Raw genomic sequence first — 57671 nt, 5'->3', positions numbered from 1 at the left:
AATCGCCGATTCGAGCGGCTGCGTGATGAAGCCGGCCATCGTGTCGGCGCTCGCGCCGTAGTACGCGGTCATGATCGTGACCACGCCGTTTTCCGTCTGCGGATACTCGCTGACCTTGAGCGTCGACAGCGCGCGCAAGCCGAGCACGAGAATCAGCAGACTCACGACGGAGGCGAGCACCGGCCGTTCGATAAAGATATCGGTGAATTTCATCGGCGGCCTCTTATTGTTCCTGAGGCGTCGGGTTCGGGCTGTCGGCAGGCAGCACGCGGTTGTCGATCACGAGCGGCGTGCCGTTCTTCAGCTTCAACTGGCCACTCGTCACGACCTGCGTGCCTTCGCCGATGCCCTTGAGTATCGCGACCTGATCGCCGCGCGTCGGCCCTGGCGTGATGAACACCTGTTGCGCGATGGGCATGACCTTGCCATGCGCGTCCTTGTGCTCGCCCGGCTTGACCACGAACACGGTTGCGCCGTACGGGTTATAGGTGATCGCCGTTTGCGGCAGCGTCAGATAGCGTTCTTCGTTGCCCGCGTCGATCTTCACGTTCGCGTACATGCCGGGCAGCAGCTTGCGCTCGCGGTTGTCGACGCTCGCCTCGATCTGCACGTTGCGCGTCGTGTTGTCCACGCGCGGATTGATCGAGCGGATCTTGCCGTCGAACGTGCGGCTGCTGTACGCGTTGGTATCGACGACGACGGTTTGTCCGACCTGCAATTGCCCGAGTTGTTGCTGCGGCAGATAGAAGTCGGCGTAAATCGGATCGATGGCCTGTAACGTGACGATCGCGTCGCCGGGATTGATGTACTGGCCGGGATTCACGGTCGTGATGCCGACGCGTCCCGCGAACGGTGCGCGAATGGTTTTCTTCTCGACGAGCGCGGCCTGTTGATCGACCTGCGCGCGCTTGCTTTTGAGGTCGGCTGCATCGGCGTCGAGTTGCGCCCTGGCGATCGCCTGGATGTCGTACTGCGCCTTGTCGCGCTTGTACACGGTTTGCGCGAGTTCCGCGGCGGCTTGCAGCGAGGCGAGCAGCGCGCGGTCCGAATCGTCGTTCAGGCGCAGCAGCACCTGGCCTGCTTTCACTTCCTGCCCCGAGCTGAACGGAATCTCGCGGACGAGGCCCGGCACTTCCGTCGTCACGTCGACGCCGCGCACCGCGCGCAGGCTGCCGACGGCGGACAGTTGCGGCTGCCAGCTCTGATAGCGCGCGACAGCGGACGTCACGGTCGCGGCGGGCGCCGCATTGCTCGCCATGAACTTCCGGATCATGTGCGCCTTGAACAGGTTGAAGCCGACCAGCGCGGCGAGCAGCACGCCCACGCAGATCAGCATGATGATCATCCGCTTTGTCATCGGTCTTTTCGTCGTCATCGTCATGTCCTTGCACGGCAAACGGGTGAGGCACGAAACGCATCCGGCGGCGCTGCGGGCTCATCGCATGCGACGTGCGGCTACTGCAAGAAGTCAGTGCGGCGTGGCGGGGTTTGCCTGATTGGCTTGGCTCGTGGCCGCGTCGTTCCACCAGCCTCCGCCGAGCGACTGGAACAACGCTGCCGTGTCCGCATAGCGCGCGGCCTGCGCCTGCGCCAGATTCACGACGGTCTGCTGGTATTGACGCTGCGCATCGAGCAGCGCGAGATAACTGACGCCGCCGACGCGAAACTGGCCCCGCGTCAGATCGAGCGAAGCACTCGCCGCGCGCCATGCGTCCGTTTGCGCGGCGAGACCCGTCGCATCGTGTTCGAGCGCGCGCAACGTGTCGGCGACGTTCTGGAACGCGAGCAACACCGTTTGCCGGTATTGCGCGTTGGCCTGATCGAATGCGGCCTCGGCAGCGCGCTTTTGTGCGCTCAACTGGCCGCCATGAAAGAGCGGCTGCGTGATGCCCGCGCCGATGCTCCAGATCATGTCCGCGTACTTGAGCAGTCCCGCTGGCGTCAGCGCCTGCGGGCCGTAGCTTGCGGACAGCGTGATCTGCGGATACATGTTCGCCGTCGCCACGCCGACCTGGGCGCTTGCCTGATGCAGCGTGGCGTCGGCTGCGAGGATGTCGGGCCGCTGCCTGACCAGCGACGAAGGCAGAGTCACGGGCAAACTTTGCGGCAACGTGAACATCGACAGCCTGAACTCGGGCACGGCCGTGTCGCTTGGCGGCTTGCCTGCGAGCACGGCAAGCTGATGCCGGGTCTGATCGAGCGACTGACGCAGCGGCGGCAGCGTCGCGCGTGTTTGCGCGAGCAACGTTTCCTGCGAGAGCACGGCGGTGCGGCCCACGCCGCCCAGTTCGAACTGTTTGCGCAATACGCCGAGTTGCGCTTCTTCATCTGCGGCGATGCGTTCGGTCGAGTCGATCTGCTCGCGCAAGGAGGCCTCCTTGACCGCCGCCGTGACGATGTTCGCCGACAGGGCGAGATACGCGGCCTGCAACTGATAGCCCTGGTAATCGATCTGCGAGCGCAGCGATTCGAGTTCGCGCCGCGAGCCGCCGAACACATCGAGGTTATACGACACGTTCACCGACGCGTTATACAGGTTCAGCACTTGCGTGAGCCCCGGCTGGCCGAACGTGACCCCGTTGAACTTCTCACGCGTCGCGTTGAGCTTCGCATCGACGGACGGATACAACGCGCTGCCCACTTCCGCGCGATAGTTCTCGGCCGCCTGCCTGAGCGCCGCCTGCGCAGCGGCGACGTTCGGGCTGTTGGCGAGCGCTTCGCGTATCAGCGCGTCGAGCGGTTCGCAATGAAAGAGCGTCCACCATTGGGCGGGAATGTCCTGTGCTGCGACAAATCGCTGAGGCACACCGGATGCGCCCGGCGACGACGCTGTCTGATCGGGCAGCGGCGTGGGCGTATAGGTTTGCGTGGCGGGCGGTGCGGGCGTGCGGTAATCGGGGCCGACCATGCAGCCGGACAGGGGAAGCAATGATGCGCCGAGAATGGCGAGGGCTGCGCTGATCGAAGTGTCGAACGCGAAACGTGAAGGTCCATGCAAGCGACTGCGACTGCCATTGACGTCATCGATCATCTATCCACCCTGTATTACCTGCGCGGACTACGAACGAAATTACGAATGCAGAATTCAACAGCCTGATGCCGCGCATAGCCTAGCATGGGTCGTTGCAAACGAGATCATGCTTGCAGAAGCTTTAGGGGAATAGATCTGTTTTGCGGCGCTCAAACGTTAAATCAGCGCGGATGCAAAAAGACTGAAGCGCCGTATATGTCATCTTTTGACTTATGCGGCGCTTCTCGAGAGGCGGATAGAAGACGGACGATAAAGCGACGTGAATGCGGCGAGCCATTTGACAATTGAACGAGGCGCGCACGCTTGCGATTGCGCCCTTACAACGCGGCAAGAAACTCAATGCGCCGCGCCGCGCTCGCCCGATGTGCCGACCGTGCCGGGCTTGCGCAGCATCTTGTCCACTTCGCCCGCGTGCATCTCTTCGACTGCAATCATCTGCCGCGCATATTCTTCGAGCGCCACCGAGCGGTCCTTGACCAGCGCGAGCAGATCGCGATACAGGCCGAGTGCGACATCTTCCGCTGCGAGCGATTCGCGCAGGATGGTGGTGATGTCGGTCGTATGCGAGTCGAGCAGCGCACCGATACCTAGCGACGGATACTCGCCGAGCGTCGTGATCCATTCGCCCGCCTGATGCGCGTGCAGCAGCGATTCGTCAGCCTGCTGGCGCAGCCACGACACGATCGGAATGCGGCCAAAGCCGAACACGAGGAAGGAGTAGTGCGTATAGCGCACCACGCCTGCCAGCTCGGATTCGAGAATCTGGTTCAGCACCGCGATGACCTTGTCCTTTTCGATGTCCGGCATAGGGCTCTCCGCAATACTCGTCGACGACGATTGAGGCTTTCATTGTTGGCCTCGCCTGGGCAAAGATCAAGTGAATCGCGGCGCGAATACCGTCAACGGATGACGACGACTGGCACGGGAATCGTCGCATAGGGCAGCCGTATCGCGGGAGCGGGTGGCGGTACGACGGCAACGTAGGGCACGACAGGCGCCGCGGGCACGATGGGCACCACGGCAGGCGGTTGCGGCGGCACGTAATAGAGCGTACGCACCGGTGCGTAGACGGCGGCGGGCACATAGGCCGCATGAACGAAGACGGTGCCGGCAAAGGCGCTCGTCGAGCAGGCGATGCCCATGGCGGCGATCGCGGACGTATAAGCAGATCGAATGTTCACATGAAACTCCTGAAGCGAATGTCGGCACATGCGGTGTGAAATGCTGAAGAGGCGGCCGACGTGCAAACGATACGCAACGCCTTCCACGAAGGGCAGCGATTACTTGTTTCATTCGATGTCGGAAATAGCACGCCCATGTTTGAAGCGTCTGCTGCGTAATGCACGTTGCGCCGTGCACGAAGAGGGGCCGCTCACATGACATGGATCGACATAACTTTGAAATTGCCTTGAGCGTCCCGGACAACCAGAATTCGCTTCGCCAACGACGAATCGCAACACGACGTAGCGAAGAAGTTGAACGAACCGATGATGGAGATGGGAAATGAAGATGTTGATCGCTATTCTGGCTTTGTGCATTGCATCGACGGGCGTGATGGCCCAGACGGCGCCGCAACCGATGGCGGGATCGCCGCGCATGGAGCGCATGATGCAGCAGTTGCAGGAGCGCTTTGCGACCGCCAACACGACGCATGACGGCAAGCTGACGCTGGCCCAGGCGCAGACGGGCATGCCACGCGTCGCGCAGCATTTCGCCGAGATCGACACGCAGAAGCAGGGCTACGTGACGCTGGCGCAGATCGAGCAGTTCATGGCGCAGCGCGCGGGATCGCACTGACGGAAAAGCGGGTCGGCATGACGCTAAACTGTTGCAAGACGACTGCAACCCTAAGCCACCAAGCGACGAAGGAGCCTTGCATGGACCGACCCGCCCGCATCATCGTGCTCGACGACGAAGCGGAACTCCGCAACATGCTGCAGCGCTTTCTGAGCGGACACGGCTTCGAAGTCCGCGCCGTGGAAAACAGCAAACGGCTCGAGCGCTATTTGCAGCGCGAGCCGTATGATCTGCTGGTGCTCGATCTGATGATCGGCGAAGAAGACGGCCTGCAGATCTGCGCGAAACTGCGGGCAGAAGGGCACACGCTGCCCATTCTGATGCTCACGGCCAAGGGCGATCCGCTCGACCGTGTGATCGGCCTCGAAACGGGCGCCGACGATTACCTCGCGAAGCCATTTCTGCCGCGCGAACTGGTGGCGCGCATCAATGCGCTGCTGCGTCGCCAGAAAATCGCCTCGAACGATCCGACCGTCACCACGCAGACGCTGCGCTTCGGGGACTTCCGGCTCGATGTCGGCAAGCAGTGCCTCTACAAACAGGACGATCTTCTCGAGTTGCATTCGGCGCAGATGCTGCTGCTGACGGCGCTCGCCGCCTCGCCGAACCGCGCCGTGAGCCGCGACAATCTGATCGCGCGCGCAAGGGGGCGCGACCACGATGCGCTCGACCGCAGCATCGACGTGCAGATTCTGCGTCTGCGGCAGGCGATCGAAAGCGATCCGTCGAAACCGCGTTACATCAAGACAGTGTGGGGCGTCGGCTACATGCTCGTCGCCGACGTCGACGCATGAGTGCGCGCATGTTGCGGCGCTTCATGTCGCGCTTGCTGCCGCGCAGCGTGCTCGCGCGCAACATCGCGCTGCTGATCGTGCTGGTCGCGTTCACTCAGGTGTGCTCGCTGAGCGTGCTGATTCATTACGTGCAGAAGCCGCGCGTCGAGCGCGCTGCGGCCGTGTTCGGCACCTACATCAAGACGCTGGACAATGCGCTCGCCGCCTCGCCCGTGGACGCACGCGACACGCTCGTCGCGCGGCTCGATGCGCGCAGCGAGCCGCCAACGGAAGCTGTCATCGAGCCGCGTGTCCGCTTGCTCGCGTTCTACCGGACCTATCAGCTCGCGACCTTTCTCGACACGCTGCATCGCTATCTGCCGCCGGGCACCGAAGTGCGCTGGCAAGGCGCGCCGCATCCGCGCATGTGGATTCGCATGCATGTGGCGGGCACGCCATACTGGATCGGCCTGCAGGTGCCGGAAGAAGCGCAGGGCGGCGGCATGTTGACGGCGGTGCTGCTGTCGATCGGACTCGGGATGATCGCCGCGTTGACGGGCTTCGCGCTACAGGCGCATCTGAACCGTCCGTTGCAGGAGCTTGCGCAAGCGGCGCGCCGTGTCAGCGCGGGCGAAGTGCCGCCGCCGCTACCCGTCGACGGTCCGACGGAAATCGCCCAGGTGAGCGGCGCGTTCAATCAGATGACACAGGCGCTGCAGCAGGCGGAAGCGACGCGTGCGCTGATGCTCGCGGGCATCTCGCACGACATCCGCACGCCGCTGACCAAGCTGCGTCTCGCGATGGCGATGGCGAGCGACACGAACGGCGACGAAGCTTTCGTCGGCGCAGCGGAGTCGTATCTGGATCAGATCGATACGATACTTCAGCAGTTCATGGACTATGCGGGCAGCGGCGAGCGCGAGACGCCGCAACCGGGGGATCTGAACGCGCTGATCAGCCAGCTCGCCGCCGACTTCGCGGGCCTCGGACACGAGTTCGACCTGCAACTGGGCGAGTTGCCCGAGCACGCGTTCCGGCCCATCACGATGATGCGGCTCGTGATGAACCTGATGCAGAACGCCGTCGTGTACGGACAAACAGGTCTCGCCGTCAGGACGTGGGCAGACGCGCAAGCGATCCATGTGGCCGTGGCCGATCGCGGCAAGGGCTTGAGCGCGGAAGAACTGGAACGGCTGAAGGCGCCGTTTCAGCGCGGCAAGAACGCGCATGGCAAAACGGGTGGCACGGGGCTGGGGCTGGCGATCGTCGAACGCATTGCGCGGCTGCATGGCGGCACGCTGGCGTTTCATGCGCGCGAAGGCGGCGGGCTCGAAGTGTGGGCCGTGCTGCCGATTCAGCGCGATTCGCGCTCAGCCGATGCGGGCGAGCCATCGGCCACGCAACCGGCCAGTTGAACGCGCGAGACATTTCATGTGCGAGCGGCTAATCTGTCGGCTGTCTTGATCCCGTCGCCGGCGCACGGCGGCCACTGCGATGACACGCGTCGAATCTCCTTTCGATATCGAACGTCTGGAAGACGAATGGCTCGAGGCCGACGGCTATGGCGGCTTTGCGTCGGGCACGGCGGGCACGCTGCGCACCCGGCGTTATCACGCGCTGCTGCTGACGGCGACGCGCGCGCCAGCGGGCCGCATCGTGCTCGTGAATGGGATCGAAGCGTGGGTCGAGACGAACGGCGCGCGCTATCCGCTGTCGATGCAGCGTTACGCGCCCGATATCGTCTATCCCGACATCGCTGCGAGTCTGATCCGGTTCGACACGACACCGTGGCCGACATGGCGCTTCCGCCTCGATGCGCGGACGTGTGTGATCGCGGAAACGTTCGTCGCGAAAGCAACTCGCGAAACGGTGCTGCGCTGGCGCGTGGCATTCGATGACGACGCTGGTGGCGATGACGCAATCAGGCTTCATGTTCGTCCGTTGCTGTCCGGGCGCGATTATCACGCGCTGCATCACGAGAACGGCGCCTTCGATTTTTCCGCTTCCGTCGACGGCGAACGTGTGACGTGGCAGCCGTATCACGATCTGCCTGCGATTCGCGTCGTCACGAACGGCGCGTATGAACACGCGCCCGACTGGTATCGTAACTTCTGCTATGTACGCGAACGCGAGCGCGGCCTCGATTTCACCGAAGACCTCGCGACGCCCGGCGTTTTCACGTTCGACCTTCGTTCGGATGCGGCCGTGATGATATTGAGCGCGGACGTGCCGAACCCATCGCAGCCTGTTGTGCAAGCCGCCGCGATTGAACTGGCGAACACGCTTGCCGGGACTGAAACGAACCGCCGCGCTGCTTTTGCTTCGCGCCTGCATCGTTCCGCCGATGCCTACGTTGTCGCGCGGTCGGCGGGACACACGATCGTCGCCGGGTTTCCGTGGTTTACCGATTGGGGCCGCGATACTTTCATCGCGATGCGCGGCCTGCTGATCGCCACGGGGCGACTCGCGGAAGCCGGGTCGATCCTGCTCGCATGGGCGGGGACGATTTCGCAAGGCATGTGTCCGAACCGTTTTCCCGATTACGGCGACGAGCCCGAATACAACTCGGTCGATGCGTCGCTCTGGTTTGCGATTGCCGTACACGACTATCTGGCGACAGGGCATGCGTCGGACGCGACGCGCGAGCGCCTGCATGAAGCCGTCGATACGATTCTGGCCGGCTACACACAAGGCACGCGCTACGGCATCCGTGCCGATGACGATGGCCTGCTGCGTGCAGGCGTGCCTGGCGTGCAACTCACGTGGATGGACGCGAAGGTCGGCGACTGGGTGGTGACCCCGCGCATCGGCAAGCCCGTCGAAGTGCAGGCGTTGTGGTTCAACGCATTGCGCATTGCCGCACAGTGGAATGCGCGCTGGAGCGATGCCGCCGGGCGTGTGGCGGCATCGTTTGTGCAGCGCTTTGTCGATTCGGAAACGGGCGCGCTGTTCGATAACGTCGACGTCGATCATGTGCACGGCACTGTAGACAGATCGATCCGGCCCAATCAGATTTTCGCGGCAGGCGGCTTGCCGTTCGCGCTGGTCGAAGGCGAAACGGCGCGGGCCGTCGTTGCGCAAGTGGAAGCGCATCTGCTGACGGCGCTGGGTTTGCGCACGTTGTCGCCGGAAGATCCCGGCTATCGCGGGCGCTATGCGGGCGCGCCGCTCGAACGTGACGGCGCGTATCACCAGGGGACCGTGTGGCCATGGCTGCTCGGGCCATTCGTCGAAGCCTGGCTGCGCGCGCAACGTCCCGATGACGCCGCCCGCAGCGCGGCCCGCGCGCGTTTTCTCGCGCCGCTCGACGCGCATCTGGATCGCGCGGGCCTCGATCACATTTCGGAAGTCGCGGACGGCGATGCGCCGCATGCGCCGGGCGGCACGCCGTTTCAGGCTTGGTCGCTGGGGGAGCGGTTGCGTATGGGCGTGTTGCTGGGCGAAAGCGTCCACGCCCACCTCCCCGACGCGAACACCCCAAACCGCGCTACGATGTGACTCCCACCGTCACCCGAGAGACGAGGACGCTGCCATGCCTCCGCTGCGCGCCGGAAACCTGCTTGCCACTGTCGAGGGAATACGTCTGCACTCCAGTGAATGCGCGCGATGGCAGCGCTGGGGCCCGTATCTGAGCGAGCGTCAGTGGGGCACGGTGCGCGAAGACTACAGCCCGAACGGCACCGCATGGGACTATTTCCCGCACGATCACGCCCGCAGCCGCGCCTACCGCTGGGGCGAGGACGGCATTGCGGGGTTCGGCGACGACACGTTGAACTGGTGTGTGTCGGTCGCCATGTGGAACCGCGCCGATCCCATTCTCAAGGAACGCCTGTTCGGCCTCACGAACCAGGAAGGCAATCACGGCGAGGACGTCAAGGAACTGTATTTCTATCTGGACGGCACGCCGACACATTCCTATATGCGGATGCTGTACAAGTATCCGCATGGCGCTTTTCCGTATCAGGATCTCGTCGAGGAGAACGGGCGGCGCGGTGCGGATCTGCCGGAATATGAAGTTCTCGATACGGGCATCTTCGACGACTCGCGCTATTTCGATGTGACCGTCGAATACGCAAAGAACTCGCCCGAAGACATCGTGATGCGCGTCACCGTCGAAAACCGCGCGGACGAATCCGCGTCACTCGATCTGCTGCCGCAAATCTGGGCGCGCAACAAATGGTCGTGGAAGGAGGCCGGCGAGCGCCCCAAGCTCACGAAGGAAACGGTGCACGGCGTCACGCGTCTGCTCGGTACGCATCCCGGACACGAGCCGATGGTGGTGACGGCATGGTCGCCCGATACGACTGTTTTCGAGTGGCTGTTCTGCGAGAACGATACGAACGTCCGCCGCCATTTCAACATGGAGGCGGAAGGTCCGTTCAAGGACGGCTTCAACAACTATCTCGTGCACGGCGACGCCGATGCGATACGTCGTGACGCAGGCACCAAAGCGGCCGCGCACGTGCCGCTGAATCTGCCGCCGCACGGGACGGCCGTCGTCTATCTGCGCTGGCGTCCCGAGTTCTGCGCCGATGAAACGCCGCTCGATGCCGAGCAACTGTTCGCGCAACGTATCGCCGAGGCCGATGCGTTTTATGCGGCGTTGCAGCATCATATAGAAAGCGCGGACGAGCGGCTCGTGCAGCGCCAGGCGCTAGCGGGCATGCTGTGGTCGAAGCAGTATTACCAGTTCGACGTCGAGCGCTGGATGGACGGCGACCCGTTGCAGCCGACGCCGCCCGCATCGCGCAAACAGGGACGCAATCGCGACTGGCGGCATTTGTGCAACGCGGACATCGTGTCGATGCCGGACAAATGGGAGTATCCGTGGTACGCGTCGTGGGACCTCGCGTTTCATGCCGCTGCATTCGCGCTGATCGATCCCGCGTTTGCGAAGCGTCAGTTGCTGCTGCTCGTGAAGGACCGCTACATGCACCCGAACGGGCAGATCCCCGCGTACGAATGGGCGTTCGGCGATGCGAACCCGCCCGTGCACGCATGGGCCGCGTGGCGTGTTTATGAAATCGATCGCGCGCTGACGGGCAAGGGCGACCGCGATTTTCTCGAACTGGTCTTCCACAAGCTGTTGCTGAACTTCGCGTGGTGGGTGAATCGCAAGGATGCCGACGGCCGCAATATCTTCCAGGGCGGCTTTCTCGGCCTCGACAACGTCGGCATTTTCGACCGCTCGTCGCCGTTGCCGACGGGCGGCCATATCGATCAGGCCGACGGCACCGCATGGATGGCCGCGTATGCGCTGGACCTGATGCGCATCGCGCTCGAACTCGCGTTTGCGAATCACGTGTTCGTCGATATTGGCGTGAAGTTCTTCGAGCACTTCCTGTATATCGCGCAGGCCGTGAGTTGCGAAGATAACTGCGATACGGGCCTGTGGGACAGTCAGGACGAATTCTTCTATGACAAGCTGCGCTTGCCCGACGGCTCCAATGTGCCGATGCGGGTGCGCTCGATCGTCGGGCTGATTCCGCTGATCGCCGTGCATGTGCTCGAAGAGCGTCTGCATGGCTCGCTGCCGGGCCTGCGCGACCGCCTTGTCTGGTTCCTGCGCAACAAGCCCGATCTCGCGCGGCTGGTGTCGCGCTGGAACGAGCCGGGGCGCGGCAACAGCTTGCTGCTTTCACTGTTGCGCGGGCATCGGATGAAAGCGCTGCTCAAGCGTGCGCTCGACGAAGCCGAGTTCCTGTCCGATCACGGCGTGCGCGCGCTGTCGCGTGTGCATCGCGATCAACCTTACGTCTTTCAGCACAACGGGCAGAGCTTCTGCGTGAAGTACTTGCCAGCCGAATCCGATTCGCGCGTGTTCGGTGGCAATTCGAACTGGCGCGGGCCGGTGTGGATGCCCGTCAACTATCTGCTGATTGAGTCGCTGTACGAATTTCATCGCTATTACGGCGACGATTTTCGCGTCGAGTACCCGACGGGCTCGGGCAACCAGCTTTCATTGTCCGAAATCGCCGACGCCCTTGCGCAACGTACGACGACGCTGTTCCTGAAGGACAAGAACAACGAGCGGCCTGTGATGGCTGCGTATCCGATGTTGCAGGCGGACCCGCGCTCGCAGGATCTCGTGCTGTTTCACGAATACTTTCACGGCGACAACGGACGCGGCGTGGGCGCGTCGCATCAGACGGGGTGGTCGGGTCTCGTCGCATTGCTGTTGCAGCCGCGCGAGCTTGCAAGCTCCGGTTTCTTGCCCGAAACGGGCGAGGCGCAGGACGCCGAAGTGGCCGCTTCCGTGAAATAGACCGCGCTGCCCGCCGCTCGTGCAGCAGTTCGATTGAACTGTGCGGCATGACGGCGGGTCTTTCAGATATTGCCACGCGTATGGCTCATTGATGGAAAGACTGCCATGTCCAATGACGCAAACGACGCATCATCCACTACCTCGTCAGCAAGCTGCAAGATCGGCGCAGGCCCGCATGCAGCCGCCGCGGGTCCCGCAGGCAAGCGGCCCGCGCCGCCGTGCACGCTGGTCATCTTCGGCGCGGGCGGCGATCTGACCAGGCGTTTGTTGACGCCGTCGCTGTACAACCTGACCGTCGATGGCCTGCTCGACGACGGCATGCGCATCATCGGGGTCAATCACGGCGAGCGCGAAACGAAAGCGTGGCTCGACGATCTCGGCCAGTCGCTGCAGCAGTTCGCTGCGGAAAAGGCGAGCGAAGCGCATTCCGGCAAGGTCGACGAGAAAGCCTGGAAATGGCTTTCATCGCGCATGGAGTACATGGCGGGCGAATTCGAAGCCGACGATGTGTTCGAAGCGCTCAAGCAGCGTATCGAGAAAACGCCGCACGGCAATGCGATCTTCTATCTCGCGGTGGGCGCGCGCTTTTTCAGGCCGATCGTCGAGCGTCTCGGCAAACATGGCTTGCTGAAAGAAGACGCGCAGCACAAGGGGAGCTTCCGGCGTCTCGTGATCGAAAAGCCGTTCGGCACGGACCTCGCGTCCGCACGCGATCTCAACGCTCACATTCTCGGTTACGCAGACGAATCGCAGGTTTATCGCATCGATCACTTTCTCGGCAAGGACACAGTGCAGAGCATCCTTGCCGTGCGCTTCGCGAATGCGATGTTCGAGCCTGTGTGGCGGCGCGAGTACATCGACAGCGTGCAGATCACGGCGGCGGAAACGCTCGGCGTCGAAGGGCGCGGCAAGTTCTACGAACAGACGGGCGCGTTCCGTGACATGCTGCCGAACCATCTGTTCCAGTTGCTTGCCATGGTCGCGCTGGAGCCGCCCAATTCGTTCCATGCCGAAGCCGTGCGCGACAAGAAAGCCGAACTCCTCGCCGCCATCGAGCCGCTAAAGCCCGACGACGTCGTATTCGGCCAGTACGAAAAGGGTGATGCGGGTATTGCGTATCGCGACGAACCCGACGTCGCGCGCGACAGCACGACGGAAACCTATGCGGCTGCGCGCGTGTTCATCGACAACTGGCGCTGGGCGGGCGTGCCGTTCTATCTGCGTACGGGCAAGCGCATGGCCGCACGCCGCACCGAGATTGCCGTGCAGTTGAAGCGCGTGCCGTTTCTGATGTTCCGCGACACACCCGTCGAAGCGTTGACGCCGAATGTATTCACGCTGCGCATCGATCCCGCGCATGGCACGCGCTTCGACTTCAACGTCAAGGTGCCCGGACCGGCGATGCAGATCGGCGCGGTGCGCTCCGCGTTCAACTACAACGACTTCTTCGACGAACGCGCGAACGTCGGCTACGAAACGCTGCTCTACGACTGCATGCTCGGCGACGAGACACTGTTCCAGCGCGCCGACAGCATCGAGTCGAGCTGGTGCGCCGTCGATCGCGTGCTGCATCCCGAAGGCGGCCCGCTGCCCGTGTATGGCTATCCGGCGGGCAGCAGCGGGCCGGCGCAAGCGGATGAACTGCTCGCGCGCGATGGCCGCGCGTGGCGTTCATTGCAAAGCAAAGAGTAGTCCTGTCACAACCACAAACGAAAGGGGGACGCTTTGGCCAAAGCTAAAGTACAGACGCGACCCAAGGCCACCAGCGACGGTGAGCGGATACTCGCCATCGATGTCGGCGGCACGGGCCTGAAGGCGGCCGTGATCGACGCGGACGGCGACATGAAAAGCGAACGCGTGCGCGTTGCGACACCGCATCCATGCACGCCCGCGCAACTCGTCGATACGCTGGTGACGCTCGTGCAGCCGCTCGTCGATGCGCAGCATCCAACCTTGATGTCGATCGGCTTTCCGGGCGTCGTGCGCGACAACCACGTGCTGACGGCCCCGAATATCGGCGACGCGAGCTGGCGTGGCTTCGCGCTCGCGGAACAACTGGCGGCGCGCTTGGGCGGCCTGCCTGTGCGTATGATCAACGACGCCGAGATGCAAGGCTTCGCGGCGATCGAAGGGCATGGCATCGAATTCGTGTTGACGCTCGGCACGGGCGCTGGCACCGCGCTCTTTCGCGACGGCGAGTTGATGCCGCATCTCGAACTCGCGCATCATCCCGTCAGCAAGGACCGCACGTATGACGAGTACATCGGCAATGCGGCGCGGGAGAAGGTGGGCAGCAAGCGCTGGAACCGGCGTGTGGAGAAGGTGATCGCCATCCTGACTTCGCTCGTCAACTACGACAAGCTGTGGATCGGCGGCGGCAATGCCGAGCGCCTGACGTTCGAGTTGCCGTCGAATGCGGCCGTCGTGTCGAACGCGGCGGGCATCGAAGGCGGTGCGCGGCTCTGGCATCCGAAGTCGGTGCGGGAAACGCGGCAGTTGCCGGAAGCGAACCAGAAGTCGGGCGTGTTCCGTTGAAAGAGCGGGCGGGGGAATAAACGGGCATGGCCGTTCGTTTCCTCCGATGCGGTCGTGAACGCGCGAGCGCATTCCCTTCGACGGAGCCGTTCAATGAAAACTATCTCCAACACCCGGCTCGCAGCCATGGCGCTAACGTTGGCGCTCTCTTCAGGCTTCACGCACGCCGTGGCGGCCGAGGCCTTCGAAGTGACGTCGCCGGGCACGCCCGACGGCGGTACGATCGATTCGAGCCACGCAGCCGGTGTGAACAATTGCGGCGGCCGCAACCAGTCGCCCGCTGTGCAATGGCGCAACGCGCCATCGGGCACGCGCAGCTTCGCGGTGACGCTCTTCGATCCCGACGGCGCCAAAGGCATTGGCATCATTCATTGGGTACTGTACGGGATACCCGCTTCGATGAACGCGATGCCGCATGGCGCGCCAGCGCCCGCAGGCAGCGTGAGCGGCATCAATCGCACGGGGCAGCCCGGTTACTACGGACCTTGTCCGCCCATCGGCGACGTGCCGCATCACTATGTGTTGCAGGTCTACGCGCTCGATCTCGCTCCCGATGCGCTGCCACCCAATCTCAATCACGACGCCTTTCTCGCAGCCGTCACGAATCACGTGCTGGCCGCGAGCAGCACCGTGCTGCGCTACGGACGCTAGCGCAGCATCGCACGCTCAGCGCGGTGCGTCGCCCCAGCGGTATTCGACGGTTGCCTCGTCGAGCTGCTTCTTGATCTCGGGGTCGAGCACGAGATCCACGGCGGCGAGCGAGTCGTTCAACTGTTCGACGCGGCTCGCGCCGATGATGGCCGACGTGATGGTAGGGTTCGCGAGGACCCATGCAATCGCCGTCTTCGTCATCGGTTCGCCGGTTTTCGCGTTGATCTCGCGCAGGGCTTCGATGGTCTTGAATTCACGCTCGTGCCAGTAGCGCTCCGAGTACATCTCGCCTGCTTTGCCGACCGTCGCCGTGAAGCGCCCTTCCGTGGGCTTCGCGTCGTGTCGATGCTTGCCCGTCAGCAGGCCGCCCGCGAGCGGGTTGTACGGAATCACGGCGAGGCCTTCTTCGTCGGCGAGCGGCAGCAGTTCGCGTTCGATCTGCCGGAACAGCAGGTTGTAGCGCGGCTGTACCGACACGAAGCGCGCAGTGCGCAATACGTCGGAGCGTCCGAGCATGCGCGCGAGCCGGTACGCCAGATAGTTCGACACGCCGATATAGCGCGCCTTGCCCGAGCGCACGATCACATCGAGCGCTTCGAGTGTTTCGTCGAGCGGGGTGTCGCGGTCGTCGGAATGCAACTGGTACAGATCGACGTAATCGGTGTTCAGGCGGCGCAGCGAATCGTCGATGGCGTCGAGCAGATGCTTGCGCGATGCACCCTGATTCCATGCATGCGGACCGACCTTGCCGACCGCTTTGGTCGCCAGAATGAAGCGGTCGCGCTTGCCCTTGAGCCAGCGCCCGATGATTTCCTCGGTGCGTCCCGCAAGATTTTCGCCGCCGCCTAGCGGGTAGACATCGGCCGTATCGATGAAATTCACACCGGCGTCCGTCGCCTTGTCGAGAATGCCACGCGATACGTCTTCTTCGGTTTGCAAGCCGAAAGTCATCGTACCGAGACACAAACGCGAGACAGTAAGACCGGTATGGCCGAATTTGCGGTATTGCATGATCGACTCCGCGAGAAGGAAACTATAAGAGGTTGAGTGCAGCAGAATGGAAATGCAGAAGAGAGAGCATAGCGGCTATTGCGAATCTGCGTTGTTGCGTTGCCTTCAGGCATTCAATGCGCTGACACCCTGCTGCGCTTTGCTGGAAAACTTTTCAGACGCGTAAGGTCTAAACGGCTTTGTCGCCGGGTCGGAGCTTCATATCCGGGAGGTTGATACCGATGAGTGTCGAACAGAACATCAGCCAGGAGATCGGGCACAACGGTTCTCATGCGCGCGCCGTCATCGCTGGCGCTGTGGTCGTCGCGGTGGGTGTGCTGGTGGCGTGCGCGCTCGTCATCAGAAGGAAAAAAGGCGTCGCGCGCGTGCCCGAGCCGGCAAAGAGCGTCGACGTGGACCGCTATACGGGGCGCTGGTACGAGTTCGCGCGCTATGACAATCGTTTCGAGCGAGGCCGCGATTTCGTCACGGCGGACTACGCGAAGCGCGACGACGGCTTGATCAGCGTGATCAACACGGGCCGCGAGGGCGGTGCCGATGGACCGCGGCGCGTCGCGCGGGGCAAGGCGCGCGTGGTGCCTGATTCGGACAACGCCAAGCTGAAAGTGTCGTTCTTCGGGCCGTTCTATGTCGGCGACTACTGGGTGCTCGATCACGCCGACGACTATAGCTGGTCGATCGTCGGCGAACCGGGCGGCACCTATCTGTGGATACTCACGCGTGAAGCGAAGCCCGCTGTCGAACTGCAACGCGCGCTGCTGGAACGCGTTCGCGCCATGGGCTATGACCTGTCGATGCTGCGCCGGACGCAGCAGTAAAGATTGTTTGAAAATTTTTCTAGTGGCCTTTCCTTTTGCGAAATCCCGCATTGCTGATTCGACATTTCGATTGATGTATAACGCGTTTGCGCGGTAACTCTTCCCTTCTGTGCGTGAACTTTCATGAAATTACTGCCGGATTCTGGTGTCGGCATGAATTTCGCATTAATGGACGCAATGTAATTCCGCATTGCGTTGCTGTGCGCAGAGCAATGCGGTTTCTCAAACCGGAGTGTGACTGCCCACGTAAAGAGTCGAGCGAAACAACCGTGGCTGTCGCGCCTAATTGCGTCAAATGCCATGGATACCAACCGTACACTCACCACCATTCGAAGCGGCGCGCACCAGATCAGCGACCATCGGGACGACATCTTCTTCGCCGCCGTATCGACGACACGCATGCCGATGGTCGTCACCGATCCGAACCTGCCCGACAATCCCGTGATCTTCGCGAACCATGCGTTCCTGCGCATGACAGGCTATGAGCTGACGGAAATCATCGGCACCAACTGCCGCTTTCTGCAGGGACCGGAGACGGATCGCGCCACCATCGACGAGGTGCGGGATGCCGTCACGGATCGCCGCGAGTTTGCGACGGAGGTGCTCAACTATCGCAAGGACGGCTCGACGTTCTGGAACGCACTGTTCATTTCGCCCGTTTTTAACGAGCAGGGCGAGCTGGTGTATTTCTTCGGCTCGCAGCTGGACGTGAGCCGACGCCGCGACGCAGAGGACGCCCTGCACCAGGCGCAGAAGATGGAGGCGCTCGGGCAACTGACGGGCGGCATTGCGCACGATTTCAACAATCTGCTGCAGGTGATGGCGGGTTATGTGGATGTGCTGCAAATGGGCATTGAAGGCAATGCGCACGGCCCGGCGATGGAGCAAAGCCTCGATCGCATACGCGGCGCCGTCGCCAAGGCCACGACGCTGACCCAGCAGCTGCTCGCGTTCGCGCGCAAGCAGAAGCTCGTGGGGCGCCCAGTCAATCTGAATACGCTGGCGGACAGCATGGTCGAGCTCGCGCGTCGCACGCTTGGCGAGAACGTTTCGCTGAAGACCGAATATGAGGACGGACTCGGTAATTGCCGTGTCGATCCGACCCAGCTCGAAGTCGCCTTGCTCAACGTATTGCTCAATGCGCGGGACGCATTGGCCAGCCGGCGCGACGGCGTCGTGACGGTGCGCACGGAGACAGTCGAGCTGGAGCATCAGGCGATGGTCGGATTCGCCGACCTGCGCACCGGCCGCTATGTGAGCATTGCGATCTCCGACAACGGTTGCGGCATCCCGCCTGAAATTCTCGACAGGGTGATGGACCCGTTTTTCACGACCAAGGACGAAGGCAAGGGCACGGGTCTCGGGTTGTCGATGGTATATGGCTTCGCAAAGCAGTCGGGCGGCGCAGTGAACCTGTATTCGGAACCGGGCGTCGGCACCACGTTGCGGCTTTATTTCCCGGCTGTGGAAGGCAATGTGCAGCGTCGGCCGTCCGCGCCGAAGGCGATCGAGAAAGCGGGCAACGAAATGATCCTGATCGTTGACGACCGCGTCGAAGTGGCGGAAGTCGCACAGGCGATGCTCGAACAGATCGGCTATCGCACGCGCGTCGTGCTGAACACCAAAGAGGCGATGGAGATTTTGCAGGACGGCACGACGGTCGACCTGCTGTTCACCGACCTCATCATGCCGGGCAACATGAACGGCGTGATGCTTGCGCGCGAGGCGCGGCGCCTGCAACCGAAGATCAAGGTGCTGCTGACGACCGGCTATGCCGATGCCTCGCTCGAGCGAACCGATGCGAACGGTAGCGAGTTCGACATGATCCATAAGCCCTATCGGCGGGCGGAACTGGCGCGTAAGGTACGTATTGTGTTGAACGGGCCGACAGGTGTCGGTTAGCATTCAGCCAGGGCAATTACGCATGCATTTGAGTCAGCAGGACAGGGCGGTAATTCTTTTCATTTACCACAGGCTGCGGATAGAATTTGTACCCGCTTCCGTTCAACCTGCGGCGGATCGCGCGGCGCTAAACGAGTAGCGCGCGTTCCCGTTTAATCCGGATCTCGAATGCTGCGACCATCAATGCCACATAACGAAAGCGAACGCCTGGAAACATTGCGTTCACTTCACATACTCGATACTCCGCCGGAAGAACGGTTCGACCGTCTCACGCGACTCGCGAGACGCCTGTTCGGCGTGCCCATCGCGGCCGTCACCCTGGTCGATAGCCATCGTCAGTGGTTCAAGTCGCATCCCGGCATCGATGCTTCGGAGACGCCGCGCGACGTATCGTTCTGCAGCCATGCAATTCTCGACGACGAACTGTTCCTCGTGAACGATGCGTTGCTCGATGTGCGCTTCGCCGACAATCCGCTCGTCACGGGCGATCCGAATATCCGCTTCTACGCGGGCTATCCGCTCACCGTCGACAACGGCAGCCGGCTCGGCACGCTATGTCTGATCGACGTGAAGCCGCGCGCACTGGACGACGAAGAGCGCGTGCTGTTGCGCGATCTGGCGCGCATGGCCGAGCAGGAAATCTCCGCTGTGCAGCTGGCGACCACGGACGAACTGACCGGCCTGTCGAACCGTCGCGGCTTCGAGGCGCTCGCGCAGCATGCAATCAGATTATGCAAACGTGCGCAAAAGCCCGCGTCGCTGCTGTTCTTCGACCTGAACGGCTTCAAGAATATCAACGACGTATACGGCCACGCCGAAGGCGACCGCGCGTTGATTGCATTTGCAACGGTATTGCAAACTGCATTGCGCGACAGCGACGTGATCGGCCGGTTGGGCGGCGACGAGTTCGTTGTGCTGCTGAGCGACTCGGACGAAGAAGGGACGGCGCAGACCATCGCGCGTCTCAGGCATCAGCTGGATGTCCACAACCAGTCCGCGCAAGCGCCTTATCAATTGCACTGCAGCGTGGGCACGGCGACGTATGCGCCCGACAGCTCGCAGAGTATCGACGACCTGCTCGCGCAAGCCGACGGCGCGATGTATGCGAACAAGCGCTCGCAACGCTGAAGTCTGGACGGCTGCGCAAACGTTTAGCGTAGCCGCTTTCGCTGCATGCGGGCTATCAACGATTTTCCAGCACCCAACGTTCCTCGCGTTCGAGGCGCAGCAGCGCATGCTCGAACATTGCGCGCGCGCGGCCCGAAATGTTCGCGAGATACACATGTAGCAGCGCATCGGCGGGCGTGCGCGAAGCGCAGCTGACGCTGTACTGCTCGAACGCGCTCAACTGCATGATGATGCTCGCGAGATGCTTCGGGCACTCGCACGCGATGGTGGTCGACGCGTGCGCCATCGCCATCAGGGTTTCATCGGAGTAGTGCCGCTGCGGCGCGGGCTCGCGCATGTCGGGCTGAGTGGCCGCCAGTCCCGTCTTGCGCCGGATGTCGCTTATCATCTGCGCGATCGACGCCTGATCGAGCGGCTCGCGGATCGTGCGTACGCCGACCCGCTCCAGCAGATTGATCGTGTTGGCGGCAGCGAACGAGTACACCACGACGATATTTTCCGCGTGAGTCGACGCGCTCAACGCCAGCACGCGCTCGACGTCGTCCGCGTGCAGCGACGGCAGATGGATGATCAGCACGTCGGCCGGCTGGTTCATGCGCTCGGTGAACGCGGCCGTCATGTTCTCGAAGACTTTCGGCTCGTTCGCGAGCTCGGCCTGCAATGCGTGCAGGTGCTGGCGGATGGTCTGCGCGAGCGCCGTGCCGACAATGCGCAGCCGCAAGCCCGGCCGTCCTTCCGCGAGCGGCGTCACCGGCGTCTTGTCGACATGCATGAAGGCGAGCCGTTCGAGTTCGCCTGTCTGCAAGGTCGCGATCGAGCCGATCGAATAGCCGCGATCGACGAGCCCCTTGATCATCGCGACGCGCCGCACATCGGTTTCGCTGTACAGGCGATGCCCGGATTGCGTGGTGGGCGGCGCCACGACGCCGTATCGGCGCTCCCAGATACGCAGCGTGCCGACAGGGAGATTCGCCATGCGAGCGACGGCCCCGATGCGATAACGCGGCACGACTTCTGGATCATCCACTGTGTTGTTCATGAATCGAAAACCCTTGGGGAAGTCGATTCGAGTCTAACAAGCGCGACGATGATTTGAGGCGGATTTTTTTATTCAACGATGGCGCAAGGCCGCATAAACAAACGCTCTCCGCAGATGCAAGCCTTTGACACGCAAGCCTTCGCGGGTTCTTGTCTTCGTTCTGTCCCGCTCCTGCGGCACGCGGCACGATCCGTCGCTTGTATTGATTTTGACCAGGATCGAACGGGACGAGACCTGTCATGCCTGATCGTGTGAAATATGAGGAAAGCCTCGGCCTCGGCCTTGGCCCCAGCTTCGGCTTCGGTGACGCTATGGATCAGCGTTCGCGCGTGGAACCGCGCACGATCAGTTGCGGCGCGGACGTCACGCACATGCGCGGCGCTTTCTGGTGCACGCCATGCTTGCCGGCGGGCCGCTCGATCAGCTCGCGCAGCAGCGACACAGCGAGCTCGGCGGCTTCGACGGTCGGCACGGCAACGGTGGTGAGCGGTGGACGCGATTGCTGTGCAAGCTGGATGTCGGTGATGCCGACCACGGACAGATCGCGCGGCACGTCGCGGCCGAGATCGGCCGCCGCGTGGATCGTGCCGAGCGCGGGCAGGTCGTTGGTCGCGAAGATGGCCGTCAGTTTCTCGTCGCGCTCCAGCAGATCGCGCGCTGCGGCATAGCCGCCTTGCGTCGTGTCGGGTGCGTAACGCACGTTTTTCGCGGGCACTTTGAGCCCTGCCTCGCGCATCGCGTCCACGAAACCTTCATAGCGCGATGCGTGAATACCCGAAGGCTTGCTGCCGACAACCGCACCGATGCGCGTGTGCCCCAGCTCGATCAGATGCTTTGCGGCAAGCTGGCCCGCAAGACGGAAATCGACGGCGACGCACGGCAAGCCGGGTGGATCGTCGGGACGTTCCCACATGCACAGCACCACGGGTGCGCCGCGCGCTTCCGTTTTGCGCAGATCGTCGAAGTCGAGGTTGGCGTTCATCACCAGCACGCCTTCGGATAGCGTGCCCGCAATCTGCTCCAGATACGCGCGGCCCGCGTGCGGATCTTCATTGGTGTTGCAGATGATGACGAAGTGGCCGCTGGTGCGCGCCGCGCGCTCGACGGCCAGCGCGAACTCCGGGTAGAACGGGTTCGCGATGCTCGACACCATCAACGCGATGGTTGGCGCGCGGCCTTCGGCGAGCGCGCGCGCCGCAAGATGCGGACGGTAGTTGAGCGCTTCGACGGCTTCGAGCACGCGCTGACGCGTCTGCTCGCCGACGCGCCCGCGATTGCGCAGCACGTTCGAAACGGTGGCCGACGTGACGCCGGCACGTCGCGCGACTTCACTCAAAGTGGACATGTTTCGCAACACTTATTCAATATGTGGGACTCGCGTTCATCATTTGCATTGGCCGCGAAGGCGGGGCACCATGCGCAAAACGACAGAACGAATTATCGGAGACAGCCTTACACGGCCAACAAACGGCCTTCAGAAGGGCCAGCGATCGCGATGCGGTCGTTTTTTCGGCCATTCAGATTAAGCGCTTAATCTCCGCTTCGGGCTGATTAAATCACGGAGTCGAAGCGATGGCGAGCATTTCGTTGAAGGGCGTGCAGAAAGCGTATGGAGACAACGCGCCCGTGATCCGCAACGTCGATCTGGAGATCGGCGAAAACGAGTTTTGTGTGTTCCTCGGTCCGTCGGGCTGCGGCAAGTCCACGCTGCTGCGCATGATCGCGGGTCTCGAAGACGTGACGGACGGCGACCTGTCGATCGGCGGGCGCATCGTCAACGACGTGCCTGCTGCCGAGCGCGGCGTCGCGATGGTGTTCCAGAGCTATGCGCTGTTTCCGCATATGAGCGTGTACGAGAACATGGCCTTTGGGCTGAAGCTCGCGAAGAAGCCGAAAGCGGAAATCGACAGCAAGGTGAAGGAGGCGGCGCGCATCCTGCAACTCGAAGCGCTGCTCGAGCGCAAGCCGCGCGCATTGTCGGGCGGGCAGCGCCAGCGCGTTGCCATTGGCCGCGCGATCGTGCGCGAGCCGGGCGTGTTTCTGTTCGACGAGCCCTTGTCCAATCTCGACGCGACGTTGCGCGGTCAGACGCGAATCGAAATCGCGCGTCTGCACAAGCAGTTCGCCACCGCGAGCGTCGTCTACGTGACGCACGATCAGACCGAAGCGATGACGCTCGCTGACAAGATCGTGCTGCTGCACGCGGGCAAGGACACCGAGCGCTACGGCAGCATCGCGCAGATCGGCGCGCCGCTGACGTTGTATCACCGGCCCAATAGCCGCTTCGTCGCAGGCTTCATCGGCTCGCCGCGCATGAACTTCCTGCCCGGCAGAGTCACGGCGATCGACGCGCAAGGCGTCGACGTCACGCTCGATGACACGAATGAAACCATGCGGGTCGAGGTCGACGGCAGCACCTTGCAAGGCGGACAGCCGGTGACCTTCGGCGTGCGTCCGGAACATCTCGAACTCGTCACGGACGATGCATCACGACGTGATGCAACGCTCGCACGCACCATTTCGCTGATCGAGCATCTCGGCGAGCACAGCTACGTGCATCTGGAGCAGCGAGGCGGCGGAGTGCTGATCGCAAAGGTGCCGGGCAATGCCCGCGTCGAGCAGGGCGAACGCGTGACATTCGCCGCGCCCGCCCGTGCCTGCCATCTTTTCACCGAGGACGGATTCGCCGTGAAGGCGCTCAACTCCGTCGAACACTACGCATAAATAAGGGACATGCGCATGCGCCTTGGAGTCTGTTACTACCCGGAGCACTGGCCGGAATCGATGTGGAAAGACGACGCGCGCCGTATGAAGGCGCTCGGCATCGAGCAGGTGCGAATCGCGGAATTTGCATGGAGCCGTATCGAGCCGTCGCCGGGCGAATACGATTGGGGCTGGCTCGATCGCGCGGTCGACGTGCTGGGTGACGCGGGTTTGCAAGTCGTCATGTGCACGCCGACGGCGACGCCGCCGAAGTGGCTGATCGACCGTCATCCCGACATTCTGCCCGTGGGCGCGGATGGACGTCCGCGTGCATTCGGCTCGCGCCGTCATTACGATTTCTCGTCACCGTCGTATTTCGACGCGTCGCGCAAGATTTGCGAGGCAGTCGCGCAGCGTTACGGCAAGCATCCCGCCGTCGCTTACTGGCAGACGGACAATGAATTCGGCTGCCACAACACGGTGGTCAGCTATTCGCCCGCAGCCGTCGCGCGCTTTCGTGCGTGGCTCAAGGAGCGTTACCAGAACATCGACGCTTTGAACCGCGCGTGGGGCACCGTGTTCTGGAGCATGGAGTACCGCAGCTTCGACGAAATCGACGCGCCCGTTGCGACCGTCACGGAAGCGCATCCGTCGCACAGGCTCGATTACCGGCGTTTCGCCTCCGATGAAGTCGCGCGTTATAACCGCATGCAGGTCGAGATCATTCGCGCGCATTCGCCGGGGCGTCCCGTTGCGCACAACTTCATGCAGCTGTTCACCGAGTTCGATCACTACAAGGTCGCGCGCGATCTCGATGTGGCCACGTGGGACAGCTATCCGCTCGGCGCGCTCGAAGAGCAGTGGTACGCGCCGGAGATCAAGGCGAAGTTCCTGCGCACCGGGCATCCCGACTTTGCTTCGTTCAACCACGACGTGTATCGCGGCATGTCGAAGCTGCCGTTCTGGGTGATGGAGCAGCAGCCGGGACCCGTGAACTGGGCGCACTGGAATCCTGCGCCGCTGCCGGGCATGGTGCGTCTGTGGAGTTGGGAAGCGTTCGCGCACGGCGCGGGCTGTGTGTCGTACTTCAGATGGCGTCAGGCGCCGTTTGCACAGGAACAGATGCATGCAGGGCTGAACACGCCCGACAATCGCCTCGACATTGGCGGCAGCGAAGCGGAGCAGGTCGCGCACGAAATCGCCAGGGTTTCGGCCGCCGATGCCGATGCGAACGCGAATGTGCGCAGCAAGATTGCGCTGATCTACGACTACGAAGCCAAATGGCTCTTTGAAATTCATCCGCAAGGCGCGGATTTCCATTACCCGCGCTTCGCGTTCGAGTACTACTCGGCGCTGCGCTCGCTCGGCTTCGACGTCGACGTGATTGCCGCGGATGCGCCGCTCGACGGCTACGCGATGATCGTGGTGCCGCCGTTGCCCGTCGTGCCGGGCGACTTCGCGGTGCGGCTCGCGGCCTCGGGCGCGCAGATCGTGCTCGGTCCGCGCACGGGCTCGAAGACGCCTGATCTGCAGATTCCGGCGAACCTGCCGCCGGGCGCGCTCGCATCGCTGCTCCCCATTCGCGTGTGGCGCGTCGAATCGATGCGGCCGAACGTGACGGAGGCGGTGCACATCAACGGCGCGGGCGATGGTCTGCGCGAAGGCCAGGCGCGCCACTGGCGCGATCTGATCGATGCCGCAGACGAACGCAGCTTCGGCGTGCGCGCGCGATTTGCCGACGGACATCCTGCGTACGTGCAGCACGGCTCGGTTCATTACTTCGCGAGCCTGTTCGACGACCGTCTGACGGAATCGCTGTTCGCGCGCATCGCGACTGAGGCGGGTCTCACGCCGACGCCGTTGGGCGACAGTGTGCGTATCAGCCGGCGCGGCAAGCTCACGTATGTCTTCAACTATACGAATGGGCGGCACGTGATCGAAGGCGTCGATGCGTCGCGCTTCGTGATCGGCGCGCATGAAGTCGAGCCGCAAGGCGTCGCGGCTTATCGCACGGAAGACACGGAAGAATTGGCAACGTAGCAGTGATCCCAGCAGGTAAGAACCAGGACACAAGGAGACAGGAAGATGACAGCAGGAAAATTCAACGCGCGCACCGCAATTGCAGCGGCAGCGCTCGCAGTCGCCGCAGCCGTTGCCCCGTTCGCGGCGACGACGGCAGAAGCGGGCACGATGACGATCAACATCGCGTTCAAAGGCGCAAGCCAGCGCGCGGTATGGCAATCGGTGATCGACGACTTCAAGAAGGCGCATCCCGACATCGACGTGAAAGCGTCGTTCGTCGATGAGGAAGCGTACAAGGTGCAGTTGCCGGGCTGGCTGTCGACGGTCGCGCCCGATGTCGTCAACTGGCACAACGGCGAGCGCATGGCGTACTACGCGCGGCGCGGCCTGTTCGAAGACCTGAGCGGCGACTGGAAGAAGAACGGCTGGGACAACATGTATGCATCGACGAAGGAATCGTCGACATACAACGGCAAGCAGTATGCGGCGCCGACCGTGTACTACTCGTGGGGCCTGTTCTATCGCAAGGATCTGTTCCAGAAGGCTGGCATCGCGTCCGAGCCGAAGACGTGGGACCAGTTGATGGACGCGTGCAAGAAGCTGAAGGCGGCGGGCATCACGCCGTTCGCCGTGGGCGGGCGCGACGCCTGGACGCTGGCGGGCTGGTTCGATTATCTCGACCTGCGCATCAACGGCAACGCGTTCCACCAGAAGCTGATGGCGGGCGAAGTGCCGTACACCGATCCGCGCGTGAAGAAGGTGTACACGACGTGGAAGCAGTTGCTCGACGACAAGGATTTCATCGACAACTCGCTGTCGTACGATCTGGACGCGGCGCAACCGTTCCTGTTCCAGGGCAAGGCGGCGATGATGCTGATGGGCACGTTCATCACGGGAGGTTTCCCGCCGAACGTGAAGCCGAACATGAGCTACTTCCAGTTCCCGATCATCGACTCGAACGTGCCGACGGCGGAAGATGGTCCTGTCGAATCGCTGCATATTCCGGCCAAGGCGAAGAACAAGGCCGACGCGCACACGTTCCTTGCGTTCGTCGAGACGCCGGAGCAGGGCGCGAAACTCGCGACGGGTCTTGGTTCGCTGTCGGCGAACAGCAAGTCGCCTGAACCGGAAGATCCCATCTCGAAGATCGGCTTCCAGATTCTGTCGAACACGAAGGGCGGCATTGCGCAGTTCTACGATCGCGACATGACGAAGGAAATGGCCGACGAAGGGATGAAGGGCATGCAGCAATTCATCGCCGATCCGACGAAGATCGATGCGATCCTTGCGCAGCTCGAGCAGACGCGCAAGCGCATCTACAAGAAGTAAAGATGTGAAGCAGTGGCGCCGGGCGTGCATTCAATGCGAGCCCGGCGCGAAGCAGCAATTTCGTTGCATGGAGAATCGTCGTGTCGCACTCCGTTACACGTCAGGACATCAACGGCACGCCGCCGTCGCAGCCGCAGGCGTCGCCATCGCCCAGAGCCGCGGGCAAGAAGCGTGGCCCGTCGCCCACCGCGCGGCGCCAGCGCAAGGCCGCGCTGCTGTTTCTCGCGCCCGCGTGCTTCATGGTCGCGGTGTATGTAGTCTGGCCGATCCTGTCGTCGATCTGGCTCAGCTTCTACAACTGGGATGGCATGACCGACAAGGTCTTCGTCGGGTTCGCGAACTACATCGAGCTGTTTCAGGCGCCGACTTTCTACACTGCGCTGAAGAACAACCTCATCTGGCTCGTGCTGTTCCTGCTCGCGCCGCCGATGGGGCTTGCCGTCGCGCTCTATCTGAACCAGGCGGTGGCGGGCATACGGGTCGTGAAGTCGTTGTTCTTTGCGCCGTTCGTGTTGTCGGGCGTCGTGGTCGGGTTGATCTTCTCGTGGTTCTACGATCCGACCTTTGGCCTCTTTGCCGTGATACTCGGCCACGGCGTGCCCGTGCTCGGCGACGCGCACTATGCGACGTTCGGCATCATCTTCGCCGCGCTATGGCCGCAGACCGCATATTGCATGATTCTTTATCTGACGGGTCTGACATCGCTGAACAGCGAGCAGATCGAAGCCGCGCGCATGGAAGGTGCGAAGGGCTGGTCGATGCTGTGGCACGTGGTGCTGCCGCAATTGCGGCCTGTCACGTTCATGGCGATCGTCGTTACGGTGATTGGCGCGCTGCGCAGTTTCGACCTGATTTCGGTGATGACGGGCGGCGGGCCATTCGAGAGTTCGACCGTGCTTGCCTATTACATGTACGACCAGGCGATCAAGTACTACCGCATTGGCTATTCGGCATCGATTGCCGTGGTGTTGTTCGCGATCATGCTCGTGTACATCGTTTATCACCTGCGCCGCATGCTGCGCAACGAACAGTAAGGAGCGGACGATATGTACCCGATGCCCGTTGCCAAGTGGAAGCCGTTAAACCGGCAGTTGTACAAGCTGACGTTGCCGATTGCGCTTTTGATCTGGCTACTGCCGATGATCGCCGTGCTCGTCACGTCGGTGCGCTCGACGGAAGAACTGAGCGAAGGGAATTACTGGGGTTGGCCGAAGCACATCGCGCTCATCGATAACTATCGCGAAGCGCTCACTACATCGCCGATGCTGCATTACTTCTGGAACAGCGTGCTGATCACGGTGCCTGCCGTAGTCGGATCGATCGCGCTCGCGGCGATGGCGGGTTTTGCGTTGGCTATCTACAAGTTTCGTGGCAACACGACGCTCTTTGCGACTTTCGTTGCGGGCAACTTCGTGCCGATCCAGATTCTGATGATTCCCGTGCGCGATCTGTCGTTGAGCCTCGGGATCTTCAATACGCTTGGCGCGCTGATTCTTTTTCATGTGTCGTTTCAGACGGGTTTTTGCGCGCTCTTTTTGCGCAACTTCATCAAGCAGTTGCCGTATGAACTGGTTGAAGCGGCGCGTATCGAAGGGGCGGGCGAGTGGACGGTGTTCTTTCGCATCGTGCTGCCGTTGATTCGTCCTGCGCTGGCCGCGCTGGCTATTCTTGTTTTCACTTTTGTGTGGAACGATTATTTCTGGGCGTTGTGTCTCACGCAGGGCGATGACGCAGCGCCGATTACGGTTGGGGTCGCGGCGCTTAAAGGGCAGTGGACGACGGCGTGGAATCTCGTTTCGGCCGGCTCTATTCTCGCGGCACTGCCTTCCGTCGCAATGTTCTTTGCGATGCAGAAGCATTTTGTTGCGGGGCTGACTTTTGGTGCTACCAAAGGGTGATGCTTTTTTGCTGTTGTCTCCTCGTAGAAGGTTGCCCGCGAAAGCGGGCTTTTTTTCTTGTGGTTTTTTTTCTGGTTTACGTGGTGCGCCTTCGTACTTCGAGTTTCTTCGTTCGGTGTTTGGGTTTTTCGCTGGCATCCGCGACTCGTTAGCTCGCTTCACGCGTCGCCCCTGTGCGGGGCGGCACCTACTTTTCTTTGCCGCCGCAAAGAAAAGTAGGCAAAAGAAAGCGGCTCACACCGCCAATTCTTGACGTTTGCCCACGGGCCCTCAACGTCCCCATCCTTCACACACCAGCGCCTTGGTTGGTGCCCGTTGCCAACGCTTCGAACAAACGCCTCACCCGCTTCAATTACCCGTACAAAGGCCAACGGCAGCGAATGGTATGGGCCGCCCAGGTGGCAAACTGTGTGTAGGTTGTCGCGTCGTATAGGGTGGCGCTCTTACCGGGTGGGAGGCGTGCGCTATCGGTCCGGAGTGGTGCGCGTATGGCGCGAAAGCCTACACACAGTTTGCCACCTGGGCGGTAGTGGACTGTCTGGCATGGCGTGCCGTGACGCGGGTATATGAAGCGGGTGAGGCGTAAAGAGAGGGCGTTGGCAACGCACGTGAAGAAGTGCGTTATTGTGTGAAGTGTGGGGCCGTTGGGGGCCCGTGGGCAAACGTCAAGAATTGGCGGTGTGAGCCGCTTTCTTTTGCCTACTTTTCTTTGCGGCGGCAAAGAAAAGTAGGTGCCGCCCCGCACAGGGGCGACGCGTGAAGCGAGCTAACGAGTCGCGGATGCCAGCGAAAGCAAAGTCAAATCACGGATGCCCGCGAAAACGCAAATCGCGGATCCCAGCGCAAAGCCCACCCCACCAACAACATCAAACCACTATTGCCCCACCGTAACAGCGTTACGAACCCCTGCAAGCGGCGACCCATAGCCGCCCGACTGGGCGTTATTAGGCGCGCCCGTAACGAGTTGCGCACGCGGATCGGTGGGGTTCAGATTCATTTCGCCCGCCTGCTGGTTGCCGTGCGTCGGATATTCGCTGCCGCGCGGCGCGTTGGGCATCAGGCGCGTGCTGTTGACGGGCGCGTTCACGTCGTCGTAAGTGGAAAGCCCCTGCGCATTCGATAACGCGGCGCCGACAGACAGCGCGAGAGCGGTAGTCAACCGAAGCGAAACAGTGATCTTGCGCACGATGCACTCCTTACTCGAAGAATGGCGCGTCCGTCATGACTTGACGAACTACCACGCGGTCCTCTTTATTCCCTTTTAACTATTGGACATCGCACTCGCGAGTTCAAGGCGTGACGCGCATGGATAACCGCTTGCGTCGCGCTTTTGTAGCAGTTCTTCGCCCGCGGCTCAGGCTTTCTCCCCCGCCATATCACCAACCGCGCGCCGCGCCGCGCGCAGAATGTCGTTCGCGAGCCCCGGCTGCGCCTTCAACACCGCGCGCGACGCCGCGATCGCGCCAATCAGCGTCGATGAAATCGCAATCGCCTTCTCGCGCAGGTCGCCCTTCACCTTGCGCGCGCGCAGGTGCTTTTCGAACACGGCCGCCATCAGTTCAAAGCCCTCGCTGTAGCGCGCGCTGATGGTCTCGTCCTGTCGGCCGATCTCGCTCGCCGCCGCCGCCATCGCGCAGCCGTTCGCAATGTCGTCACGCTTTTCTTCCGACAAATAACTATCGAGCAGTTCGCTCAGGCTCGGCGCGCGGCCATCGGACGTTCGGGTCATGCGCTCGTGGCCGAGTTGCAGACCGTGCGCAAGCGCTTCCGCCGCGAGCGCCTCCTTCGACGGGAAGTGCGCGTAGAGCGCGCCGTGCGTAAGCCCCGCCGCCTTGCCAATCTCGGCGACACCGACGCCGTCGATGCCGTGCTCCCGGAACAGCCGCGCCGCCGTTTCGACAAGGGCCGCGCGGTTTTGCGCCGCCTTTTCCTTGCTGACTTTCATCGCTGATCCACCTTCCGCAACAAACCGGTGAGAAAAACCGCTTGACACTTATTGATTGCGGTCACTATCATTAATTTAAGATTGCAGTTGCAATTATAAAGCAGCTGCGGGCGGATGTCCGCCCCCAACCTCACTCCATGGAGAAACGCAGATGTCATTCGCAAACAAAACGGCACTCATCACGGGCGGCAACGGCGGCATCGGATTCGCGGCGGCGCGCATCCTGATCGCGCAAGGCGCACGCGTGGCGATCACGGGCCGCGACCAGAAGAAGCTCGACGAAGCGGCGGCCGAGCTGGGCCCGAACGCGCTCCCGATCCGCGCCGACCTCGACGATCCCGCGGTCATCGACGACGTGATGAAAGTGATCGCCGACAAGTTCGGCAAGCTCGATATCGTGTTCGCGAACGCGGGCGTGAGCGGTGCGACGCCTGTCGGCAGCACCACGGCTCAGAAGTTCGAAGCGATCATGCGCACCAACGTGACGGCCGTGTTCCTTACCGTGCAGGCAGCCGTGCCGCTGATGGGCGAGGGCGGTTCGATCGTGCTGAACGGCTCGGTGATGCGTCAGCTGGGCGCGCCGGGATCGTCGGCGTATTCGGCATCGAAGGCGGCGATCTCTGGCATGGCGCGCGTGCTCGCTTCCGAACTCGTCACGCGCGGTATCCGCGTGAATACGGTCATTCCCGGCGGCACGCGCACGTCGATCTGGACGCGCGGCGACCGTGAAGGCGCAACGCTCGACGCGACGGAAACGGCGCTCTCCCCGATGATCCCGATGGGCCGTTTCGCGCTGGCCGAAGAAGTGGCGCAGGCGGCTGTGTTCCTCGCATCGGATGCGGCGTCGGGGATGACAGCGGCCGAGATCGTCGTCGACGGCGGCAATACGGGTGCGCCGATGGGCGCGCCGGCTTTCCGCCGCTAATTCCGCCGCTAAAGATGTTGCGGCTTTAAAGGCCGCAAAGAAAAAGGGCGATGCACAGCGGTGCTTCGCCCTTTGTCGTATTCGACGAACGCGGCGCGTCAGAACATCCCGGCTACGATAGCCGCGACGATCGACCCGAGCACAAGCACCGCACCGATCGTGCGACGTTTGTTCAACTGCGTCCACAGCAGCACGCCCGTGAGCGACAGCAATATCACGCCGCCCGCGAACGTGTCGATCACCAGCACCCAGCCGACGCTCAGGCCAACGCCTTTGTGCAGGTTCGTCAGCGCTGCGAGGAACGTGTTGGCGCTGCGCTTGACGCTCACATAGTCATTGCCGACCCAGTACTCTGCCTGCGTATTTTCGCCAGGCGACGCAAAGCTCACCTGCCAGTGTTCCGGCTGAACAGCCTTGCGATCGCCCCACGCGACGGGATGCGACGGCTCTTTCTGCATGCGGCCCAGCTTGCCTTGCACTTTCAGCTCCTGCTTGAGCCACCTGGCGAGATCGCGCGGCGATTCGGGTGCGGGCTGCGGCAGCTTCACCTGCAGCGACTCGACCTGCGGTTCGCCCGTCGATACGCGCAGCGGACCGCCGCGATGGTTCAGCAAAAAGCCGCTCGTGCCCATCAGCAGACCGAGCGCCGCGCCCCACAGGCCGACCCAGCTGTGCACCTTGCGCAGCCAGCGGATGAACGTGATGCGGCGCGATCCGGCGGGCGGCGCGCCATTGCCGGCGCTTTTGCCTGGTCCATTGAAGCGCGCGGCGGAATCGATTGCAACGGTTTCGGGTGTGTTCACAGGTCGCTCCAGGGGCAAGACAGCGTAGGGTTGCAGCTGACCGCAACCGTCGTCGAAATGGCTCACGCACGCGTCGAGCCGTCGATGCCGGCGACGCGCGTGATGCTTCGTGACGGAATGACCATCGGCTGGGGGATGCGATGGCGTGGGCTGGCTGGCCGCTTTGCCCCTGGACGGAGCGCCGCAGTGGGCTGGCTTTGAGATCAGAAAAGGCTGCCTATGATTTCACGGCGTAATGAATGCCGCAATCATCGGGGGCGAATTACAACAGCGGCAATGTTTCGACAGATTACGTAAGGAATATGGAAGCTATACCGCTGGGCGTGCTCAACGCACGCCGAGCCGGTAGACGGTGGTATGGCGATAACGTTCGCCAGGTCGCAGCACGACCTGTTCGGCGTCCGGCATGTTGATCTGATTCGGAAACGCGCCTGTTTCGAGGCACAGTGCCGCGTGCTTGCCGTATGTCTTGCCGTTGCGTCCCGCGACCTCCGCGAGAAAGTTGCCCGTATAGAACTGCATGCCCTTCGCGTCGGTCGACACGGTCAGCTGGCGGCCGCTGCCGGGATCGTAGAGCGTCGCTGCCGTGCGTAGCGCAGCGCTGCCGTCGCGCAGCACGTAGCAATGATCGAAGCCGCCTGCGCGCGCGAGTTGCGCATCCGGCCAGTCGAGGCGCGCGCCAATCGGTGCGCCCGCGCGAAAGTCGAACACGCTGCCTGCCACATCTTTTCGTTCGATGGGGATCATCGCGTCGTCGACGGCGAAAAATGCGTCGGCATCGATCGCGATCACATGGCCGCGAATATCGGGCGCATCGGCGAGCGCGTCGCCCGACAGATTGAAGTACGCGTGATTGGTGAGGCTGATGGGCGTGGGCGCATCGGCGGTGGCGTCGTAGTCGATCGTTAGCGCGCCGTCGTCGTCGAGCGCATAGCGTACGGTTGCCGTGACCGCGCCGGGAAAACCTGCATCGCCTTCGGGCGATTCGTGCGACAGCAGCAGTGCGCCGTCCACTTCGCGCGCCTGCCACAGCGCCTTGTGAAATCCGTTGATACCGCCGTGCAGCAGGTTGTTGCCGTCGTTGCGGTCGAGCTGATAGACGACGCCGTCCAGCGTGAAGCGCGCTTGCGCAATACGGTTCGCCCAGCGGCCGATGGTCGAGCCGAAGAACCAGCGGCTCGCCAGATACTCCGCGGGCGTGCTGTGGCCAAGCAGGACATCGGCGACGCGGCCCGCGCGGTCGGGCGCATGCCACGAGACGAGTGTCGCGCCGAGATCGCTGACGGTGGCGCGCATGCCGTGCGCGTTGCGCAGCGTGAACAGACGAATGTCGCCGAGACCGGGCAACGTGCCCCAGCGATCGACCTGGACGCTGGATGAGAGAGAGGTGTCGGTGCTGTGCATGTCGGCGAAATTCATATCGGTCGCGGATCGAACCAGATTAAGGCATTTATGCGGATGGCGCATTGTGAGTCGATTGCGCGGCGGCTTGCATGCGTTCCTGATACTCGCGCGGTGTGCAGTCGAGTTCGCGCCGGAACACGGCATACATGTACTGCAACGACGTGAAGCCGCAGCGTATCGCGACTTCCGCGCTCGACATGTCCTGCTGCGCGAGCAGTTGCTTGGCGACATCGAGCTTGTGCTTGAGGATTTCCTGGTGCACGGTGCAGCCGAGTTCGCGCCGGAAATAGTCTTCTAGCGACGAACGCGACACGCCCACGTAATCGGCGACCTGTTCTGTCTTGATGCCCTGGCAGGCGTATTGCCGGATGTAGTGACGCGCCCGCATTACGTAGGGACTTGCGAGCGGCTCGTGCCTGGTCGATTCGCATACGTTGATGCCGACGGGGGGCACGAGTATGCGACGGCCTGCGAAGCGTGCGCCGCCTAGCATCTGATGCAGAAGGTGTGCGGCTGTGCGCCCCATTTCCTCGGTGCCCTGAATGACGGATGAAAGCGGAATGCGGGTGAGCGAGCGCGTGAGCGGATCGTTGTCGATGCCGATGATCGCGACCTGTTCGGGCACGGCGATGCCGCTGATCAGGCAAGCCTGTAGTACCTGGCGCGCGCGGGCGTCTGTTACTGCGATGATGCCGACGGGCTTGGGCAGGCTTTGCAGCCATTGGGTGAGTTGCTCGCTGGCCTGGTGCCAGACGGGGGCGCTGGTCGGCAGGCCGCGATGCACGTCGCCTTCCATGCCATCTGCTTTCAGCAGCGTGTTGAAGGCGAGTTCGCGTTCTTGCGCCCAGCGGTTGGTTGGGGATTCGGGCAGGCTGTAGAGGGCGAAGCGCTGCAGTCCGGCGCCGATCAGATGTTTGAACGCCAGCGACATGAGTTGCATGTTGTCGGTCGCTATGTAGGGGAGATTCGGCGGGTACTTCGATGCGTCTTCGTATGAGCCGCCTACGGCGACCACAGGCAAGGGGGAATCGGCGAGCGCTTCGCAGACAGCTGGGTCATCGAAATCGGCGATGAAGCCGTCGCCTTCGAAGCGTTCTATGCCGTTCAGGCGTGCGCGGAAGTCTTCCTCGAGGAAGAGGTCCCAGGCGACGCGCGTTGAAAGCAGGTAGTTGCCGATGCCTGTGATGATCTCGCGGTCGTAGACTTTGTTTGCATTGAAGAGTAATGCGATTCGATGTGTTGTGGGGGGCATTTGCTCTCCGTGCGGTGAAGGTTTGCGGGCGTCCGCGATTTGGTTTTGCTTTCGCTGGCATCCGCGTTACGTTAGCGTGCTTCATGCGTCGCCCCTGTGCGGGGCGGCACCTACTTTTCTTTGCCGCCGCAAAGAAAAGTAGGCAAAAGAAAGCGGCTCATACCGCCAGCCCATGTTCTTGTCCACGGGCCCCCAACGTCCCCATCCTTCACGCGGCAATGCACCTGTTCACGTGCGTTGCCAACGCTCTCTCCGTACGCCTCACCCACTCCATATTCCCCCGTCACAGCACGCCGTACCAGACAGTCTCCCGCCGCCCAGGTGGCAAACTGTGTGTAGGCTTTCTCACCATACACGCACCACTCCGGACTGAAAAGCAGGGGCGGTGTCTCTTGCAAGAACAGCGAGTTTTGCGGTGCGACAACCTACACACAGTTTGCCACCTGGGCGGCCCATACCGTTCGCTGTCGCTTGCCCGGGTACGGGTATTCGAAGCGGGTGATGCGTTCATTCGAAGCGTTTGCAACGGGCATGAATAAGCAAGTTGCCGTGTGAAGCATAAGAACCTGTGGGGGCCCTCAGGCAAGAACAATTGCTGGCGGTGTGAGCCGCTTTCTTTTGCCTACTTTTCTTTGCGGCGGCAAAGAAAAGTAGGTGCCGCCCCGCACAGGGGCGACGCCTGAAGCACGCTAACAATTCGCGGATGCCAGTGAAAACCCTGGCAAACCAAACCAAAACCAAAAACCAAACCAGACCCAAACCCATCGCGCCAATTCTAGGCCCCCCCACCCCGTGGCGCCAGCCACTACCAAGAATCACCACTCCCGCTGGCGAATTTCGCAATTGCCGCGAAAACGAGCACGCGTCAGCATGACGTCACATCAAGCCAGCAGCACTGGCATTCAATGGAAAACACAAAAGGAGACGCGCATGCCTTACTTCGAACATTTGCCCGCCGTCCGCTACGAGGGTCCGCACACGGACAACCCGTTCGCCTATCGCCATTACGACAAGGACAAACTGGTGCTCGGCAAGCGCATGGAAGACCATCTGCGTCTGGCCGTCTGCTACTGGCATACGTTCGTGTGGCCCGGCGCAGACATGTTCGGACCAGGCACATTCGAGCGTCCATGGCATCGCTCGGGCGATCCGCTAGAAATGGCACATGCCAAGGCCGATAACGCGTTCGAACTGTTCCAGAAACTCGGCACCCCGTTCTACACGTTCCATGACGCCGACGTAGCCCCCGAAGGCGACAGCATCAAAAGCTACGTGAACAACTTCAAGACAATGACGGACGTGCTCGCGCGTAAGCAGGAGCAAACGGGCGTCAAGCTGCTGTGGGGCACCGCAAACCTTTTCTCGCATCCACGCTACGCAGCGGGCGCAGCCACCAATCCGAACCCGGATGTGTTCGCCTTCGCCGCAACCCAGGTACTCAACGCGCTCGAAGCAACCCAGCGCCTGAACGGCGAGAACTACGTGCTGTGGGGCGGCCGCGAAGGCTACGAAACCCTGCTCAACACCGACCTGAAACGCGAGCGCGAGCAACTCGGCCGCTTCATGAGCATGGTCGTCGAGCACAAACACAAACTGGGCTTCAAGGGCGCGCTGCTGATCGAGCCGAAACCGCAAGAACCGACCAAGCATCAATACGACTACGACGTCGCGACAGTCCACGGCTTTCTCACGCAATTCGGCTTGCAGGACGAAATCCGCGTGAACATCGAAGCCAATCACGCGACGCTCGCCGGTCATTCGTTTCACCACGAAATCGCCAATGCATTCGCGCTCGGCGTCTTCGGCAGCATCGACGCGAATCGCGGCGACGCGCAAAACGGCTGGGATACAGACCAGTTCCCAAATAGTGTGGAAGAACTCACGCTCGCGTTCTACGAGATCCTCCGCAACGGCGGCTTTGAGACGGGCGGCATGAATTTCGATGCCAAGGTCCGCCGCCAGAGTATCGATCCCGAAGACCTGGTGCACGGCCATATCGGTGCTATCGACGTGATCGCCGTCGCGCTGGAGCGTGCCGCTCATCTCGTCGAGAACGACCGCCTGGGCGCGTTCAAGCAGCAACGCTATGCGGGCTGGGACAGCGATTTCGGCCGTAAGGTGCTGGCGGGCGGCTATTCGCTCGAATCGCTGGCAAGCGATGCGGTGCAGCGAAACATCGCGCCGCGTCATGTCAGCGGACAGCAAGAGCGTCTGGAGAACATCGTCAATCAGGCAATCTACTCATCCGCCAAATAGGCAAAGCAAAGGCACGAAAAAACGTTAGCAGCGCCGGTAGATTTCGCAATTGCTCCGCCGGCGCGCACGGCACACGCTGTCGTGCGAACAAAAATGGGGCAGCTTCCAAAATTGACGCTGCGAACAGGTATTCGCAGCGCACCCTGAGGTTAAGACGGCGGTTCGACTCTCTCGCATTCGAAACTGCACGCAACCCTAAATGGAGTGAGACATGAAATCTGCAATGCGTCGTTCCGTATTGAGTTCCCTCGTTTGCGCCGCAATGGCCGCCGGCCTGACGATGGTTGCCCCGCTCGCACATGCGAGCAAGGACAAGCCCGAAATCGGCTTCTGTATCGACGACCTGCGCGTCGAGCGCTGGTCGCGCGATCGCGACTATTTCGTCGCCGCAGCGACCAAGCTCGGCGCGAAAGTCTCCGTGCAATCCGCAGACGCGAGCGAAGCTCGGCAAATCTCGCAGATCGAGAACCTGATCTCGCGCGGCGTCGACGTAATCGTGATCGTGCCGTTCAATTCGAAGACCCTGGGCAATGTCGTCGCCGAAGCGCACAAGGCCGGCATCAAGGTCGTGTCGTATGACCGGCTGATTCTCGATGCCGACGTCGATGCCTATATCTCGTTCGACAACGAGAAGGTTGGTGAACTTCAGGCGCAAGGCGTATTTAACGCGCAGCCCAAAGGCAACTACTTCCTGCTCGGCGGCGCGCCGACCGACAACAACGCGAAGATGCTGCGCGAAGGGCAGTTGAAGGTGCTCAAGCCCGCCATCGATCGCGGCGACGTGAAGATCGTCGGCCAGCAGTGGGTCCCCGAATGGAGCGCGGCGACCGCGCTGCGCATCACGGAAGACGCACTGACCGCGAACAACAACAAGATCGATGCGATCGTCGCGTCGAACGACGGCACGGCAGGCGGCGCGATCCAGGCACTCGCCGCACAGAAGATGGCAGGCAAGGTGCCCGTGTCCGGCCAGGATGCGGACCTTGCGGCTGTGAAGCGCGTGATCGCAGGCACGCAGACCATGACCGTCTACAAGCCGCTGAAGCTGATCGCAGGCGAAGCGGCCAAGCTCGCCGTCGATCTCGCGAAGGGCGACAAGCCCGCATACAACGCGAAGTACGACAACGGCAAGAAGCAGGTCGATACCGTGCTGCTGCAACCCACGCTGCTCACCAAGAGCAACGTCGATGTCGTGATCAAGGACGGCTTCTATACGCAGGCGCAACTGGCTGGCAACTGATAGCGGGCACGGGCGCTTCTGATCGTTACAAACAGAAGCGCTCGCGCATCTTTCATCCATCCAGGACATCACGCATGGCACAAGCGCTTCTGGAATTGCGCGGCATCGCCAAATCGTTTGCCGGGGTGAAGGCGCTCGACGGCATCGATCTCGTCGTCGCGCCCGGCGAATGCGTCGGACTGTGCGGCGAGAACGGCGCAGGCAAATCGACGCTGATGAAGATCGTCTCCGGCGTCTATCCGCATGGCGAGTGGACCGGCGAAATCCTCTGGGACGGCAAGCCGCTCGTCGCGCAAAACATTCGCGATACCGAACGCGCAGGCATCGTCATCATTCACCAGGAACTGATGCTGGTGCCGCAATTGTCGGTGGCCGAGAACATTTTCCTCGGCAACGAAATCACGCTGCCCGGCGGCCGCATGAATTACGCGGCGATGTATCAGCGCGCCGACGAACTGCTGCGCGAACTGAATATCACCGGCATCAACGTCGCACAGCCGGTGATGAACTACGGCGGCGGGCATCAGCAACTGATCGAAATCGCCAAAGCGCTCAACAAGCAGGCGCGATTGCTGATACTCGACGAGCCCTCTTCGTCGCTGACGGCTGCGGAAACGAAGATTCTGCTCGACATCGTGCGCGATCTGAAAAAGCGCGGCGTGGCTTGCGTGTACATCTCGCACAAGCTCGATGAAGTGGAAGCGGTGTGCGACACAATTACGGTGATACGCGACGGCAAGCACGTCGGCACGCAACCGATGAAGCAACTCACTACCGATCGCATCATCGCGATGATGGTCGGACGCGAGATCACGAATCTGTTTCCGCGCGAACCGCATGAGATCGGCGACGTGATCTTCGAGGCGCGCAATGTCAGCTGCTATGACGTGACCAATACGAACCGCAAGCGTGTCGACGATGTGTCGTTCGCGTTGCGCAAGGGTGAAATACTCGGCGTCGCAGGACTGGTCGGTGCGGGACGCACGGAGTTGATGCAGGCGATTTTCTGCGCCTATCCGGGCGTGAGCGAAGCCGAAGTATGGATGGGCGGCAAGCGTCTGAAAATTCGCGCACCCGCCGATGCCATCGCGGCGGGCATCGCGATGGTGCCGGAAGACCGCAAGCGTCACGGCATCGTGCCGCAGCTGGGCGTCGGCCACAACATCACGCTCGCCGTGCTGCAACGCTTCGCGAAAGGCGGGCGCATCGATACTGCTTCCGAACTCGACACGATCAACTCGGAAATGAAGCGGCTGTCGGTGCGCGCGGCGTCGCCGATGCTGTCGATTGCGAGCCTTTCGGGCGGCAACCAGCAGAAGGCGGTGCTCACGCGCATGCTGCTCACCGATCCCTCCGTGCTGATTCTCGACGAGCCGACACGCGGCGTCGATGTCGGCGCGAAGTTCGAAATCTACAAGCTGATGTTCGCGCTCGCGAAGCGCGGCGTGTCCATCATCATGGTGTCGTCGGAATTGACGGAAGTGCTCGGCGTGAGCGATCGCGTGCTCGTGATCGGCGAAGGCGAGTTGCGCGGCGATTTTGTGAATGACGGTCTCACGCAGGAGCACATCCTCACGGCCGCCATCGCGACGAATCCGAAGCACGCGGACACGAAAGGCAAGGGCCCCACTCAACTGGCGAGCGTCGCATGACTCCTGATCTCACTTCTTCCGATAGCCACGCAAAACACGGCGCATCACTCGCATCGGGACAGCGTGTCAAACAGCTGTTCGCGCGCTACAAGCTGCTTGCGTTGCTGCTTGCCGTCGCCGTCATCTGGGTGTTCTTTTCGTTTCTCACGGAAGGCGCGTTCGTCACGCCGCGCAATCTGTCCAATCTGTTGCGGCAGATGTCGATCACGGGAATGCTCGCGTGCGGGATGGTATTCGTCATCATCTCGGGCGAGATCGATCTGTCCGTCGGATCGCTGCTCGGCCTGCTCGGCGGCGTCGCGGCGATACTCAACGTCACGCATCACTGGCCGCTCGCGGCAACGTTGCCCGTCGTGATGCTGCTTGGCGTCGCGATCGGTCTTTTCAACGGCTGGTGGTCGACGTATCTGCGTGTACCGTCGTTCATCGTCGGGTTGGGCGGCATGCTCGCGTATCGCGGCGTGCTGCTCGGCGTGACGGGCGGATCGACGATCGCGCCCGTGTCCGACGACTTCGTCTTCATCGGCCAGGGCTACTTGCCGCGCATTGCGGGCGACACGCTCGCTGTCGTGCTGTTCGTGCTGCTCGCCGCATTGACCGTGCGGCAACGGCAGAAGCGCCAGCACTACAACCTGAGCGTCGTGCCGCTGTGGCAGGACGGCGTGAAAATCGTCGCGACAGGCCTGATCCTGCTGGCGTTCGTCGCGACGCTCAACCGTTACGGCGGCATTCCCGTGCCCGTGTTGCTACTGCTCGCGCTGCTCGGCATCTTCACGTATATCGCGACGCAAACCGTGTTTGGCAGGCGCATCTATGCAGTCGGATCGAATCTCGAAGCGACGCGGCTGTCGGGCGTCAACACGAACCGCGTGAAGCTCGCGATCTTCGCGCTGATGGGGCTGATGTGCGCGTTCGGCGGCCTCATCAATACGGCGCGGTTGGCGGCGGGCTCGCCATCGGCGGGATCGATGGGGGAGCTCGATGCGATTGCGGCGTGCTTTATCGGCGGCACTTCGATGCGCGGCGGCTCGGGCACCGTGTATGGCGCGCTGATCGGCGCGCTGGTGATGGCGAGCCTCGATAACGGCATGTCGATGCTCGACGTCGACTCGTACTGGCAGATGATCGTGAAGGGCGGCATTCTCGTGCTCGCGGTGTGGATCGACGTCGTCTCCGGGTCCGACCGGCGCTAGCGCAGAGCGCACGGCTGTGGTGCGCTGCACCACGCCACAGCATCGGCGCGCTTCGTTGAGGCGCGCACAGGCGCCCTGAACAGGGCGCTTTTTCATTGGCGGGACGTAACGGCAGCAGGCACTGCGCGAACCATCCAGGAACACGCGCACCCTCGTCCAGCAAGCGATTGCGCGCTTCGCCAGCGCACCGTCAAGTCCCTTTCGACACGCATGCATCGGCCGAAAACACGCCGATGGCATACCTATTGCGTTATCCGCCACGTGGCCAATGGCGGCTGCAACGAATTCCGGTTTTTTCAGGGACGCTCGCAATGCGAGCGGACCGATGGGGCAACGGCGTCCCGAAACGCAACGTGCGAGGAGCGTTCGATCCATGCGATCGGGCGGCGCGCGTGCGCTTCGGGACGCTTTTTTTTGCGCAACCGAAAAGCGCGCATCGGCGCGATCCAGCATGACGAACGAGCAGATCACCACGCAGCGCAGTGAAGTGTCCGGACAGACGATCGGCGAACTGATCAATCTGTCGGGCCGTCAGCGCATGCTTTCGCAACGCATCGTGCTGCATGTGTTGCTTGCGTCGCATGGCGACATGAATGCGCTCGCCATCACGCGCGAATGCCTCGCGACGTTTGCGGCGACGCATCGCGTGCTCGTGAATGGCAATGATCATTTGCCCGGCGTGTTCTCGGAAGCGCTACAGCAGCTTTATTACGGCACGCGCAAGGCGGATGAGCGCGTGCAGCGCTTCATCGCGCTGACGGACGAAACGGTCGCGCGCGTCGAGGCGAATGACGAGATGGCGCGCGAGCATGTCGATGCCCTCGTCGCGCAGGCGACGCCGCTGCTCGAACTGCTGCAGGACATCACGCTTGCGTACCAGAACGAGATGCGCGGCATCGAGGCGGCAACGCAGCGCCGTCAGGCCGCGATCGCGGAACAGCTGTCGAGCATCTCGATGCAGGCAAATATCGTCGCGTTGAATGCGCGCATTTCGGCGGCGCGCGCGGGCTCGTATGGCCGCGAGTTCGCCGTCATCACGACGGTGCTCGCCGACATCATCAAGGAGATGGACACGCTGATCTACAGCGTCGTCGATCGCGACGGCGACAACCCATCGTCGCGGCGCGGCGCGCCCCGAACACCGGCGCATCACGTCGCGCAGTCTGCGCGGCCCCGCGCCACCGAACGTGCTGTCCCCTAGTTCTTAGCTCGACCTCACGCATCAGCCCTGTTTTCGTTCAATGAGAGAGACCCATGAAAAACCTGCTGAATTCGCTTGCGAGCGGTAACTGGCGCGCGCTGCTTGCGTGCTTCCTCTACTTCGATACCGGCTTCACCGTCTGGGTGATGTTCGGGCCGCTCGCGCCGTTCATTCACAAGGACATCGCGATGTCGCCCGCGGAACTGGGCTTCCTCGTCGCGGTGCCCGTGCTCGGCGCGGCAATCCTGCGCGTGACGCTCGGCAATCTCTATCAGGCTTGCGACGGACGACGCGTTGCGCTGATGGGCATCGCGCTGTCGGCGATTCCTTCCGTCGTGCTGCTGCTGATGCCGGGCACGCCGTCGTACACGCTGCTGCTGATTCTGGGCGTGTTTCTCGGTGTCGGCGGCGCGAGCTTCGCCGTTGCGCTGCCGATGGCGGGCAGCAACTATCCGCCGAAAGTGCAGGGTCTGGTGCTGGGGCTGGCGGCAGCGGGCAACATCGGTGCGGTGCTGGACGGTTTCATGTTCCCCGCGCTCGCCGATCAGTTCGGCTGGGCAAAGGCTGCGGGCGCAGCGCTGCCGCTCCTGGGTCTTGCCGCTATCGCGCTGTTCTTCTGGGCGAAGGATCTGGGACAGAAGTCGGGTAGCGGCGTGCGGGCGATGCGCAGTTTCATCGTGACGCTGGTGGGTCTCGTCGCGCTGGTGGTTGCCGTGCATGCGGGCGTGTTCGGCGCGGGCAAGACGGGCGTGCTGCTGCTGCCCGTGCTCGGCGCGCTGCTCGCGATCGCGGTGCTGCCGAAGCACTATCGCAGCGTGCTCGTCGAGGGCGATACGTGGGTGGTGATGCTGGTCTATAGCATTACGTTTGGTGGTTTCGTCGGCATGTCGTCGTATGTGACGACGCTGCTGATTTCGCTGTATCAGATGCCGCGTCTCGAAGCCGGGCTCTTCATGTCGCTGCTGGCTTGTATTGGCGCGCTCGTGCGTCCTGTCGGCGGTCTGGTCGCGGATCGTATTTCGGGTGTGCGTGCGCTGGTGATTCTGCTCGCGGCGATTTCGCTGTGCGACTTCCTGTTCGCGGCATGGATGCCGCCGATGGCGGCTGGCATTGCGTTGCTGATCGCGATGTATGTGTGCTTCGGCTTGGGCAACGGCGCGACGTTTCAACTGGTGCCGCAGCGCTGGAAGGGCAAGACGGGCTTGATGTCGGGGATCGTCGGTGCGGCGGGGGGTATCGGCGGGTTTTATCTGCCTGTGATCATGGGCATCGCGAAGGAGGGTACGGGCAGCTATCAGATGGGCTTCGCGACGTTCGGCGTGCTGGCGGCGCTGGCGTTCGGGCTCGTGGTGCTGCATCGCGCGCGGTGGCTGGAATGGGCGCTGCCGAAAGAGAGCCATGTGGTCGTCGAGCCGATTCGCGCCGGCGTGCGGGTGGATAGTGGGGTTTGATGCGTTGACCTAGTTTCTGTTCTCACCCGGTGACGCGGACGCCGATACGTCGTTCTGTTGTCGATTGATCCGGCGTCTGCGCAGCATGGCGACCTTCTGTGACGGGAAGGCCGCCATGTTTTTTTTGGGGCAGCCGTTTTTCATTTGCCGGGTGCGATGGTTCTTCTGCAAAGCGTCTTGCGCCACATAGGGCGATGAAAAGTCCCGAGCAAGATTCGTCCTCTTCTATAAGTTCGTAACGTATGTGCGATAGCTAACACCGTCGCCCGATACGACATGCGATAAAGCACTCTGTTGCGCAGTTACCGGCCCTGCGGCCGGGCTGTCCGCTTTCCCGCGAAAGCGGATGGCGAGTTCCGCTCACTCTGTGGTCTGTCTTCAGTTCGACGCCGAGTCTGCCGAAATGGCATCGCGCACAATTGGTTGGGGTTCAAGCATGTCTGCCGAAACGACGCCCGCCTTGAGATTTCCGACGCCGTGCACCACGTGTGGCGGCGTGCTGTACCAGTATGTCAACTTCTGCCCCTACTGCGGCGTGAGTCGCCCGCTCGAGGCCGACCGGCCAAAGCGTGCACAGGCGCAATTGAGGGCTGTCCCCGCGCACACTCGCCGGGCACCCGCAGTCGTCGACGACCCGACGGAATGTGCTGCGCCGAACGTCGTGTGGCAAGGGGCAGGGGAGACGGAATTTTCGCCGGACGTGGTGCCCGCGTCGCTGCCACAAGCTGTGTATCGCTGGGTCGTTACGCGGGGCGCGATACCGCTGGCAGGCCTGGTTCTGCTCGGCGTGGTCGGCTATCTGTGGCTTGGGCACGGCCATACGCGCAACACCGAGGGCGGCGAACTGTCGGCAGGCGCGGACGCTCCGAGCAGCCCGATACCTCAGTACCTGCCGCCGTCGAAAGAGAGTGTGTCTTCGACGGACGTCAACGGCCAAGCCACCGTCGACAGGATCGCGCAGCCAGTCACATCTCGCGCGCCGGGCGGCGCGCAGTCGCATCGGACGATCTCCGATGCGTTGAGCGACGCAAGGGCAGGTTTCGCGCGAAACGATCTGACGCAGGCGAAAGCAGCCGTGGCGGACGCGCTGTTGCTGGCACCCGGCAACCCTGACGCATTGCGGATGCAACGCGACGTCAAGGATCGGGAAAACCAGCGGGACGTTGCGATAGGCGTGGCGAACAGCTGCGCAAACGACAAGATATGGAGTTGTGTATTCAAACTCTCCAACCAGGCGCTGGCGATCGATGCCGGCAGCGTGGAGGCTCAGGCTCTGCTTCAGCGGGCGGTTCTTTCGACAGGATGGAAGCCGCTAGGCGATAAAGCCGCACCCGCGCCGCGCAAACCGCCGCCCGTCGTTGTCAACAGTGCGCCGACGAGACTGCCGACGGGATTGCCGACGCTTCCACCCTTGCCGCCGGGCACGCCAACGGACAGCGCCGCCCGTCCGTCAGCGAACAATGCGGCGCCCGCCGCCTGGGTGGCGCCAGCCCGCGATGGCGGCGATGCGCAGACGAGCGCCATGCACGCCCCGGACGGGGGAAGCGGTTCGCCCGTTGCGTCGGTGACCACGAAGTGAGGGCGCGGGTGAACTGCGCGGCGCGGTAGGTCTGCTCGTCGCCGCCCGGCAAGTGCGAAACGGCCGCGACGCATAGACGCGGCGCAATCAATCCTATATTTCCCAATCGAACGGCTGCGCGGTCTGACTCTCGGCCGCCAGCCGCTGTCGGCCTTCCCGCGAGATCACGACGTGACTGGACGGCTCGATCGTCATCAGATCGGCCTTTTCGACGTGCGTGCTCGCTGCGCGGCTTTGCTTTCCTTCCCGCAGATACTCCAGGAAGGGCTGAAACTGACGGACGGCATGGATGGCGTTGGTCATCATTCAACCTTTAATGGCTGTATCCGGCTGTATCCGGCTGCATCCGGTTCCATCGGGAAACGGGGTTCCGAGCCGTATCGTGACGATGTCTGGCGTTCATATGACAGCCGAAAACGGACGCCCGCCTTTCGCGCCGTTTAATTCGGATATCTACGATTTCGGGTCGATCTTATCGATTGCGGTCCGATATACCTGTGCGTCATCGCACAGTATTCGGAAGCGGGATGCGGGGCTTTTCAGACACCGGCTTGTTGGCCGATTTGCACGGTCACGTTGCTTGCATCGGCGCGCCACCGGCGAACGGGACTCGCGGCGCAAAACGCAGGTCTTGGCTTCGACGTGTGGGGACGGGATCGGGCGGTGAGAATGCGTCAGGCCCCGAACGACGGGCGCTTACGGGATTTCACCTAGACGCCGCTATCTGGAGAGGAGTGCGGCATCCCGGAGCCTTTCCCGCCGTGCTCACAAGCTACTGCATATCAGTAAGTCATTGTTTGTAATGAGTTATTTTTGTCTTGCCGACCTTTTCGAAGTCGGCGGCGAACCGCGCCGACCGACGCATGGGCGATATCATTCTGTCTTCCTCCGTCTCTTCTTGAATTTGTAATCCCTCGTCCATATAATTAGCACTCACCGCACGAGAGTGCTAACAACTCCGCTGGTTGGCGGCGCCAGCCGGCATACCTCAGCGTTCTTCAGTCCCAATCAAGAGAGGATCTATCCATGAACCTTCGTCCTTTGCATGATCGCGTGATCGTCAAGCGTCTGGATCAGGAAACCAAGACCGCGTCGGGCATCGTGATCCCCGAAGCCGCAGCAGAAAAGCCGGATCAAGGCGAAATCCTGGCAGTCGGCCCGGGCAAGCGTGACGACAAGGGCGGCCTGATCGCGCTCGACGTCAAGGTCGGCGATCGCGTTCTGTTCGGCAAGTACGCAGGCCAGACCGTCAAGGTCGACGGCAACGAACTGCTGGTGATGCGCGAAGAAGACATCATGGCCGTTGTCAACAAGTAATCACTTGTCCCGGTTCATTCTCAAGAATTCAAGGAGTTAGAAGATGGCAGCTAAAGACGTCGTGTTCGGCGATTCCGCCCGTGCCAAGATGGTTGAAGGCGTGAATATTCTCGCCAACGCAGTGAAGGTCACGCTGGGTCCGAAGGGCCGTAACGTTGTTCTCGAACGCAGCTTCGGCGGCCCGACGGTCACCAAGGACGGTGTCTCGGTCGCGAAGGAAATCGAGCTGAAGGACAAGCTCCAGAACATGGGCGCGCAAATGGTCAAGGAAGTCGCTTCCAAGACCAGCGACAACGCCGGTGACGGTACGACGACGGCAACGGTTCTGGCCCAGTCGATCGTTCGCGAAGGCATGAAGTACGTCGCATCGGGCATGAACCCGATGGACCTGAAGCGCGGTATCGACCGTGCAGTCGCAGCAGCAATCGAAGAGCTGCGCAAGATCAGCAAGCCCTGCACGACCAACAAGGAAATCGCACAGGTTGGCGCGATTTCGGCGAACAGCGACACGTCGATCGGCGATCGCATCGCTGAAGCCATGGACAAGGTCGGCAAGGAAGGCGTCATCACCGTCGAAGACGGCAAGTCGCTGCAAGACGAGCTGGACGTTGTCGAAGGCATGCAATTCGACCGCGGCTACCTGTCGCCGTACTTCATCAACAATCCGGACAAGCAAGTCGCTGTCCTCGACAACCCGTTCGTGCTGCTGCACGACAAGAAGGTGTCGAACATCCGTGATCTGCTGCCGGTTCTGGAGCAAGTCGCGAAGGCTGGCCGTCCGCTGCTGATCATCGCTGAAGACGTCGAAGGCGAAGCACTGGCTACGCTGGTCGTCAACAACATCCGCGGCATCCTGAAGACGGTGGCTGTCAAGGCTCCGGGCTTCGGCGACCGTCGCAAGGCAATGCTGGAAGACATCGCGATCCTGACGGGTGGTCAGGTCATCGCTGAAGAAACCGGCCTGACGCTCGAAAAGGCAACGCTGAACGAACTGGGTCAAGCGAAGCGTATCGAAGTGGGCAAGGAAAACACGACGATCATCGACGGCGCTGGCGAAGCAGCAAGCATCGAAGCGCGCGTGAAGCAGGTTCGCACGCAAATCGAAGAAGCGACGTCGGACTACGACCGTGAAAAGCTGCAAGAGCGCGTGGCCAAGCTGGCTGGCGGCGTTGCAGTGATCAAGGTTGGCGCAGCGACCGAAGTCGAAATGAAGGAAAAGAAGGCACGTGTCGAAGACGCACTGCACGCAACGCGCGCAGCTGTGGAAGAAGGCATCGTGGCTGGCGGCGGTGTTGCACTGATCCGTGCACGCAGCGCAATCGCTGGCGTGAAGGGCGACAACGCTGACCAGGACGCAGGTATCAAGATCGTTCTGCGCGCAATGGAAGAGCCGCTGCGCCAGATCGTCACGAACGGCGGCGAAGAAGCCAGCGTCGTGGTGGCAGCAGTTGCAGCAGGCAAGGGCAACTACGGCTACAACGCGGCAACGGGCGAGTACGGTGACCTGGTGGAAGCTGGTGTCGTCGACCCGACCAAGGTGACGCGTACGGCACTGCAGAACGCAGCTTCGGTTGCTGGCCTGCTGCTGACGACGGACGCAGCTGTCTGCGAACTGCCGAAGGAAGATGCACCGATGCCTGGCGGCATGCCCGGCGGCATGGGCGGCATGGGCATGGACATGTAATTTCCAGGTAACTGGAATGCATGTGAGAGGCGCGCCGCGAGGTGCGCTTCTCATGCCAAAAGAAAAACCCGCAGCAATGCGGGTTTTTCTTTTGGTGCTTCAGGTTTGGCTAACGGGCATGCAGGCGAAGCGTTCAGCGTTGCAGCAGAAAGTGCTGGCGCAAATGATCGAGCACGCGCGACACGCTATCCGTTTCGGTCAGCGTGGTGGTATCGATAAGCAAATCGGGGTGCGGCGGTGGTTCATACGGTGCCGACACGCCGGTGAACGAATTGATGGTTCCCGCCTGGGCCTTCGCGTACAGCCCTTTGGGATCACGCTTCGCGCAATCGTTTGCTGAAGCGGACACATAAGTCTCGACAAACCTGTCGGTTCCAATGATGCCGCGGGCCATTGCCCTGTCTTCGAACATCGGCGAGATCAACGCGGCGATCACGATCAGCCCCGCGTCGTTCATCAATTGCGCGACGTGCGCGACCCGGCGGATGTTTTCTCGCCGGTCTTCTTTCGAAAAGCTGAGATCGCTTGTCAGGCCGTGGCGGACGTTGTCGCCATCGAGCACGTAGCACGCGTGTCCCATCGACATCAGTTCGCGCTCGAGCCGGAACGCGATCGTCGATTTGCCCGCGCCCGACAAGCCCGTGAGCCACACGGTAACGGGCCTGTGCCCAAGCATCGAGGCGCGGTCGCGGCCGGTGATGGTGCCGTTGAAACGTTGTACAAAAGGCTGAATACGTTCGACGCACGCGCGGCCGTCCTGCTCGTCGCGAGCGACGCGGCCACTTGGCGCGCTGCTTTGGGTGCAGCAGGCACGCGGCTCGGAAACGGCGGCCGCAGCACTGGGAGGAAGGTCTTCCAATTCGGATTGTCCGGAGGTTCCGTCAGGGGATCGACGGTCTGCCGTTGAGGCTGCCTCGTCGACTGGCGGCGAAGAGGTCTCATCAGACAGTGGTAATAATTACAATCCGTAATTGTAGTATCTAAAAAATAAGATTGCTGTAACAGATAATTACGACTGAAATACTTGATTTGCGAATTGGCGCTTGACTGGAGTCATTCTCACGCCCCTTCGCGGCCTTGCGTGCGCCGCGGGATCAATGCCGCGCCTCACCCGGCGTCGTATCCGTCCCGCCGCCCAGCGGCACCTCGTCTTCGCTGCTTCTTGCCCAGAAGAAACGATCCGGGAGATATGCTCCCATCCCCGGCCGAAAGGCGGCCTGCATTGCCTGGAACAGATACTCCTGCGCTTCGCGGACCGCCTCGGCCGGTTCCTGGCCGTTGGCCAGCAGCGCGGCAATCGCGGCGCCGAGCGTATCGGTGATGCCCATGATCCGCTGTTGTCCACGGTCCCACATGTCCTGCCGCAACTGGCCGTCTTCGCTGAACAGCGTGTTGACGAGCCGATGTGTGCCCGTTTCCGTCGACAGGATGTATTCGCAACCTTGCGACAGCAGATGTGAGATCGCGGCGTCGAGACTCGGCGCTTCGGCATCGCCGTCCGGCTGCGCGAGCGCGAGCAGGGCGGTCGTGTCCGCGACCAGCAGCGTGGTTTGCGGCGCGAGCAGATCGGCGATGGCTTCACGCAGTTCGTCGGCGGCGAGGACATGTTCGTCGTCGAGCGTGAAGTCGGGCGCGAGGATGAGCGGGATGTCGTCGTAATCGGCGACCACCTCGGCGATCGCGCTGACCACTTCCGCCCGCGTGGCGGCGCCGACCTTGAAGGCGGCGATGGGCATGTCCTCTAGCAGCATCCTCGCCTGGGTCGCGACGGCTTCGGGGTCGAGTCCGGTGACCTCGTCGCAGCTCGCCGAGTCGCGCACCGTGTAGCCGGTCAGCACGGACACGCCGTGGCAACCCATGCTGGCAAGCGTCATCAGGTCGGCTTGCAATCCGGCGCCGCCTGTCGGGTCCGACAGGCCGAAGGTGAGAACGATCGGAGGGGTGTTGCTGGCCATGAAATTTTTGTGGTCGATGAGCGAAATGTTCGTGGGTCACAACCGGCGCACGACGCGCCCGCGCGGCCCACACAGACGGCTCAATTATGCGGCCTTATACGCGTGTAAGGCATTTTTTCGCATCCGCCGGCGGGTCCCGTCACACATAACGCCGCAAAGCGTCGCGGACCACCGCTCGGACCCCGCATCCGCTAGGCATCGAGGCGGCAACACGGTACCATCATGGCTCCCGTTTCCCCGGACTTTTCGACGCGACTCAAGAATGGAATATAAGAGCTGGATGTGCCTGATCTGCGGCTGGATTTACGACGAAGAAGCCGGTCTGCCAGAGGAAGGAATCGCGCCGGGCACGCGCTGGGAAGATGTTCCCATCAATTGGACCTGTCCCGAGTGCGGCGCGCGCAAGGAAGACTTCGAGATGGTGCAGATCTGATCGACCCGCCTTGCCGTCGGCGGGCATTCGTTGCCCGCCACGCAAGGTCGATCGATCGAAATGAATCGAATACGCGCGCGATGGAACATCGGCGCGCATGGGCTGTCGCAAGATGAATTGTCGCAGCGCTTGGCTTGCACGCTTATGCGTGCGATTCATCACGGTGGTCTGGCAGGTGCTGCTGCGTGAGCATGGTGCTTTCAGCATCGCGAGGTTGCGAACTTGAGCGGTGCCGTTTGCGTCATGTCGTGATCTGAGAAAGCGGCACCGTTTCGGGGCTATGCGGTCGGTGGCCCGGCAATTGCACTATTTTCGCCATAACGGCAGTTCCGGAGGCGCAGTATCGATGCCGCCGGACCATGCCGGCGTTCCTGCAACCTGCTCATGACCCTTCGATCCGCATCGCCCGATACGCTCGACGCTTTACCGAATCCCCGCGGCGGCGCCGTCCGCCCCGCGGAGCAGGCCATTGCCGATGCGCTCGATGCCTTCGAGCAGCGGCGCGACATGACCGCGCAACTGCTGATCGCCGGGCGTGCGTTGCGCGAGGCAGGCTGGCTCGCCGCCCACCGTTTCACCGATGCATTGCTGCTCGTCTCGCCGATGGCGGCAAGCGGTCTCGCCGAAGAGGCGGCCGCCCGCGCGGCGTTCGGCGCGGCGTTGCGCGCGTTTCGTGCGGCGCTCGAACGGCGAAATCTGCGCGAGCTTGGCTGCTCGGGCTCGCTTTTCGAGCATTACCGCGCGCTCAGCACGCATATCGCGCAGCACACGCCCGGCTACAGCATCACGTTCGAAGACGTCGCGCTTGCCGGCCGGCCCGTTCCGCCCGTTTCGCTGCGTTCGCAATCGGTGGCGCGCCTGGCGCATCTGCGGGCGCGTTACGAGCAGGCGCTGCTGCCCGTGCTGCGCTCGAAAGGCCATGTCAGCACGAGCGCGGTGGCGGGCGCGGTCAATGCGGCGCTCGACGATCTCGACGCCTGCCTCGTCGATCTTTCCGGTCCCGATCCATACGATTTCTGGCGTCTCGCCCTGGCGTGCTCGCGCGCGTTGCGCGCGACCGGCCGCTCCGTCGAAGATGCCGACATGCGGCGCTTCTACGCGCGTTGCAACATTGCACTTGCCGATGAAGAGCGCGGCATTCCGCTCGCGCCGCGCTCGCTCGTGCGTGCGACGCTCGCGCTGTTGTGGCGCGACTATGCGCTATTCGGCGCAGCCGCCGAAGACACCGAGCACGTCGAACTGCTGCGCGACTACGGCTTGACGGTCGACTGGCATATCGCGGGCACGCAGGCATCGGAAGCGCTGTGGGAGGCGGGCGCGCACCAGGCGGAGACGCTGGCGGCGCACGTCGCGATGACGCGCGAACTCGGCGTGCTGACGGTCAATGCCAACGCGTATGAAGACTTTTTGCAAACCGCCGACGCCGCGATCGCCGCACTCTCGGATTACGCACGCGCCGCCGACAATCCGCAAAAAGCCGACCCCAGCGCCGCGCTGCAAGCGGGCGATGCGGCCTACCGACTCGGCGCGGCTGCGTCGGCGCTCGGACTCGGGCAGGTCGCGCTGCTCGCCGACGCGTTGGGTCTTGCGTGGCGCCGCCGCGCGCATGCCGGCGTATCGACGCCCGCCGTGCGCGCGCACATCGTGGTCGAAGCGCCCGACGCGCGCTCGCTCGAAGCGGCCGCCGAGGCGTTGCGCGCGATGCTGCACAAGGTCGCGGCAGGCGTCGCGCCGCAGTCGGCGACGAACGCGCTGGCCGCGCTGACGCGCGCCATCGAACAAGGCGGCGGCGCGTAGCGAACCGTCTGGATGCAGGAGAACGGGCGGGATCCTGGCGCTATGCCGTCAGCTGCGCGATAGCGCACGCTCGTCGTTCCCGGCAAGGCGGGAGCGCGTGATAGAGTGCAGTTTCATGGACTGCGATCTCGTCGGCCGCGCGCTTGCAGACAGCCTGCCCGCAAAGACCGGCGAACAGCCCGCTGCACGATTTTTGCGCAACGCACGGGCCCCGCAGTCGCGCACCGTCTTTGCTAAAATTCGACCTATGTCCAAGAGTAACGATCGCATCAATCTGACCAACCAGTTCCTGATCGCCATGCCCAACATGGCGGACCCCACGTTTTCAGGAACGGTGGTCTACCTTTGCGATCACAGCGAGCGCGGCGCGCTCGGCCTCGTCATCAACCGGCCGACCGATATCGACCTCCAGGCGCTGTTCAATCGCATCGATCTCAAGCTCGAGATCGAGCCTCTGCTGCATGTCCCCGTGTATTTCGGCGGCCCGGTGCAAACCGAGCGCGGCTTCGTGCTGCATGACGCTTCGGAAAGCACCTATACGTCGTCGATGCAGGTGCCGGGCGGGCTGGAGATGACCACGTCGAAAGACGTGCTCGAAGCCGTCGCAAGCGGAAAGGGCCCGCAGCGTTTTCTGCTGACGCTCGGCCACGCAGGCTGGGGCGCGGGCCAGCTCGAGGACGAAATCTCGAAGAACGGCTGGCTCACGGTTCAGGCCGACCCGAAAATCGTGTTCGACGTGCCTGCTGAAGAGCGCTTCGAAGCCGCCCTTGCACTGCTCGGCATTTCTTCTTCGATGCTCTCCGGCGAAGCAGGTCACGCATGAGCAGTGTGGCCGGACGTGAAGCGACGCTGCTTGCGTTCGACTACGGCGAAAAACGTATCGGTGTTGCCGTCGGCAATTCGCTCACCCGTAGCGCACGGCCGCTCGTCGTGCTGCAAAACCGCAATCGCGAATATCGCTTCGAAGCGGTCGGCAAGCTGATCGACGAATGGAAGCCCGACGCGCTCGTCGTCGGCTTGCCGATGCATCCCGATGGCACTCCGCACGAAAGAACCCAGCTCGCCAAGCGCTTCGGCAACCAGCTGAACGGGCGCTTCAATCTGCCTGTCACGTGGGTCGACGAACGCTATTCGTCGGTCGAAGCGGAGGCGGGTATCCGCGACGGGTCGAGGCAAGCCGGCATGCTCGACGCCGAAGCCGCGTGCATCATTCTTCAGCAATATCTGGACGGACTTTCCGATGAGCTCCATTGACGCCGAGGCGCTCTACCGCGCCTTGCTCGAACAGATCCGCGCCGCCTATGGCGACGCGCTGGGTGGTCCGGACGGCGCGGTGCTCGCCGGCATCTACAGTGGCGGCGCGTGGCTGGCCGAGCGTCTCGCCAAAGACCTCGACGTGCCGACCTTCGGCGTCGTCAACGTCGCGCTGCATCGCGACGACTACGCGAAGAAAGGCTTGCACACGCAGGCCAGCCCAACCTCGTTGCCTTTCGAAGTCGACAACCGCCGCATCGTGCTCGTCGACGACGTGCTGTACACCGGCCGCACCGTGCGCGCCGCGCTGAACGAACTGTATGACTACGGGCGTCCCGCGTCCGTTGAACTCGCGGTGCTCGCCGATCGCGGCGGGCGCGAGTTGCCGGTAGCGGCGCGCTTTGTCGGCGGCACGATCGAGGTGCCGGCGAATGCGACGCTGGTGCTGTCACGCGACGGCGACAGCCTCGCGTTTCACACCGAGCCGCGCGCGGATTGAGCGCGTGCAACGCCCGCTCAGCCGCGCAACGCTGTAACGATTAGCAGCACATGCAGTCCCCAGTCTGATTCAGGAACACCATGAACACGCCCAACCCGGTTTCCCAAGGTTCCACCGTTTCGGCCGATCACGCCGCGTCAGCGGACCGTTTTCGCTACGGCTTCCTGAAGGGCAATCCGCAGCTCACGAAGAACGGCGAGCTGAAGCATCTGCTGACGATCGAAGGCCTGCCGCGCGCGATCGTCAATCACATTCTCGACACGGCCGAGCAGTTCGTCAGCGTGACCGACCGCGAGGTGAAGAAGGTGCCGCTGTTGCGCGGCAAGTCGGTATTCAACCTGTTCTTCGAAAACTCGACGCGCACGCGCACCACCTTCGAGATCGCTGCGAAGCGTCTGTCGGCGGATGTGATCAATCTCAACATCAATGCTTCGTCGACGAGCAAGGGCGAGTCGCTGCTCGACACGATCAACAACCTGTCGGCGATGCATGCCGACATGTTCGTCGTGCGGCATGCTTCGAGCGGCGCGCCGTATCTGATCGCCGAGCATTGCGCGCCGCACGTGCACGTGATCAACGCGGGCGACGGCCGTCATGCACACCCGACGCAGGGTCTGCTCGACATGTACACGATCCGCCACTACAAGAAGGATTTCACGAATCTGCGCGTGGCGATCGTCGGCGACATTCTGCATTCGCGCGTTGCGCGCTCCGACATTCACGCGCTCACCACGCTCGGCGTGCCCGAAGTGCGCGCGATCGGCCCGCGCACGTTGCTGCCGGGCGGCCTCGAGCAGATGGGCGTGCGCGTGTTCCACAACCTCGACGAAGGGCTGAAGGACGTCGACGTCATCATCATGCTGCGTCTGCAGAACGAGCGGATGAGCGGCGCGTTGCTGCCGTCGGCGCAGGAGTACTTCAAGAGCTGGGGGCTGACGCCCGAGCGTCTCGCGCTCGCGAAGCCCGATGCGATCGTGATGCATCCGGGCCCGATGAATCGCGGCGTCGAAATCGACTCGCAGGTGGCGGACGGGCCGCAGTCGGTGATTCTGAATCAGGTGACGTTCGGCATCGCGGTGCGCATGGCGGTGATGGGCATCGTCGCGGGCAACAACGATTGATCCGCGCCCGAATCGGCATTCGAATCAGGCAATGAAAGCACAGGCAGGCATAAAAGGCAGCGCATGAAGATTCATATTCAAGGCGGCACGCTGATCGATCCCGTAGCGGGCACCGAGCGGCAACAGGACGTATTCATCGCGGCGGGCAAGATCGTCGCGCTCGGCAGCGCTCCTGCCGATTTCAACGCGGCGAGGACGATCGACGCGAAGGGCCTTTACGTGGCGCCCGGTTTCGTCGATCTGTCGGCGCGCCTGCGCGAGCCAGGCTTCGAGCACAAGGCCACGCTCGAATCGGAGATGGCCGCGGCGCTCGCGGGCGGCGTGACGAGCCTCGTCTGTCCGCCCGACACCGATCCCGTGCTCGACGAGCCGGGCCTCGTCGAAATGCTGAAATTCCGCGCGCGCAATCTGAATCGCGCGCACGTGTATCCGCTGGGCGCGCTGACGGTTGGGCTCAAGGGACAGGTGATCACCGAGATGGTCGAGTTGACGGAGTCCGGTTGTATCGGCTTCTCGCAGGCCGATACGCCCGTCGTCGATACACAGGTCTTGCTGCGCGCGCTGCAGTACGCGAACACCTACGGTTACACCGTATGGCTGCGTCCGCAGGACGCGTATCTCGCGAAGGGCGGCGTCGCGGCGAGCGGTCCGCTCGCGTCGCGTCTCGGTCTGTCGGGCGTGCCGGTGTCGGCGGAAACGATCGCGCTCCATACGATCTTTGAACTCGTGCGTGTGACGGGCGCGCGCGTGCATCTGTCGCATCTGTCGTCGGCGGCGGGTGTCGAGCTGATGCGCGCGGCGAAAGCGGAAGGTCTGCCCGTGACCTGCGATGTCACGATCAATCATGTGCATCTGATCGATATCGATATCGGCTACTTCGATGCGCAGTTCCGGCTCGATCCTCCGCTGCGTTCCCAGCGCGACCGCGAGGCGATTCGCGCGGGTCTGCTGGACGGCACGATCGACGCGATCTGCTCGGACCACACGCCCGTCGACGACGACGAGAAGCTGTTGCCGTTTGCCGAGGCGACGCCGGGCGCGACGGGGCTCGAACTGCTGCTGTCGCTTACCGTCAAGTGGGCGGACGAAGCGGGCATCTCGCTCGCGAAGGCTCTGAACCGCATCACGGCTGCGCCCGCTGGCGTGTTGAAGCTGCCTGCTGGTCGCGTCGAAGCCGGCGGGACGGCCGACCTGTGCGTGTTCGACCGCGACGCTCATTGGCGCGTCGAGCCACGCGCGCTGAAAAGCCAGGGACATAACTCGCCGTTCCTCGGCTACGAGCTGCCGGCCCGCGTGCGCGCGACGGTCGTGTCGGGTCGGGTGGCGTTCGAGCAGCGCTGAGCGCGTTGCGCATCGGCAGAGAATGGAAAGATAAGCGGAAGACTCGCAAGATGAAGCTCGCGTTACGCAAGGCTCGGCTGGTCGTGCATCTGCTGCACGGCATGTGGACCGTCTGGACACGATTTCCGCGCGCGACGCCACAGCAGCGTCTGGAACTGAACCGCGCGTGGTCGCTGCGCATGCTGCAGTTGTGCGGCATGCGTCTCGTCGTGCACAACGACGGCGCGCGGCTCGACGAAGGCGTGCTGGTCGTGGCGAACCACATTTCGTGGCTCGATATTTACGTGATCAACGCGTGGCGTCCGACGCCGTTCGTGTCGAAAGCCGAAATCCGTAAATGGCCGGTGGTCGGCTGGCTCGCGCAGCAGCTAGGCACCGTGTTCATTCAGCGCGAAAAACGTAGCGATGCGAAACGCATCATGCACGAACTCGCCAATCGGCTGAACGCGGGCGAACTGATGTGTGTC

The 57671-nt window shown here is 62.5% G+C and carries 50 protein-coding genes (2 of these 50 cut by a window edge); 34 read left to right on the top strand and 16 right to left on the bottom strand.

Annotation, left to right across the window (positions count from 1 at the left end):
• The 5 genes from C2L66_RS12720 to C2L66_RS12700 form a co-directional block, all read right to left on the bottom strand.
• A protein-coding gene (locus tag C2L66_RS12720; protein WP_060599759.1) for an efflux RND transporter permease subunit crosses the window boundary here: on the bottom strand, nt 1–213 show its beginning. The gene continues 2835 nt to the left of window position 1, outside the view; only the first 213 of its 3048 coding nucleotides appear in the window; its start codon is at nt 211–213; its stop codon lies beyond the left edge, outside the window.
• A 10-nt stretch (nt 214–223) separates the two neighbouring features.
• On the bottom strand, nt 224–1375 hold the full coding sequence (locus tag C2L66_RS12715) for an efflux RND transporter periplasmic adaptor subunit (protein WP_054928824.1): 1152 nt from the start codon (nt 1373–1375) through the stop codon (nt 224–226).
• A gap of 93 nt (nt 1376–1468) precedes the next feature.
• Nucleotides 1469–3031 (bottom strand): efflux transporter outer membrane subunit, encoded by a 1563-nt coding sequence (locus C2L66_RS12710; protein WP_060599761.1) that lies wholly within the window; start codon nt 3029–3031, stop codon nt 1469–1471.
• 336 nt (nt 3032–3367) lie between these two features.
• The gene (locus C2L66_RS12705) at nt 3368–3838 is read right to left on the bottom strand and encodes a ferritin-like domain-containing protein (RefSeq protein ID WP_054928820.1); all 471 of its coding nucleotides are present in this window, start codon (nt 3836–3838) and stop codon (nt 3368–3370) included.
• Nucleotides 3839–3930: 92 nt separating this feature from the next.
• A complete protein-coding gene (locus C2L66_RS12700) occupies nt 3931–4212 on the bottom strand; it encodes a hypothetical protein (protein WP_060602486.1) in 282 nt (93 codons plus the stop codon).
• A 322-nt stretch (nt 4213–4534) separates the two neighbouring features.
• On the opposite strand from C2L66_RS12700, the gene C2L66_RS12695 reads away from it, so the two are divergent.
• The 8 genes from C2L66_RS12695 to C2L66_RS12660 all read left to right on the top strand — a co-directional run bounded on the left by C2L66_RS12695 (nt 4535) and on the right by C2L66_RS12660 (nt 15052).
• Nucleotides 4535–4828, top strand: coding sequence for an EF-hand domain-containing protein (locus C2L66_RS12695; protein ID WP_060599763.1), 294 nt, complete (start codon nt 4535–4537; stop codon nt 4826–4828).
• Nucleotides 4829–4908: 80 nt separating this feature from the next.
• Nucleotides 4909–5622: a response regulator gene (locus tag C2L66_RS12690; RefSeq protein WP_060599765.1), complete on the top strand. Its 714-nt coding sequence runs from the start codon at nt 4909–4911 to the stop codon at nt 5620–5622.
• The gene (locus tag C2L66_RS12685) at nt 5619–7016 is read left to right on the top strand and encodes an ATP-binding protein (RefSeq protein ID WP_098021515.1); all 1398 of its coding nucleotides are present in this window, start codon (nt 5619–5621) and stop codon (nt 7014–7016) included. The genes C2L66_RS12690 and C2L66_RS12685 overlap by 4 nt, the downstream gene beginning before the upstream one ends.
• Before the next feature lie 79 nt (nt 7017–7095).
• Nucleotides 7096–9099, top strand: a complete 2004-nt coding sequence (locus C2L66_RS12680; protein ID WP_060599767.1) for an amylo-alpha-1,6-glucosidase — start codon at nt 7096–7098, stop codon at nt 9097–9099.
• Between the two features lie 34 nt (nt 9100–9133).
• Nucleotides 9134–11866 (top strand): MGH1-like glycoside hydrolase domain-containing protein, encoded by a 2733-nt coding sequence (locus C2L66_RS12675; protein WP_060599769.1) that lies wholly within the window; start codon nt 9134–9136, stop codon nt 11864–11866.
• A 105-nt stretch (nt 11867–11971) separates the two neighbouring features.
• Nucleotides 11972–13558: a glucose-6-phosphate dehydrogenase gene (gene zwf, locus C2L66_RS12670; RefSeq protein WP_060599771.1), complete on the top strand. Its 1587-nt coding sequence runs from the start codon at nt 11972–11974 to the stop codon at nt 13556–13558.
• Nucleotides 13559–13591: 33 nt separating this feature from the next.
• The gene (locus C2L66_RS12665) at nt 13592–14401 is read left to right on the top strand and encodes an ROK family protein (RefSeq protein ID WP_060599772.1); all 810 of its coding nucleotides are present in this window, start codon (nt 13592–13594) and stop codon (nt 14399–14401) included.
• Between the two features lie 126 nt (nt 14402–14527).
• Complete coding sequence (locus tag C2L66_RS12660) at nt 14528–15052, top strand: YbhB/YbcL family Raf kinase inhibitor-like protein (RefSeq protein WP_233444949.1); 525 nt, start codon at nt 14528–14530, stop codon at nt 15050–15052.
• A gap of 15 nt (nt 15053–15067) precedes the next feature.
• On the opposite strand, the gene C2L66_RS12655 is transcribed toward C2L66_RS12660, so the two are convergent.
• A complete protein-coding gene (locus C2L66_RS12655) occupies nt 15068–16063 on the bottom strand; it encodes an aldo/keto reductase (RefSeq protein ID WP_054928812.1) in 996 nt (331 codons plus the stop codon).
• A 221-nt stretch (nt 16064–16284) separates the two neighbouring features.
• Here C2L66_RS12655 and C2L66_RS12650 point away from each other — a divergent pair, with 221 nt between their 5' ends.
• The 3 genes from C2L66_RS12650 to C2L66_RS12640 all read left to right on the top strand — a co-directional run bounded on the left by C2L66_RS12650 (nt 16285) and on the right by C2L66_RS12640 (nt 19911).
• A complete protein-coding gene (locus C2L66_RS12650; protein ID WP_060599776.1) occupies nt 16285–16881 on the top strand; it encodes a lipocalin family protein in 597 nt (198 codons plus the stop codon).
• Between the two features lie 300 nt (nt 16882–17181).
• Complete coding sequence (locus C2L66_RS12645) at nt 17182–18783, top strand: hybrid sensor histidine kinase/response regulator (RefSeq protein WP_054928810.1); 1602 nt, start codon at nt 17182–17184, stop codon at nt 18781–18783.
• Between the two features lie 168 nt (nt 18784–18951).
• Nucleotides 18952–19911, top strand: coding sequence for a sensor domain-containing diguanylate cyclase (locus C2L66_RS12640; protein ID WP_060599778.1), 960 nt, complete (start codon nt 18952–18954; stop codon nt 19909–19911).
• 55 nt (nt 19912–19966) lie between these two features.
• Here C2L66_RS12640 and C2L66_RS12635 read toward each other — a convergent pair whose 3' ends face one another.
• Nucleotides 19967–20950, bottom strand: coding sequence for a MerR family transcriptional regulator (locus C2L66_RS12635; RefSeq protein WP_060599780.1), 984 nt, complete (start codon nt 20948–20950; stop codon nt 19967–19969).
• 316 nt (nt 20951–21266) lie between these two features.
• Complete coding sequence (locus C2L66_RS12630; RefSeq protein WP_060599783.1) at nt 21267–22295, bottom strand: LacI family DNA-binding transcriptional regulator; 1029 nt, start codon at nt 22293–22295, stop codon at nt 21267–21269.
• A 227-nt stretch (nt 22296–22522) separates the two neighbouring features.
• Here C2L66_RS12630 and C2L66_RS12625 point away from each other — a divergent pair, with 227 nt between their 5' ends.
• The 5 genes from C2L66_RS12625 to C2L66_RS12605 all read left to right on the top strand — a co-directional run bounded on the left by C2L66_RS12625 (nt 22523) and on the right by C2L66_RS12605 (nt 28902).
• Nucleotides 22523–23674 (top strand): ABC transporter ATP-binding protein, encoded by a 1152-nt coding sequence (locus tag C2L66_RS12625; RefSeq protein WP_060599785.1) that lies wholly within the window; start codon nt 22523–22525, stop codon nt 23672–23674.
• Between the two features lie 15 nt (nt 23675–23689).
• Nucleotides 23690–25693: a beta-galactosidase gene (locus C2L66_RS12620; RefSeq protein ID WP_060602489.1), complete on the top strand. Its 2004-nt coding sequence runs from the start codon at nt 23690–23692 to the stop codon at nt 25691–25693.
• 45 nt (nt 25694–25738) lie between these two features.
• Entirely contained in the window at nt 25739–27004 is a 1266-nt protein-coding gene (locus C2L66_RS12615) for an ABC transporter substrate-binding protein (RefSeq protein WP_054928805.1), read from the top strand.
• Nucleotides 27005–27084: 80 nt separating this feature from the next.
• On the top strand, nt 27085–28038 hold the full coding sequence (locus C2L66_RS12610) for a carbohydrate ABC transporter permease (protein WP_054928804.1): 954 nt from the start codon (nt 27085–27087) through the stop codon (nt 28036–28038).
• A 12-nt stretch (nt 28039–28050) separates the two neighbouring features.
• Nucleotides 28051–28902, top strand: coding sequence for a carbohydrate ABC transporter permease (locus C2L66_RS12605; protein WP_036003115.1), 852 nt, complete (start codon nt 28051–28053; stop codon nt 28900–28902).
• Between the two features lie 874 nt (nt 28903–29776).
• On the opposite strand, the gene C2L66_RS12600 is transcribed toward C2L66_RS12605, so the two are convergent.
• Nucleotides 29777–30088, bottom strand: coding sequence for a hypothetical protein (locus tag C2L66_RS12600; RefSeq protein WP_060599793.1), 312 nt, complete (start codon nt 30086–30088; stop codon nt 29777–29779).
• Between the two features lie 168 nt (nt 30089–30256).
• Nucleotides 30257–30847, bottom strand: a complete 591-nt coding sequence (locus tag C2L66_RS12595; protein WP_054928800.1) for a TetR/AcrR family transcriptional regulator — start codon at nt 30845–30847, stop codon at nt 30257–30259.
• A gap of 151 nt (nt 30848–30998) precedes the next feature.
• Here C2L66_RS12595 and C2L66_RS12590 point away from each other — a divergent pair, with 151 nt between their 5' ends.
• Nucleotides 30999–31772 carry an SDR family oxidoreductase gene (locus C2L66_RS12590; RefSeq protein ID WP_054928799.1) on the top strand — a complete coding sequence of 258 codons (774 nt, stop codon included), beginning with the start codon at nt 30999–31001 and terminating at the stop codon, nt 31770–31772.
• Nucleotides 31773–31870: 98 nt separating this feature from the next.
• Here the strand turns inward: C2L66_RS12590 and C2L66_RS12585 are convergent, their stop codons facing one another.
• The 3 genes from C2L66_RS12585 to C2L66_RS12575 form a co-directional block, all read right to left on the bottom strand.
• Nucleotides 31871–32575 carry a PepSY-associated TM helix domain-containing protein gene (locus C2L66_RS12585; RefSeq protein WP_060602490.1) on the bottom strand — a complete coding sequence of 235 codons (705 nt, stop codon included), beginning with the start codon at nt 32573–32575 and terminating at the stop codon, nt 31871–31873.
• Between the two features lie 327 nt (nt 32576–32902).
• Nucleotides 32903–33994, bottom strand: a complete 1092-nt coding sequence (locus C2L66_RS12580; protein WP_060599795.1) for an aldose epimerase family protein — start codon at nt 33992–33994, stop codon at nt 32903–32905.
• A gap of 31 nt (nt 33995–34025) precedes the next feature.
• The gene (locus C2L66_RS12575; RefSeq protein ID WP_082670311.1) at nt 34026–35231 is read right to left on the bottom strand and encodes a XylR family transcriptional regulator; all 1206 of its coding nucleotides are present in this window, start codon (nt 35229–35231) and stop codon (nt 34026–34028) included.
• Nucleotides 35232–36161: 930 nt separating this feature from the next.
• Here C2L66_RS12575 and xylA point away from each other — a divergent pair.
• From xylA to C2L66_RS12540, 7 genes are all read left to right on the top strand, one after another.
• Entirely contained in the window at nt 36162–37487 is a 1326-nt protein-coding gene (gene xylA, locus C2L66_RS12570) for a xylose isomerase (protein ID WP_060602491.1), read from the top strand.
• Nucleotides 37488–37698: 211 nt separating this feature from the next.
• Nucleotides 37699–38727, top strand: coding sequence for a D-xylose ABC transporter substrate-binding protein (gene xylF / locus C2L66_RS12565; protein WP_060599798.1), 1029 nt, complete (start codon nt 37699–37701; stop codon nt 38725–38727).
• Nucleotides 38728–38801: 74 nt separating this feature from the next.
• Nucleotides 38802–40379, top strand: coding sequence for a D-xylose ABC transporter ATP-binding protein (gene xylG, locus C2L66_RS12560; protein WP_060599800.1), 1578 nt, complete (start codon nt 38802–38804; stop codon nt 40377–40379).
• Nucleotides 40376–41572, top strand: a complete 1197-nt coding sequence (locus C2L66_RS12555; RefSeq protein WP_054928787.1) for a sugar ABC transporter permease — start codon at nt 40376–40378, stop codon at nt 41570–41572. Before xylG ends, C2L66_RS12555 begins: the two co-directional genes overlap by 4 nt.
• A gap of 451 nt (nt 41573–42023) precedes the next feature.
• Nucleotides 42024–42773, top strand: a complete 750-nt coding sequence (locus C2L66_RS12550) for a methyl-accepting chemotaxis protein (RefSeq protein WP_060602500.1) — start codon at nt 42024–42026, stop codon at nt 42771–42773.
• Nucleotides 42774–42826: 53 nt separating this feature from the next.
• On the top strand, nt 42827–44224 hold the full coding sequence (locus C2L66_RS12545) for an MFS transporter (RefSeq protein WP_060599802.1): 1398 nt from the start codon (nt 42827–42829) through the stop codon (nt 44222–44224).
• Nucleotides 44225–44660: 436 nt separating this feature from the next.
• Nucleotides 44661–45803 (top strand): hypothetical protein, encoded by a 1143-nt coding sequence (locus C2L66_RS12540; RefSeq protein WP_233444916.1) that lies wholly within the window; start codon nt 44661–44663, stop codon nt 45801–45803.
• Between the two features lie 93 nt (nt 45804–45896).
• On the opposite strand, the gene C2L66_RS12535 is transcribed toward C2L66_RS12540, so the two are convergent.
• Nucleotides 45897–46106, bottom strand: a complete 210-nt coding sequence (locus tag C2L66_RS12535) for a hypothetical protein (protein ID WP_233444915.1) — start codon at nt 46104–46106, stop codon at nt 45897–45899.
• A 723-nt stretch (nt 46107–46829) separates the two neighbouring features.
• Here C2L66_RS12535 and C2L66_RS12530 point away from each other — a divergent pair.
• Together C2L66_RS12530 and groL are read left to right on the top strand one after the other, a co-directional pair.
• Nucleotides 46830–47120 carry a co-chaperone GroES gene (locus C2L66_RS12530; RefSeq protein ID WP_036003158.1) on the top strand — a complete coding sequence of 97 codons (291 nt, stop codon included), beginning with the start codon at nt 46830–46832 and terminating at the stop codon, nt 47118–47120.
• 43 nt (nt 47121–47163) lie between these two features.
• Complete coding sequence (gene groL / locus C2L66_RS12525) at nt 47164–48804, top strand: chaperonin GroEL (protein WP_036003161.1); 1641 nt, start codon at nt 47164–47166, stop codon at nt 48802–48804.
• Between the two features lie 133 nt (nt 48805–48937).
• Here the strand turns inward: groL and cysC are convergent, their stop codons facing one another.
• The gene (gene cysC, locus C2L66_RS12520; protein WP_060602503.1) at nt 48938–49537 is read right to left on the bottom strand and encodes an adenylyl-sulfate kinase; all 600 of its coding nucleotides are present in this window, start codon (nt 49535–49537) and stop codon (nt 48938–48940) included.
• A 361-nt stretch (nt 49538–49898) separates the two neighbouring features.
• Nucleotides 49899–50759 (bottom strand): hydroxymethylpyrimidine/phosphomethylpyrimidine kinase, encoded by an 861-nt coding sequence (locus C2L66_RS12515; RefSeq protein WP_036003164.1) that lies wholly within the window; start codon nt 50757–50759, stop codon nt 49899–49901.
• A gap of 262 nt (nt 50760–51021) precedes the next feature.
• On the opposite strand from C2L66_RS12515, the gene C2L66_RS12510 reads away from it, so the two are divergent.
• From C2L66_RS12510 to C2L66_RS12475, 8 genes are all read left to right on the top strand, one after another.
• Nucleotides 51022–51192: a rubredoxin gene (locus C2L66_RS12510; RefSeq protein WP_004186709.1), complete on the top strand. Its 171-nt coding sequence runs from the start codon at nt 51022–51024 to the stop codon at nt 51190–51192.
• A gap of 384 nt (nt 51193–51576) precedes the next feature.
• Entirely contained in the window at nt 51577–52989 is a 1413-nt protein-coding gene (locus C2L66_RS12505) for a hypothetical protein (protein WP_060599805.1), read from the top strand.
• A 247-nt stretch (nt 52990–53236) separates the two neighbouring features.
• A complete protein-coding gene (locus tag C2L66_RS12500) occupies nt 53237–53812 on the top strand; it encodes a YqgE/AlgH family protein (RefSeq protein ID WP_054928782.1) in 576 nt (191 codons plus the stop codon).
• On the top strand, nt 53809–54243 hold the full coding sequence (gene ruvX, locus C2L66_RS12495) for a Holliday junction resolvase RuvX (protein ID WP_054928781.1): 435 nt from the start codon (nt 53809–53811) through the stop codon (nt 54241–54243). The genes C2L66_RS12500 and ruvX overlap by 4 nt, the downstream gene beginning before the upstream one ends.
• Complete coding sequence (pyrR, locus tag C2L66_RS12490; RefSeq protein WP_060599807.1) at nt 54230–54742, top strand: bifunctional pyr operon transcriptional regulator/uracil phosphoribosyltransferase PyrR; 513 nt, start codon at nt 54230–54232, stop codon at nt 54740–54742. The genes ruvX and pyrR overlap by 14 nt, the downstream gene beginning before the upstream one ends.
• Before the next feature lie 80 nt (nt 54743–54822).
• Entirely contained in the window at nt 54823–55863 is a 1041-nt protein-coding gene (locus C2L66_RS12485) for an aspartate carbamoyltransferase catalytic subunit (protein WP_054928779.1), read from the top strand.
• A gap of 63 nt (nt 55864–55926) precedes the next feature.
• Nucleotides 55927–57204 (top strand): dihydroorotase, encoded by a 1278-nt coding sequence (locus C2L66_RS12480; protein ID WP_060599809.1) that lies wholly within the window; start codon nt 55927–55929, stop codon nt 57202–57204.
• Between the two features lie 50 nt (nt 57205–57254).
• On the top strand, nt 57255–57671 hold the 5' end (the start) of the coding sequence (locus tag C2L66_RS12475) for a lysophospholipid acyltransferase family protein (RefSeq protein WP_060599811.1). It continues 441 nt past the right edge of the window; only the first 417 of its 858 coding nucleotides appear in the window; it begins with the start codon at nt 57255–57257; the stop codon falls past the right edge of the window.

The organism is Paraburkholderia caribensis (assembly GCF_002902945.1).
GTDB classification, from domain to species: Bacteria; Pseudomonadota; Gammaproteobacteria; order Burkholderiales; family Burkholderiaceae; genus Paraburkholderia; species Paraburkholderia caribensis.
Note: the sequence above shows the minus strand (reverse complement) of the source record. Positions and strands in the feature narration are given on the sequence as shown.

What these genes read in the sequence shown, in the direction of transcription:
- C2L66_RS12595 (WP_054928800.1), bottom strand. Translation starts at nt 30,847, where the DNA reads ATGAAAGTCAGCAAGGAAAAGGCGGCGCAAAACCGCGCGGCCCTTGTC.
- C2L66_RS12550 (WP_060602500.1), top strand. Translation starts at nt 42,024, where the DNA reads ATGACGAACGAGCAGATCACCACGCAGCGCAGTGAAGTGTCCGGACAG.
- C2L66_RS12580 (WP_060599795.1), bottom strand. Translation starts at nt 33,994, where the DNA reads ATGAATTTCGCCGACATGCACAGCACCGACACCTCTCTCTCATCCAGC.
- ruvX (WP_054928781.1), top strand. Translation starts at nt 53,809, where the DNA reads ATGAGCAGTGTGGCCGGACGTGAAGCGACGCTGCTTGCGTTCGACTAC.
- C2L66_RS12640 (WP_060599778.1), top strand. Translation starts at nt 18,952, where the DNA reads ATGCTGCGACCATCAATGCCACATAACGAAAGCGAACGCCTGGAAACA.
- C2L66_RS12605 (WP_036003115.1), top strand. Translation starts at nt 28,051, where the DNA reads ATGTACCCGATGCCCGTTGCCAAGTGGAAGCCGTTAAACCGGCAGTTG.
- C2L66_RS12685 (WP_098021515.1), top strand. Translation starts at nt 5,619, where the DNA reads ATGAGTGCGCGCATGTTGCGGCGCTTCATGTCGCGCTTGCTGCCGCGC.
- groL (WP_036003161.1), top strand. Translation starts at nt 47,164, where the DNA reads ATGGCAGCTAAAGACGTCGTGTTCGGCGATTCCGCCCGTGCCAAGATG.
- C2L66_RS12705 (WP_054928820.1), bottom strand. Translation starts at nt 3,838, where the DNA reads ATGCCGGACATCGAAAAGGACAAGGTCATCGCGGTGCTGAACCAGATT.
- C2L66_RS12505 (WP_060599805.1), top strand. Translation starts at nt 51,577, where the DNA reads ATGACCCTTCGATCCGCATCGCCCGATACGCTCGACGCTTTACCGAAT.
- C2L66_RS12615 (WP_054928805.1), top strand. Translation starts at nt 25,739, where the DNA reads ATGACAGCAGGAAAATTCAACGCGCGCACCGCAATTGCAGCGGCAGCG.
- pyrR (WP_060599807.1), top strand. Translation starts at nt 54,230, where the DNA reads ATGAGCTCCATTGACGCCGAGGCGCTCTACCGCGCCTTGCTCGAACAG.
- C2L66_RS12625 (WP_060599785.1), top strand. Translation starts at nt 22,523, where the DNA reads ATGGCGAGCATTTCGTTGAAGGGCGTGCAGAAAGCGTATGGAGACAAC.
- C2L66_RS12710 (WP_060599761.1), bottom strand. Translation starts at nt 3,031, where the DNA reads ATGATCGATGACGTCAATGGCAGTCGCAGTCGCTTGCATGGACCTTCA.
- C2L66_RS12510 (WP_004186709.1), top strand. Translation starts at nt 51,022, where the DNA reads ATGGAATATAAGAGCTGGATGTGCCTGATCTGCGGCTGGATTTACGAC.
- C2L66_RS12695 (WP_060599763.1), top strand. Translation starts at nt 4,535, where the DNA reads ATGAAGATGTTGATCGCTATTCTGGCTTTGTGCATTGCATCGACGGGC.
- C2L66_RS12555 (WP_054928787.1), top strand. Translation starts at nt 40,376, where the DNA reads ATGACTCCTGATCTCACTTCTTCCGATAGCCACGCAAAACACGGCGCA.
- xylG (WP_060599800.1), top strand. Translation starts at nt 38,802, where the DNA reads ATGGCACAAGCGCTTCTGGAATTGCGCGGCATCGCCAAATCGTTTGCC.
- zwf (WP_060599771.1), top strand. Translation starts at nt 11,972, where the DNA reads ATGTCCAATGACGCAAACGACGCATCATCCACTACCTCGTCAGCAAGC.
- C2L66_RS12655 (WP_054928812.1), bottom strand. Translation starts at nt 16,063, where the DNA reads ATGCAATACCGCAAATTCGGCCATACCGGTCTTACTGTCTCGCGTTTG.
- C2L66_RS12545 (WP_060599802.1), top strand. Translation starts at nt 42,827, where the DNA reads ATGAAAAACCTGCTGAATTCGCTTGCGAGCGGTAACTGGCGCGCGCTG.
- C2L66_RS12515 (WP_036003164.1), bottom strand. Translation starts at nt 50,759, where the DNA reads ATGGCCAGCAACACCCCTCCGATCGTTCTCACCTTCGGCCTGTCGGAC.
- C2L66_RS12500 (WP_054928782.1), top strand. Translation starts at nt 53,237, where the DNA reads ATGTCCAAGAGTAACGATCGCATCAATCTGACCAACCAGTTCCTGATC.
- C2L66_RS12620 (WP_060602489.1), top strand. Translation starts at nt 23,690, where the DNA reads ATGCGCCTTGGAGTCTGTTACTACCCGGAGCACTGGCCGGAATCGATG.
- C2L66_RS12575 (WP_082670311.1), bottom strand. Translation starts at nt 35,231, where the DNA reads ATGCCCCCCACAACACATCGAATCGCATTACTCTTCAATGCAAACAAA.
- C2L66_RS12535 (WP_233444915.1), bottom strand. Translation starts at nt 46,106, where the DNA reads ATGACCAACGCCATCCATGCCGTCCGTCAGTTTCAGCCCTTCCTGGAG.
- C2L66_RS12680 (WP_060599767.1), top strand. Translation starts at nt 7,096, where the DNA reads ATGACACGCGTCGAATCTCCTTTCGATATCGAACGTCTGGAAGACGAA.
- C2L66_RS12590 (WP_054928799.1), top strand. Translation starts at nt 30,999, where the DNA reads ATGTCATTCGCAAACAAAACGGCACTCATCACGGGCGGCAACGGCGGC.
- C2L66_RS12645 (WP_054928810.1), top strand. Translation starts at nt 17,182, where the DNA reads ATGGATACCAACCGTACACTCACCACCATTCGAAGCGGCGCGCACCAG.
- C2L66_RS12690 (WP_060599765.1), top strand. Translation starts at nt 4,909, where the DNA reads ATGGACCGACCCGCCCGCATCATCGTGCTCGACGACGAAGCGGAACTC.
- C2L66_RS12650 (WP_060599776.1), top strand. Translation starts at nt 16,285, where the DNA reads ATGAGTGTCGAACAGAACATCAGCCAGGAGATCGGGCACAACGGTTCT.
- C2L66_RS12660 (WP_233444949.1), top strand. Translation starts at nt 14,528, where the DNA reads ATGGCGCTAACGTTGGCGCTCTCTTCAGGCTTCACGCACGCCGTGGCG.
- C2L66_RS12485 (WP_054928779.1), top strand. Translation starts at nt 54,823, where the DNA reads ATGAACACGCCCAACCCGGTTTCCCAAGGTTCCACCGTTTCGGCCGAT.
- C2L66_RS12715 (WP_054928824.1), bottom strand. Translation starts at nt 1,375, where the DNA reads ATGACGACGAAAAGACCGATGACAAAGCGGATGATCATCATGCTGATC.
- C2L66_RS12530 (WP_036003158.1), top strand. Translation starts at nt 46,830, where the DNA reads ATGAACCTTCGTCCTTTGCATGATCGCGTGATCGTCAAGCGTCTGGAT.
- C2L66_RS12480 (WP_060599809.1), top strand. Translation starts at nt 55,927, where the DNA reads ATGAAGATTCATATTCAAGGCGGCACGCTGATCGATCCCGTAGCGGGC.
- xylF (WP_060599798.1), top strand. Translation starts at nt 37,699, where the DNA reads ATGAAATCTGCAATGCGTCGTTCCGTATTGAGTTCCCTCGTTTGCGCC.
- C2L66_RS12630 (WP_060599783.1), bottom strand. Translation starts at nt 22,295, where the DNA reads ATGTCCACTTTGAGTGAAGTCGCGCGACGTGCCGGCGTCACGTCGGCC.
- C2L66_RS12635 (WP_060599780.1), bottom strand. Translation starts at nt 20,950, where the DNA reads ATGAACAACACAGTGGATGATCCAGAAGTCGTGCCGCGTTATCGCATC.
- C2L66_RS12540 (WP_233444916.1), top strand. Translation starts at nt 44,661, where the DNA reads ATGTCTGCCGAAACGACGCCCGCCTTGAGATTTCCGACGCCGTGCACC.
- C2L66_RS12675 (WP_060599769.1), top strand. Translation starts at nt 9,134, where the DNA reads ATGCCTCCGCTGCGCGCCGGAAACCTGCTTGCCACTGTCGAGGGAATA.
- xylA (WP_060602491.1), top strand. Translation starts at nt 36,162, where the DNA reads ATGCCTTACTTCGAACATTTGCCCGCCGTCCGCTACGAGGGTCCGCAC.